The following is a 57671-nucleotide window of genomic DNA, read 5'->3' as shown; positions in this document are numbered from 1 at the left end:
TTGTCGGGGGTGGTTAAGGCGCTTCCGCTTTTCTAAATAGGCTTTCACCCATCCTGCTCCCTTTGCATATTGTAAGGTGAAAATGCATTTCGAAAGGAAGTGTAAATAGTGGCTGGGAAAATATTAAAATACTTCGCCGGGGGGAATACAGCCCGGGGATTTCACAATTTATTCGAATCGAACCTGCAGGGGCTTGATCGCTTATTCATTTTAAAAGGCGGCCCTGGAACAGGCAAATCATCCCTGATGAAAGCAATCGGAGCGGAACTGTTCGAAAAGGGCTATGACCTTGAATACATTTATTGTTCCTCTGACAGTCAATCAATCGATGGTTTGATCATTCCTTCTTTGAAAGCAGGCATTGTCGATGGAACAGCACCGCACGTGATAGAACCAAAAGCACCCGGCGCGGTCGAAGAATATATCAATCTCGGAGAAGCCTGGGACTCAAGGGCTCTGGCTGCGAGTAAAGAAGAAATCACTGTACTGACTGGTCAGATCAGCAATTCCTTTGCAGCGGCCTATGACACGTTTGCCGAAGCACTGAGAATCCATGATGAATGGGAAAAAATCTATATAGAAAATATGAATTTCCAGAAGGCGGATGAATTGACCAAGAAGCTGATCTCCACCTTCTATGGAAAGATGAAATTAAATAAGACACCAACTGTAAAACATCGTTATTTAGGGGCAGCCACTCCAATCGGAGCGGTGGATTTTGTGCCGAATCTTACGGAGGATATTCCCAAAAGGTACTTCATAAAAGGGCGTCCGGGTTCCGGCAAGTCAACCATGCTGAAAAAGCTGGCAGTCGAAGCTGAAAACCGCGGATTTGATATTGAAATCTATCATTGCGGGTTTGATCCGCACAGCCTGGATATGATCATTGTACGTGAGCTGGGCCTCGCTATATTCGACAGCACGGCCCCGCATGAGTATTTTCCGAATCGTGATGGGGATGAAATCGTCGACATGTATGAAATTACGATTAATTCGGGCACAGATGAAATTTACGCTGAACAGCTAAAGGATATCAGCACCCGTTATAAAAATAAAATGACCGAAGCCATATCCTATCTGGCACGGGCAAAAACCCAGCGGGACACGCTGGAAAAAATCTATGTCAACGCCATGGACTTTACAGTGGTTGACCGGATCAAAGAGAAGGTCCGCTCTGAGCTGCTGCTGATTTCAGAGAAAGTCTAAATCAGGAAACGAAAGGAGCTTCAAAAATGGATTATACAAACTATCCGTTTTATCCATATATGTATGACCAAAATGAACATGGACGCATTTTTCCGGGCGGAGGATCGGGAGGCGGGTTCAGCATTCCAGGTTTTCCAGGCGGAGGATCAGGAGGCGGGTTCAATATTCCAGGTTTTCCGCCGGGACCTCCTCCAGGAGGGGGCGGCGGCTTTGGGCCTCCGGGACCTCCACCAGGACCTCCGGGCGGTGGAGGAGGCCCAGGGGGGCAGGATGGGCCTCCATCAGGGCCGCCGCCAAGCTTCACACCTCAAATGCAGCAGGTCAGCACGTTTGCTGTTGATCCTGGCGCCATAAGAGGCTGCCTATTCCGCTATACGTTTGTATGGCTTCAAAACGGTAACAGCTTCTGGTTCTATCCAACCTTCGTCGGCAGAACTTCTGTGGCTGGCTGGCGCTGGAGAAACTGGCGCTGGACCTATTATGGAACTGACTTGAGAAGAATTCGTTCTTTCCAATGTTTTTAAAATAAAGAGCTAATAAAAAGAGGTATCCCGCTTGAGGATACCTCTTTTTCTGAAGAAACAGCGCTTGTTACACTAATTCTTCAGCCACCCCAGCTTGATAATCTGCCAGGATTTTAATATAACGGTCAGTAAAGCAAGTTTATCGGTTAAAATGCTGAAATATCGGTCAGCTACCCAAGCATATCGGTCAGTTTCTCAATATATCGGTCACTTCCCGTCATATCAGCTTTTAGCATGAACCAGATAGCAAAACATTTAGAAAAGAATATGCGCAGCCACCACAATTACCGGCAAAGTAATAAGTGTTCTTTGAATAAAGATAATAATCAGATCCCATAATGTTACCGGGATTTTAGAGCCAAGCAAAAGGCCGCCAACCTCTGACATATAAATCAGCTGGGTAACGGATACAGAAGCTACGAAAAACCGTGTCATTTCGCTTTCGATGCCTGCACCGATTACAGAAGGCAGGAACATATCAGCAAACCCGACCACTAGTGTTTCAGAAGCAGCTTTTGCTTCCGGCACCTGCATTAATTCAAGCAAAGGTATGAACGGCATTCCTAAAAATGCAAAAACAGGAGTGTACTCCGCGATAATCAGAGCCAAGGTTCCCAAAGCCATGACAATAGGGGCTACACCCATCCACATATCCAGAATGTTTTTGGCGCCATCCTGGAAGAAGGCTTTCAAGCTCTGGTTTGTTCTTGCTTTAGAAACAGCCTGTTTAAGTCCCCAGCTTGCTGGAGTATGTCCTTCAGGGATGCTCTCATTCAGTTCTGCCTCCTGGCCGTTATAATACGTATCAGGCTTCCTGGAAAGGGGCCAGATTCTAGGGCTGATAATGGCGCAAATGAAGCCCGCTGCTGTGATGGTCAGATAAAAAGGCACAAACATATGGCCAAGGTTTACCTGTGAAATTACCACAAGACTGAAAGTAATGGATACTACAGAAAAGGTTGTGCCGATAATAGCTGCTTCCCTTTTCGTATAATAGCCTTCTTCATACTGCTTACTGGTCAGAAGAACACCAATGGTACCATCGCCTAGCCAGGATGCCACACAGTCAATTGATGACCTTCCAGGCAGCTTAAATACCGGACGCATGATTTTCGTTAAAAGCGCGCCAAAAAATTCGAGCAATCCGAAGTTCAATAGCAAAGGCAGGAACAGCCCGGCAAATAAAAAGACTGAAAACAGGATCGGCAGAAGGTCATTTAAGAGCAATCCTCCTGTGTTTTCAGACCAGATCTGTTCAGGACCGATTTGAAAAAGGGTAATAACAGCAAAAACAGCGCCTATAAATCTCGCTGCAGCCCAGATATAGGGAACGTCAAATAAGTTCTTGAAAAAAGGGCTTTTTTCGATAAAAGCAGGCTTAGCGAATTTTGCAAGCAATGTACCCAATAATGTAATGACAATAATAAAGGTCATGATTTCAGGAAGATAGTCTGAAAGCAGGTTTTGGATCCAGCCTGAAAAAATGGCTATGGGAATTGTAATATCTCCTTGATATTTGATCGGAACCATGAACAAGCTGATTCCAATTAAAGACGGTATTAGAAATTTTATCAGGTCTGAAGAAGAATGCTTCTTTCTGGATGCATCAATCAATATATTCACCTTTTTCTTATATTTATAAGCCAAATGTTATTTTAATTCATAACCCCTGAAAAAGCCAACCCTTTCTCTTAAAATCCACTGTTTCCCTTCTTTTTAAACTTCTAAAACAAACTTATTTTTACGCTCCCATATTATGTTAAAATATAAAATAATCAAAATAATTAAAAAGCGGGTGTGCGGATGTTCAGGATTCGGTTATATTGGACCTTCACAAAGAAGGCCTTTCTTCGATCAGCCGTTTATCGGTTTGATGTATGGTCGCGGCTTGGCTCAAATCTTATTTTTCTGCTGATGTGGGGCTCGATTTGGACTGCTTTATATGCCGGGAGGGAAGAAGCTGGCGGCGTCAGCTTTGAGTCCATGCTGACTTATATTGTCGTCAGTCAATTTTTATCCGGAGTAAATGGGGCGGGCACCCCGCTGTGGGAAATCCAGGAGAAGGTCCGGACAGGAGATATTTCCCTGGAATTAATGAGGCCGTTTGATGTGCCGCTGCGTTATCTTTTTGCCGACTTTGGAAGTGTGGCCTTTTACATACTGACAGCACTGCTCCCTTTATATACAGTCATGTTCTTTTTTATGGATTTGACATTGCCTTCAGCCTGGGAGACTTGGGCTTTGTTCATCGTATCAGCTTTAATTGGATTCCTGATTCGCTATTGCATTGAAATGTCTTTTGGGCTGCTTTCCTTTTTTCTCGTTGAAACGGGCGGCATTGTCGATGTCTTTTACTTTGCCATGTCCCTTCTTTCAGGATCAGTCATTCCTCTGTGGTTTTTTCCGGCCTGGCTGGAGAAGATGGCACTTTACTTGCCGTTCCAGGGAATCTATTACATACCAAATGCGATTTTTATTGGCAAAATCTCTGGTGAGGAGATCCTGCTATCCCTGGGTGTCCAATTATTTTGGGCTGCTGCCAGTTATCTGCTATTAAGGTTTGTCTGGAATCGCGCATCCCAAAAAGTAGTGGTGCAGGGGGGATAGAGTGTGAGTGTTCTAAAATATTTCGATTTGTACTTCAAGCTCATCTCTGCAGGTGTGAGGGCTCAGTTGCAGTACCGGTTTGCCTTTGTCATGCGGATTGTCGGGCTCATTACATCTTATACAGGCACTGCTGTCACCATGTGGATCATGCTATATCAGTTTCAGGAACTGGGCTCATGGACCTTTTATGAGATGCTGTTTCTATTTGCTGTTGCTGTTTTATCCTGGGGATTCTGCATCATTCTCTTTTTTCATTTCAGGGGGTTGGACACCTATATTTTAAACGGCACATTTGACCGCTTTCTTGTCAGGCCCATCAATCCATTTTTTCATTTCATGGCGATGAAGTTTGACGTGGCCTCATTTGGGCAGTTCATCTTCAGCATCGGCATTTTTATTTGGGTCAGCTTTGAGCTGCACCTGGATTGGACAGTTGGAAAAAGTTTATTTCTGCTGTTATCTGTGGTGGGAGGCATCCTCATCCAGGGCGGTCTGCTTGTCATGATATCTGCCCTCGCTTTCTGGACGACGAAATCGGAGCAATTTTACTGGGTGGCCATGTTTCCTGCCCGAAATCTGACCAATTATCCTTTGGTCATTTATCCGAAAGCCGTCCAATGGTTTACAGCCTTTGTCGTTCCATTCGGTTTTGTGAACTATTTTCCCGCGGCTGTGCTTCTGGAAAAGGAAACGCCGTTTTTCCCGGAGAATATCGGTTATTTGTCGCCGTTTGTCGGCATCGTCTTTTTTGCCGTAGCTTATTCTATTTGGATGCTTGGTTTAAAGAGATATAAGAGTACAGGTTCATGACATAGTTTAGGAGGGCTGGAATTGCCGATTATAGAGGTTGAAAATTTAATGAAGGACTTTATGATTGCCAAGAGGGAGACAGGCTTTCTTGGCGCAGTGAAGAGCCTGGTTAAAAGAGAACATATTAAGAAGGAAGCAGTGAAGGATATCAGCTTTTCGATCGGAGAAGGAGAAATGGTGGGCTATATCGGACCGAATGGCGCCGGAAAATCAACCACCATCAAAATGCTGACGGGCATTCTTGTCCCAAGCTCAGGAAGTGTGAAGGTAAACGGCATCATTCCCTATGAAAACAGGCAGGAAAATGCCAAGAATATCGGAGTGGTATTCGGCCAGAGAACACAGCTTTGGTGGGATCTTCCTACGATCGAATCGTTTGAGCTGCTGAAGGAAATCTATCAGGTTTCGGATAAACGGTATAAGGAAAACATGGACACCTTTACAGAGATATTGGGGCTGGATGAATTCCTGAATACACCGGTCCGCCAGCTGTCGCTTGGGCAAAGGATGAGGGCTGATATTGCCGCATCTCTGCTGCATGACCCGCCAATCCTATTTCTGGATGAACCGACGATTGGCCTGGATGTCGTCGCCAAGGAGAAGATGAGGACTTTTATTAAAGAGATTAATAATGAGCGCAAAATCACCGTCATTTTAACCACCCATGATATGGTGGATATCGAAAAACTCTGTGAGCGGATGATTCTCATTGACCATGGGCAAAAAGTTTACGACGGGGAAATCGAAGTGGTAAAAGAGCGTTTTGGCAAAACGAGGACACTTATCGTTGACCTGGAGGAATCATCTCACAGCCTTCAGCTTAAGGGCGGTGAGGTGTTTAAAGAAGAAGCAAGCCGCTTCTGGATCCGATTTAACCGGGATGAAGTGTCAGCATCGGAAATAATTGCCCAAATTACCGAAACACATAATATCAAAGATTTAACCGTGGAAGAGCCTGCAATCGAATCGATCATCAGCCGCATTTATCAGGAGGGCTATCAGGAACTGCCTGAAACGGTCAAGGTGTAAGTTGCAGCACTAGCAAAAATAGGCTCGGCTAATATGTCAATATTTTCTGAAAAATTTATATACTGTAGAGAGGTGATCAAATTGATTCTATATTTGCTGGGCTTTTGTGCAGTATTGCTGGGTGCAGGAATGTTTGTGGACTGGTGGCATAAAAAGCATGGAATTGACGATTTTGACCCTGAGGAAAATGAAAAGCATGTATCTGAGTCAGAGAGAGCCTACATTGAGTCTTATATGCATAACATGAAAAATGATCATCATAACGGAATGTCATAAGAAAAGCGGAAGCGCCTTGGCTACCCCCGACACCTCGAGGGGGTAGGTGCTCCTCGCTTTTAGTCGTGCGATGATGATGCTGCCGAAGCGTTCCCAGTAGAGCTAGACAGCTATCAAAATTCATAAATTACACATTATCTCATAATAGAAGAGCATGGCGGATGCCATGCTCTTTACCTTTAAAATAATAAAAAACCTATTGAAATAATCACGCCGCTGACCAGCAGGGTCAGAACGCAGAATCCCATGATATCTTTTGCCTTTAAGCCTGCAATGGCGAGTGCCGGCAGCGCCCAGAAAGGCTGGATTAAGTTGGTCCAGGCATCGCCCCATGCGACAGCCATGGCTGTCTTAGGGATGGAAGCCCCCATTGACTGAGCGGCCTCAAGCATAATGGGTGCCTGAACAGCCCACTGGCCTCCTCCGGAAGGAACAAAGAAGTTCACAAGCCCCGCGCTTAAGAACGTGAAGAAATGGAATGTGTAATCATTCGAAATGCTGACAAACGCTTCGGACATAACCGCTGCCAGCCCTGAGGCAGTCATCATGCCCATGATTCCGGCATAAAACGGAAACTGAATAATAATTCCGCTGGCCCCTTTCACTGCATTAAGGACAGCTTCGAGGAACCTTTTAGGTGTTCCATGGAAAAGGATGCCCAGGAACAGGAATAAGAAATTCACGATATCAAGGTTCAGGTTAAACCCCTTTGAAGCGAAATAATAAAATAAGAATACAAGTCCAAAAATTCCGGCGAGCAATGAGATGATGCGGCTGTTTTCCAGGCGTTCAGCAGGTGTCATTGCCCCTTTTTCAAGTGAAGCTGCCTGGATGTCTTCTTGAAGAAGAGCAGGGTCGACCACAATGGTCTCCTTTTTAGACGGCATCATAAAGCGGTTTACAAAAGGCAAAACCAATAAAAGTGCGACGACAATAAAAATATTGAAGCCGGCAAAAATGGTCTGGTCAGTAGAGATGACGCCAATCATATCTTCAGAGAAGTGTCCAGGTGTAGCAATGGTCAATGGAATCGAACCGGAAATTCCTCCGTGCCAGACAACGAAGCCTGAGTAAGCGCTTGCAATCAACAGACGATAATCTACATTTTTTACTTTTTTGGCAAGCTCTTTAGCAAATAAGGCGCCGATCACGAGACCAAATCCCCAGTTAATTAAGCTTGCAATCATTGAGACGAATGACACAATAAGGATGGCCTGGCCGGGTGACTTGGCTAATGATGCCATTGCACCTAACCCTCTTTTAAAGATCGTGCTGCTGGCCAATACATGACCTGTGACTAAAACCAGCACCATCTGCATGGAAAAAGTCAAGAGGCCCCAAAACCCATTCCCCCAATGCTGAACCATCTGATAAGGTCCATTATCTGTAAAAATCAAGCCTAATCCAAAAACCGCAAAAGTTAGGATAATAACAAATAAAAATGGATCCGGCAAATACCGCTGCATAATGCGGTTAAAGAAAGAAACCAGTACTTTCATGATGCAACCCCCTAAAAAATATATTTCTCGAACCTAGTATATTTTCTGTAAAATTCAATTTATTCCTTCTTTTCTGAAATAAATCTTGTCTAAAATGCTTTGACCCTTTAAATTTAGAGAGTATACTTCCGAAAAGGAGACTGGGGACATGGACGTTAAAATAGTGAAAGCGGCAAGCGGGGAACAGGACATCATAAGAAACCTGTATGCATTCTATCTGCACGATTTAACAAAATACACTGATGCATTGGAAGTAAATGAAGACGGCACATTCGAATTTGATGCCTTCTCATTAATATGGGACAAAGAAGGCATTGAACCATACCTCATTAAAGCTGATGACAAACTGGCAGGATTCCTGCTGCTTTTACGTGCTCCTTTTCTAAAAAAAGCAGATTACTGCATCAATGACTTTTTCCTATACAACTCGTTCAGAGGGAAAAAAGTGGGACAAGCTGCTGTCGAACTGCTTTTTAGTGACTATAAGGGTACCTACTATATCGAGCAATTAAAACGAAACACGCCTGCCGTCCGCTTTTGGCAAAAGGTGTATCGTGATTATCAATTTGATGTTCAGGAGACTTCCAGAATGGAGGAGGGAGAAGAATGTGTGGGGCAGTTGGTAAAGGTGAAATGATAATTTATAAAACAATCCGAACCTGGTCCTAATACGGACTTATAAGTGAAAAAACAGACCTCCTTTTACAGAGGTCTGCCCCGTTATTTTTTCTGCCTGACAGGAATCGTTTCCTTGCGCAGCATTTTCAGCAGCGATACGCACATGAATATCAGAATGATAGTGAACGGAAGTGCCGACACCAGTGAGGCTGTCTGCAGGCCTTCGAGTCCGCTGCTTAATAGCAGGACTGCGGCAATGGCTCCCATTAAAATGCCCCACACAATTCGCGGGAAAAGCGGCGGTGTCAAAGTGCCATTGGCTGTCATAACACCCAAAATATACGTTGCTGAATCGGCTGATGTAATTAAGAACGTGAGAATCAGCAGAATGGAAAGCACAGAAACCAAAAAGCTGAAAGGCAAATGGTTATAGGTTTGGAATAAAGCAGAAGTCACATCGCTGTTAACGGCTTCAGCAATCTGCGTTCCGCTGAATAAATCAAAATGCAGTGCTGTTCCGCCAAATACGGCAATCCATACAAGCGCGATAAGCGGAGGAACGATCAGGACGCCTATCACAAATTCGCGGATTGTTCTCCCCCTGGAAACCCGGGCAATAAAGGCTCCGACAAAAGGGGACCAGGCAATGGCCCATGCCCAGTAAAAAATGGTCCAGTCGCGGATCCATGTTCCTCCCTTGTAGGGGGTCATTCGCAGGCTTAAATTAATAAAATTCGAAATATAATCCCCAATTCCGAGTGTAAAGGTATTTAAGATGAACACCGTTGGGCCGGTAACCAGAACGAAAATCATAAGGAGAAGTGCCAATCCAAGATTTAAGTTGCTCAAGTATTTGATGCCCTTATCAAGTCCTGTCGAGGAAGACAGAAGAAATAAAGAAGTCATTACCGCAATAATCAGAATTTGAGTCATAGTACTCTGCTCAATTCCGAATACAGCGTCAAGTCCCCCGTTAATTTGCAGAATGCCCAGTCCAAGCGAGGTTGCAACCCCCATGACCGTTGCAATAACAGCCAGGATATCAATGATCTTTTTCAGCAGAACAGGATCCTTTTTCTTGCTGAATAAAGGAGTTAAAGTCGTAGAGACCAATCCGTTTTCTTTCTTTCTAAATTGGAAATACCCCATTGCCAGTCCGACGATCGTAAATACAGACCATTGGCTGACACCCCAGTGGAAAAAGGAGTAGCCCATCGCCTCGCGGGCAGCATCTGTAGTTAAAGGATCCATGCCCTGTCTTGGCGGGGTGAAATAATGGCTCATTGGCTCGGCAATCCCCCAGAAAACCAATCCAATTCCAAAGCCTGCGCTAAATAACATCCCAATCCATGTGAAAAAGGGATAATCCGCATTATCTTCATCATGCCCAAGCTTGATGCGGCCATATTTGCTGATAGCCAGAAAGATACAGAATAAGACAAAAAACAAGACCGAAATTAAGTAAAACCAGCCAAATGCGTATGTAGTAAAATCGAAAGCTTTTGTTGCAGCACTGGCAAACAAATTTGGAGCCAGGGCTCCCAGTAACACTAATAGCGTTATAACAACGGCTGAAACCCAAAATACACTGTTAATACTGCCGGATTTATCATTCAATAAAATCCCCCCTAAAGTAGTCAATCACATTTGTATTTTGGTCTTCTTTTCTGTCTAATCATTCATTGGGATTTGTAAAATGCAGGCACAACTCTATAAAATGGAATTAAATAGAAGAGGGAAAGCTGTCCAAAAACGGAGAAAGCAACAAATCTCTACAGTACCTTACCCTTAACATGATGACATAAACCTGCATTGATGTAAAAAGGAGTGCTTATATGGATACCCAATTATTAAGAGAGCTTTTTGAAAAAAACAAAGACGCAGAAAAAGCAGTCCCCATGCAAAACTATATGAAAAACCACTTTTCCTTTCTGGGAATTAAGGCACCTGAAAGAAGAACTCTATTAAAAGAATTCTTCAATAAGACAGGCCTGCTGAAGAAGGAGTTTAATCCGGAATTTGTGGAAGCCTTATGGGACATGGAGGAGCGTGAATACCAGGCTTCCGCCCTCGATTACATTGGAAAATTCACCAGGAAACTGGACAAAAACCATCTGGCATTAATCGAAAAGCTGATCACAACAAAATCCTGGTGGGATACCGTTGACATGCTGGCCACCCATGCAGTAGGTGCCATCGCGTCTAAAAACCCGGAAGTCATCCCCGAAAAAATAGAGGGATGGGCAACCAGCGAAAATATGTGGCTCCGCAGGACAGCCATTCTTTTTCAGCTAAAATACAAAACCAGCACAGACGAAGACCTGCTATACCGCTACATCATGCAAAACAATGACAGCAAAGAATTCTTCATCCAAAAAGCCATCGGCTGGGCGCTCAGGGAATACTCCAAAACAAACCCTGAATCAGTTAAAAGGTTTATTGAATCAAACACACTTGCCAAATTGAGCATTAGGGAAGGGAGTAAATATTTAGGATAGATTCCTGGAGAAAGAGCAATTATTTAAAATAACCCAAAGAACATGTTAGAATGGCAAATAAGTTTTTCAGTAAAAATACTACAGCCAGAAGGTGAAATGATAATGATCAAATGCATTGCCAGTGATATGGACGGTACCCTTTTAACCGCCACACAGAAAATCACGCCTGATAATATCGAGGCCATTAAAACAGCACAGGAAAAAGGAGTCGAAGTAGTCATCGCAACCGGGCGCTCCTACTTCGAAGCAAGCTTCGTCCTCGATGAAGCCGGCATCTCCTGCCCGATTATTTGTGCAAACGGGGCAGAAGTAAGGGCTGCAGATGGAAAAGTCGTATCCTCCAACCCGCTCGACAAGGACCTGGCGAAAAAAGCGGCCTATATCCTTGTGAAGAACAACGTTTATTTCGAGGTATACACAAACCAGGGTACATATACAATTGATGAAGACCGCGGCGTCTCCATCATTGTCGACATCTTTTTAAGCGGAAATCCTGAAGCAGATATTGATGAAGTGACAAAAGCTGCCGAAGAAAGATTTACAAAAGGGCTGGTGCGAAAAGTGAACAGCTATGACGAACTTTTCAACAGTGACGAGCACCAAATATACAAGCTGCTTGCCTTCTCATTCGAACCGGATTTTCTCGTATCCGCCAAAGAAGACTTGCTTAAGCTTGAAGGTATGGCCGTAAGTTCATCAGGGGATGAGAACCTGGAGCTGACAAGTGTGAACGCCCAAAAGGGGATTGCCCTTGAAGCTTTTGTAAAAGAAAAAGGCATTTCACTTCTGGAGACAATGGCAATTGGCGATAATTATAATGATTTGTCCATGTTCAAACGCGCAGGAAGATCCGTTGCCATGGGCAATGCCGACGAAATAATAAAAGCACAATGTGATGCTGTGACATCTGCAAATGAAGACAGCGGTGTTGCCAAGGCAATCCGGGAAGTCCTGAAGTAAAATTCAAGGGGGATGAAAGCTGGATGAAAAAGGTGTTAGGTGCAGGTTTGCTGGTTTTTGGTCTGCTGACTGGCTGCTCAAGTACCGGCGAGAATGATAGCGGGAAACAGGTTGAGGATCAGGAGGCCAGCCTTCCTGCCGGTGAAGAGCCAAAAATACTGGCAGATGAGCTTGATATTCCCTGGTCCATTGCCAGAACAGGCGAAACCTTTTACATGACGGAAAGACAGGGCAGCATTGTAAAAGTGGAGGATGGCAAGAAAGAACGTCAACAGGTTGAGCTTGCGAAAAAACTTTCTACTGCTTCCGAAGCTGGCTTGCTTGGATTTGTGCTGGCACCTGATTTTTCACAATCAAACGAAGCATATGCCTATTACACCTATGAAAACACCTCAGGTCAGTTTAATCGTATAGTGACTCTCAGGCTTCAAGAAGGAACGTGGAAAGAGGAGAAGCTTTTGCTCGATAAAATCCCGAGCGGGCAGTTCCACCACGGAGGCCGGCTTGAAATTGGCCCTGACGGAAAGCTTTATGCTACTGCAGGCGATGCTGCCACTGATCCTGAAATTGCTCAGGATGTGAATTCTCTGGGAGGAAAAATCCTAAGAATGAATTTGGATGGAAGCGTCCCGGGGGATAATCCTTTCAGCGGATCCTATATTTATAGTTACGGCCACCGCAATCCGCAGGGGCTGGCATGGGCTGAGGATGGGACTTTATATGAAAGTGAGCACGGTCCATCGGCCAATGATGAAATAAATAAGATCCTTCCCGGTAAAAATTACGGATGGCCCGTCATAAAAGGGAATGAAACGAAGGAGGGCATGGAATCGCCGCTGTTTACCTCCGGTGATGATGAAACCTGGGCTCCTTCCGGGATGGCCTATTATAAAGGCAAGCTTTACACTGCCGCCTTAAGAGGCAGTGCCGTTCTTGAATTTGATCTGGAAACAAAGAAAGTCAGGAAAATGGTTTCTAACTTAGGAAGAATCCGGGACGTCTTTATTGAAGGAGATGTGCTATATTTTATCAGCAACAATACGGACGGACGCGGCAATCCGCTTGATAAGGATGACAAACTTTATCAAATTCGGTTATTGGATATATAAAAAGAGCCTGGCAGCAGTGCCAGGCTTTAGTCTTTGGCTGAAAGGCCGTGCATAATAAATTGAATGGTCCGTTCGGTTTCCTTTTCATCATCCCAATTGGCTTCAGGCAAGAGTAAATACCTCGCAATTAAATAGCCGAAAATGGAAGTAAAGGTCATTCTTACTGCGCTGTAGGCTGGAATCTCAATAATCTGGCCTTTTTTTTGATAGTATTCGACCAATCCGGCAAAGCGTTCAAACACCTTCATGGCAATATGCTCTTTAAATTGTTCCTTCAGTTCCGGGTGAAACGGAATTTCCTGTATAAGAATTTTTATCAAAGAGGCATTGTTTTTAAGAAATTCAATCCGATTCTCCATCATAGCCCTTAAAAAATCTTCATACCGCTCGTATTTATGATCAATTACTTTGTAAAGATCCTTGATGACAAAGGGAGCAATCAGCTTTGCCATCATAGGGGAAACAATCCCCATCAGTAAATCCTTTTTTGTTTTATAGTGTCTGAAGATTGTTCCTTCGGCCACTCCAGCCTTCTTGGCGATTTCGCTTGTCGAAGTGGCTGCAAATCCTTTTTCGGAAAACGATTCAATCGCAGCCATGATAATTTTCTTCTGCTTCTCCGTAAGTTTTTCTTCTTCCTGAAATAACTCTTCTAAAATGGAATCCTGCTCTGGCATGGTTAACTCCTTTATACGTGCAAAATCTATAGCATTATTATAAAGGAATGAAATTGCAAAAAGAAATTTTAAATTTTCCGGTACCGTCTTAGAGCAGCGATATTCAATATCATAAAGAGGAAGGAGAACGCGAGCAGCATAAGCAGATCTTTATAAATCATTTCCCATCCAAAGCCTCTCACCATTACATTTCTTAATGCTTCAGCAGCGTAATACAAAGGCGTAAAAGGGCCGATCCAGCTTAGCCACTCTGATATAGTCTCCAGATTGAATAACCCCGAGAAAAAGATCTGGGGAACCACAATAAGCGGGATGAATTGAATCATCTGCAGCTCGTTATTGGCAAAAGAAGACAGCAGGATTCCCAGAGTCAATGCAGTCAGCGAAAGAAGCAGTGTGATGAGCAGGACATAGCCAAAAGATCCTTCCATCAGCATGCCAAGCACATAGATTGCATACCAGGCGATGATGGCAGCCTGGATCATGGTGAAAATCCCAAATCCCATGATATATCCCGCAACAATTTCCCACCTCCGAAGCGGACTGGTCAAGAGCCGCTCAAGCGTACCAGTTGTTCTTTCTCTCAAAAAGGAAACACCGGCAATCAGGAATACAAAGAAAAAAACAAAGAATCCCAGCAGCACCGGGCCGAAATAATCAAACTGCCCCATGTCGCCCGAGCCGAATAAATAATCGATCTTTATTTCCTGATTCATGCCATTTTGCTGCAATGGCTTCAATGCCTCCTGAACCCATCTCACCACAGCTCCGTTTACACTCGGGTCGCTTCCTTCCAAAACCAATGATGGCGGCATCTTATCAAATATCAGATATGCATCCAGCTTTTTGTCTGATAAATCATTTTCTGCCAGCTTCTCTGTTTCATAGTGTTTGAGTTTGGCATTTTCAAGATTAAGCTGAGCCTCCAGCTTTTCAGGAATATCAACGAGGCCAATTTCAGGCGAATATTCATCTCCGTTAAACACAAGGTGAAGCATAGTCAGGACGAGGATAGGGGCGAAGATCAATAGAGCCATCGTCCGTTTATCTCTTACAATCTGGCGGAGTATCCGTATAACCAGGGCCATGATCCTCATATTAAGCACCTCCATATGCCAGGAAGGCATCTTCAATATTGGCAGAGCTGGTTTGCTGCATTAATTCTTCCGGTGTTCCAGCTGCAATGAGCCCTCCGTCTCTAATCATGCCCAGCCTGTCGCACTTTCCCGCTTCATCCATGACATGAGTCGTCACCAGGATGGTCGTTCCATTCTCCTTCAGGCTGTTAAAAGATTCCCAAATGCTTTTTCTGAGGACAGGATCGATTCCTACCGTAGGTTCATCCAGGATGAGGAGACCGGGACTATGCAAAAGGGAGATGGCAAGGGAAAGTCTTCTTTTCATACCCCCTGAATAATCGGAAACCAGCTTGCCGAGATGATCCGTTAACGAAACAATTTCCATGACCTCATTCATCCGCTGCTTTTTTTCTTTTCCTTTTAATCCATACAGTGCTGCGAAAAAATCAAGATTTTCCTTTGCTGTTAATTCGGTGTATAGGGCGTCGGATTGTGCCATATAGCCAATTCTTTTAATCAAGTTCAGCTGGGGCATTTTTTCGCTGAAAATATAGTTTTCCCCCTGTGATGGCACCTCAAGTCCTGCCAGCTGTTTAACAAGCGTCGTCTTGCCGGCTCCAGATGGACCGAGCAGGCCAAAAATTTCGCCCTCGTAAATCTCAAGGCTAATGTCTTTTAAAACCTGGTGCTTTCCATAAATCTTGGATACACTTTGAATGGAAACAATTGGACTTTTCATCAGTTCACTCCTTTTTAAAAAGTGAGTAATCACTCACATAAATAATAATCGAAATACAGCCTGTTTGTAAAGTGAGTAATCACTCATTATTTTCAGTAATACAGGAACTTTAAGTATGAGCAGGCTTTTGTGAGTTAAGTCACTACTTCCCGAACTCATGTTAGCTAAAATATTTCTAATAGAATAGTAAAAGCGGGGGATGGGAATGGAATATGAAAAGCAGGATCATAGGCCGTTAATCGATGAATTTTTAGGCAAGATTGAAATCTTTAAAGAACTCCCCAGTGAATCCATACTGCTGATCGATAAACGAATTATTAAGAAAGCTTATTTAAAAGGCGAAAGAATTATGTCTGAATATGAAGTCGCCAAAGGAGTTTACTTTGTTCATTCCGGCATTGTGAAGCTGACGAAACAGGATGAACATGGCAACGAACTCATTATCTGCATTAAGAAAAAAGGCGAGATTTTTGCAGAAGCCAACCTTTTTAACCAGACGGGCCAATTCTATCCTGCGACGGGTACAATGGTTCAGGATGGTGAAATCTACTTTCTGAAAACGGATGATCTGGAACAGGAGCTCTTGTATTCACCGGAAATGGCTGTTCAGATTATCCGCTATATGAGTGAATCGCTGCGTGATATGACCTCCATTCTGAGGGACATCGCCCTGCTTGATGTGTATACAAAGACAGTCCGGACATTGGAAAGACTCGCGGAAAAATTCGGCGCCAACCACTGTAATCGGATGCATCTTGAGCTTCCCATAACCGTCCAGGAATTCTCCACCCTTGTCGGAACATCCCGGGAAAGTGTCAGCCGGGTTTTTTCCAGACTGAAAAAAGAAGGAATCATCGAGATTACAGGCAGAAAAATCGTCATTGTGGACTGGTGCAAATTTTGCTCCCTTTACCATCAGAGGCTGTAAGGGCAAGTTACTTTTAAGGTGAGCAAGTACAAATTTAAAATTCAAGAATGTTTTGCTCCACAAGGAATGCTTCGACTGCTTTATCATCTCACATTAAAAGCGCTAGCTTTTGGGAGGACGCAGCGTTCTTAGCCTGTGTTCGCGCTTCCGCTTTTCTTAGTCAGCCCGGCTTTTTTGTTATATAATAGAGTCATAGAATCTATTACTCTGAGGTGCAAAGCATGGCTGATTTTCGTTCCAGTGAGATTATCAATAAACCTGTACATGAAGTATTTGATTATATGATTAAAATGGAAAATGTCCCTGAACTCATGCCGTTTGTTGTGAAAGTGGAAAAACAGACCGAGGGCGAGATCGGAAAAGGAACAAAGTTCATTGAAACCCGCATGGTCAGAGGGAAAAAAATCAGTGCAGATATTGAAATCATTGATTTTGAACAGGACAGATCCTATACCACCCGCAGCAATGCCAATGGATTGATAACAGAATATAAATATGATTTTCATGAAATAGAAGAAGGAACGCAGGTGGAGATGGAAGCAAGCGTCAAAACCAGCGGCCTTGTCGCCAAATTAACGAAGCGTTTCATCGTGAATATTGTGAAGCGGGAAGACGGAAGCCAGCTTCAGTATTTGAAGGAAATGATGGAGAAATAAGAAGAGCGCAAGGCGCCTTGACTATCCCCCGACACATCATGGGAGCAGTTTCTTAACGGTTTTCGTCGTGTGATGATGAAACTTGCTAAGCTTACCTGGAGCTAAAAGGAAAACAGGGAGCCTCTCCATTAGAGAGGCTCCCTGACTTATTAATCCCTTTTTTCATCCAAAACTAGAATGACCGTACCGCCCTCATTTCTGCCGGGCAGTTTGACTTTAATCTGCTGATTTTTGTCCACTGAATATTTCTTTCCGGAATATTGGTCAATGACCTTGCTGCCGGCGGCAAATGGGACTTTTACTGTTACTTTCTTTTTATCCGTCATAGTGTTTATGCCTACAACAGCATTTATGCCGTTATAGGAGCGGTTAAAGACTAGATACTCGTCAGCGTCACTGCCTGCGAGCTTTTCGTGTGTACCTTTTGAAAACACTGCCGAGTAATCCTTCCGGATGTTAAGGAGCTTCCGGTAGTGCTTGTGCATGTCATTTCCGATTAGGGACCAGTCAAAGTCATAGCGGTTTTCATTAAACTCTCCTTTATCCATATCTCCTGCATGTTTGCCGGAAAGCCCGATTTCTTCCCCATAATAGATAACTGGCTGTCCCTTTGCTGTTATTTGGAGGGCAGAGGCGATTTTCATTTTGCCCCAATCATTGCCCGCACTTGTAATCAGGAAGCCGTCTTCATCATGACTGCTTAAAAATTGGCCAAGAGCTGCCGTATTTGAGAGCTTATCATTTCGAGCCTGTAATTTTGCTTCAGCTGCGTCGATTTTGCCGTTAATGAAATCAGCAGCGGTATGTTTAAAATCAAAATCGAGGATGGAGTCCATTTCGCCGCTGTTCAGAAAGCCTCCATGTTCATCGGTATGGCCGCCGTAATATTCGCCGATGATTTTAAAGTCAGGCCTGATTTCAGTCAGGGCATTTTTAAATGCTTTCCATGTTGTGTGCTCCACGTGTTTAACGGTATCCACACGGAAGTAGTCAATCGTATCCCCGCGGTCAGTTCTTGCTTTTTCAAGCCAGTCTGTCTGCCAGTCAATAATTTGTCTGCGGACATCTTCTTCCTCCGTTTTAAAATCAGGCAATCCGGCAAGCTCGCCGCGGATGGCATCATTTCCTCCATCCCGCAGCATGCCGGCAAAGCGCTCACGGTCAGCATCAGAAGGGAAGTTGGGAATTCCAAGCCCAATGGAGGGATCGTTTTCCTTTAATCCATATCCGGTATGGTTCAGTACCACATCCACCATCACTTTTATGCCGCGGTCATGCGCTTTTTCCAAAAGCTCCTGGAATGTCTTAATGTCCCCAAGATGCTCATCCAATTTTGTAAAATCCTTTGCCCAGTAGCCATGATAGCCATATTGGTTTCCCTCTTTATCGTGGCGCAGGTCCCAATTGATGTTGTCGACGATCGGCGTAATCCAAATCGTGTTAATGCCAAGGTCCTCGAGATAATCCAGTCTTTCAATCACACCCCGGAAATCCCCGCCATGATAGGTTTCAAGATGAGTGGTATCATAATCTGAATGGTTTGGATCATCGTTGGAAGAATCTCCATTGTTAAAGCGATCTGTCAGCATAAAGTAAATGCGTGCTTCATCCCAATCAAAATCCTCCTTTTTGCCGCTGAAGGTGCGGGTTTTGACTTCAACGGAAGCTTCTCCCTCATGAAAATTCCCATATTCATCAATCACTGTGATCGGCAGCTTCTTAATGCCTGCCGTTACAGATTGATCAATGGAAATGGTGTGTGCATTTAATGCCGGGTCAATACTGACTTTGCTGCTTCCGCCGATAGCAGATAGGTCAGCGTAAGCTTCTTTAATAGGTACCTCAGGATCTGAAAGTATTGTTTCAATAGACAAAACGGCATTTTCATTGTATGAAACTTTATTTGGATTCACGTCAGTTCTGATCTCTGCTGCTGGGTTTTTATAGGTGATGGATGACTTCTCATTAAAAGGATCTTTCATTTCCGAAGTCTCTCCATCTCTAGTAACAAGGAAAGAGTACTCGTATGTGCCTTCTTTTAAGTGATCAATCGTCACAAAGAAACGTTCTTCCTTAAGGGAATACTGCATATCATAAATCTGTCCATTCAAGTTTGCCTGAACCTTTTCAATCGAATCCATTTTTCCCTGTTTGAACAGCTCCGGATCTCTAAAATAAAGAGTAAGACTGCCATTGTTCAGGAGAGGACCCGTAATAGAAGGGACCTGATAGAATTCACTCTGGCCGCTTTTGACAATAACCTTGGTGTACTTGTCATTCCCTGTTTTAATATAGCGGTCGGCACCATAAGGATCCTTTTGATCCCAGCCTGTTCCTTTGCGAAGCACAAATCCCATTTGCTCAGTCTGCTGGCCAATTTCAATCAATGCAACAGCCCCCTTGTCATTGACTTCGGTAAAATCTGCCTGCCCATCCTTTATGCCAGTCTGCCAGGTCCAAATGTTCCAGCCTTCATAATCGTGATGGTCTCTTACATACGTAAACTCAATAAAACGACGGTTATCTTCAGCATTCCGATCGTCAAATTCCTCTTTTGAGTAATAAACGGTTTGGTCGCCCTCAGCGAGCCATACTTCTGCCTCATTTTGGCCATCAGGCATGGTAATGGTTCTGGAAACATCCTGAGTATCCCAGTTTCCGGGACGGGGAATGACATGGATTTTACTCGAAGGAACGGAAATCTCAGCTTGGGCAAATCCTTCTGTCCGGTTAGTAAATGGGTAAGCCTTGCCGCTTTTTTCATCCTCCCATGCCCATAGATCCCAATTGAACTGCTCGCCGTCATTGCGCCAGTAGTTTATTGTATAGCTATTCATTTGACCGATAATGCTGAAGCTATGCTCCAGTGTATAGCCAATGAATTCGCCAATGACAGTTACGCTTCCTGCTTCAGCAGAATCAGAGATTGCCAGCTGATTATTTTTTACCTCAACGCCATCTGCCTCAGTTTTTAATTTCCAGGATGGCTGCACATCTTCAATAGTGCCGTTGCTATGTACTAGTTTGGCCGAAAGAGGAATCATGGTGTCTTTTACAGCTTCAGCAGGCATTTCAGTTGTTAATCCGCTAATAGCCAGTAAGCTGTTTCCATTTGCAGTCCTGCTGTTTGCCGGGTCTGTAATCCAATTGTCTTCATCCAGAATAAATTTATATTCATAGACTCCAGGTGACAAATGAATAGTCTTTGTCCAAATATTGTTTGCGCCTTTCGTCATTGCTAACGCTTTATTTTGCCAATCGGTAAAACTTCCGGCAACCCGAACCTGCTGAGCTTCTCCCTGATAGGAGAAAGTAACCTGACTCCCGTCCACAACAGGGCTTTCGCCTGAGCTGGCAGAGGATGAATGCGGGTGAATTCCTGTGAATAAACTGAGAATCAGGCTTAGCAGCATGATCAAGATGCCAGCTTTCCTATATCTGCCCATAAAATTCCCTCCCTATAATTGCTTGAGTAGAAGTAGTGCAATCGATTGCACTAAAAAGTAAATGAAACCGCTTGCAGAAACTTAAGTAAATTCTAACATCATCATAGGGAAAGCTCATGGGCAGAAAGTAGTTAATATTCAGAAAAAACAAACATAAAAAAGCCGCTCTGACAGCAGAGGCGGCGTATTCTATTTTTAGAATTTATAGGTCCAAAAACGCTCTTTATACATTCTGGCCAATACTTCAGGCTCTTGCTTTTTAATGCTTTCTTCCATATTCGCTGCCATCAGCTGTGTCTGTGAGGCATGCGCCTTGATGGCTGCAACTTTCCTGTCTGCAACCGCACTGACGTCATTGACAATATCAGCCTGGCCGATTTCTTCCTCGCAGTTATTGGCGAATGCGACACAGTGAACCTTCGGACGCTTGTCAGCAGGCAGCTCTTTTACGGCACGGATCACAGCAGCGCCTGTTGCGTCATGATCCGGGTGCACAGCGTATCCCGGATAGAACGTGATGATGAGGGAAGGGTTGGTCTCACCAATGATGACTCCGAGTCTGTTCGCGAGCTTTTCTTCATCCTCAAACTCCACGGTTTTATCCCGGTACCCCAGCATTCTTAAGTCCTGGATGCCCAGAACCCTGGCTGCTTCCTCCAGCTCTTCTTTGCGGATTTTCGGCAGAGTTTCCCTGGTGGCAAAAGGGGGATTACCCATATTGCGCCCCATTTCTCCGAGCGTCAGGCATGCGTAGGTGACAGGTGTGCCGTTATCGATATGTAAGGAAATCGTTCCTGAAACGCCAAATGCTTCATCGTCCGGATGTGGGAAGATGACGAGTACATGTCTTTCCTTTTCCATCATGGTCGTGCTCCTTTCCATTTGATGTCCTCTGAGCCCTGTTTATTCAAAAGGTGTTTCACTAATTTGCAGGGCGACTGCAAGCTTGCCGCTGAAATCGTGGCCGGCTAAAAGGAGCCTGTCTTGTTCATCGACTTCAAAGTGGGTAATTCCTTCAGCATACACCCAGCCAAAATTCATTTTCAATCCAACCCGGTAAGGGCCTTTTCCGGTGATTTTTCCATGCTCATATACCAATTTGGCATTGCGGATATAGGCGCCTGAAGAAAAGAAGCTTTCATCAAAATGGGAAGCATACGCCCCATTCGTTGTTTCCAGATGAATAAAGACCTCTTTATTGGCAAGGCGGTCGATCTCTTTTTGCAAATGTTCTATCACTGCTGGTTCCACTCTATAGTCCCCCTTCCGTTTTATCTTCATATCTTCGTCTGAGACGGCATTTATATGTTTATCTTACTAAAAAAAGAAATGAAAAGCGAAAAAGTAATCTCAATGAAGACTGCCAAATAGATATAACGGCGAAAAATTTATATTATCCGTGGGAAAACAAATATAACCGCGAAAAAATCAATATATCCGCTAAATCCCCGTTTTATACGCGAAACCGCCAATTTCAAAAAAACAGAGCCCCATTCGGACTCTGTTCCATCATGCTTATTCTGATTCCAGACGGCCTGCACCATATTTGCGGTACGCGCCAGGCATCGTAGGGCCAACATACTCATTTAATTTGAAGCCATGGTTGATAGCAGCCGTAATGAATTCCTTCGCAGTCTGAACCGCTTCTTTGACAGGCTTGCCTTTCGCGATTTCTGCTGTGATCGCAGAGGAGTAGGTGCAGCCTGCCCCATGAGTGTAAGTCGTTTCAACGCATTCGCTTTCATAAAGAGTGAACTCTTGTCCATCATATAGAAGGTCAACGGCTTTTTCATGCTGCAGCTTGCTTCCGCCCTTGATTAATACATACTTCGCACCAAGTTCATGAATTTTAACAGCTGCTTCCTTCATGTCCTCCACAGTCTTGATCGGACCTGTTTTAGCCAGCTGCCATGCTTCAAATAAATTTGGTGTTACTACCGTTGCAAGCGGTACAAGCAAATCTCTTAATGCTTCATTCAATTCAGGATGAATCGGCTCATCCTCGCCTTTACAGACCATGACCGGGTCGATGACAACATGGTCCAGGCTGTTTTCTTTAATGGTCTTTGCCGCAATTTTAATCACTTCTTCAGAACCCAGCATGCCTGTTTTCATTGCATCGATTCCTGTAGAAATAATCGTTTCAATCTGTGTTTCCAGAATGTCTGTAGAAATCGGGAACACGTTGTGGCTCCAGTTATTATTAGGATCCATCGTCACGATTGTTGTTAATGCAGTCATCCCGTAAACGCCAAGCTCCTGGAATGTCTTAAGATCAGCCTGGATTCCCGCGCCGCCGCTTGTATCCGAACCTGCAATGGTCATAACTTTTTTCATTGTCATATGCTTAATTCCTCCTTGAAATTCTGCTGGATATCTTTTTCTAATTATAACAATAATTGAAAAGGGTAAAAACTATAACGGACTGCAGATAGCATTAAGTTAACCGCTCCTTCAGGCAAAAATACAGCGCGATATTACCTGAACGCACATAAAAATAGCTATGCGCACATAAATCGAGCATATTCGCACGTAAAAAAATTTATCCGCACATAAACTTTGTCTATCCACACATAATGGAATTTCTGATTTGCTCAAAGTCACAATTTTGCCACCTCCAGCGGCCTTCTTAAAAGAAACAAGCCGGAATAGATGGTAAAATAAATAGATAACGATATGCTACATCGAAAGACGGTGAGGAAAATGAGCAGTACAGGCATCATTTTGGCAGGAGGGCATTCAAGCCGGATGGGGGAGAATAAAGCCCTTCTGAAAATTGGCGGCAAAAGGGTTATTGAACGAATCGCCGATCAGCTGTCATCTATATTGCCCCATATCATCATCGTAGCCAATAAACAGGAGGATTATCGGTTTCTTGGCCTTCCCCTTGTGAGCGACCACTGGAAAGAGAAGGGGCCTCTTGCAGGAATTCATGCCGGCCTGTCTGAATCCGGGACACAAAACAATTTAATTGTGGCATGCGATATGCCATTCATATCCGGGGAGCTTGCCAGGCTTCTGCTTGAACAGCTGAATCAGCATCAGGCATCCGTACCTGAAATTGAAGGGCAGCTTCACCCGCTTTTTGCGGCATACCGAAAGGATGCAAAAGATGCAGCAGAACGGGCATTGAGGGAAAATAAGCTGCGGATCCGCCAATTCCTGCAGGAAATAGATGCTGCAATCTTGAAGGAGGATCAGCTTAATGAGATGGGATTTTTATATAAGAATGCTCATTTTTTTAACATGAACCGTCCTGAGGAATACCAGCTGGCACTGAAAATGGCTGAAGATGTCTCAAAATAAGGGTACATTCATTTCCATTCCGGCTCTGTCTATGTCAAAATCAAATAACACGAGGTGATTCCATGAATTTTGAGATTTCTAAAGACCCGATCGATATCCAAAGTGTGATCGATAAAGTGGTGCAGCGGGAAGCGGGAGCGATTACGACCTTTATCGGAACAGTCCGCGAGCTGACACATGGCAAAAAAACACTTTACTTAATATATGAAGCGTATGAATCAATGGCTGTGAAAAAACTGGAGCAGATCGGAAACGAGATAAAGGAGCGCTGGAATGGGGCAGAGGTAGCAATTACCCACCGGACAGGCAAACTGGATATTACCGATGTAGCGGTGGTCATTGCAGTTTCCACTCCACACCGTGCGGATGCTTATGAAGCAAACCGCTATGCAATTGAAAGAATTAAAGAAATTGTGCCGATCTGGAAAAAGGAACACTGGGAAGATGGCGAAGAATGGATCGGAAACCAGCTGGAAACAGTGGCATACCCAAAAGGAAAACCGGAGGCGGAGGATTTACATGAATAAAATTATGTTTTTTGCCCATTTGCGGGACCGTGTTGGCGAAGAGTCTGTGACAAAGGATGTCGGCGGCAAAACAATCTCTGAGCTGAAACAGATGCTTGAGGAAAATTACGGGCTGAAGCTTGATTCAGTCATGGCAGCTGTGAATGAAGAATTTGCTTCAGATGATGAAGTCATTCAGAACGGAGATACAATCGCCTTTATTCCTCCAGTCAGCGGAGGATGATGGCAGCTTCAAGAGAGGAGGGGCCGCATTGTCTGAAAGGTATTCACGCCAGACTTTGTTTCCGCCTATTGGAAAAGAGGGTCAGGATAAAATCCGCTCCAAGCATGTGGTGATTGTCGGTGCCGGCGCTCTCGGCTCGGGAAATGCGGAATTAATGGCGCGTTCAGGTGCCGGCAAACTGACAATCATTGACCGGGATTATGTCGAGGAAAGCAACCTGCAGCGCCAGCAGCTTTTTGCAGAAAGCGACGCCTTAGAAAAAATGCCAAAAGCGGCAGCAGCAGAAAAACGGCTAAAACAGATTAATAGCGAGGTCGAAATCCGCTCAATTATTGGCGATGCTACTCCGGAAAAGCTGGAAGAGCTTGCGGAAGGGGTGGACCTGATTCTGGATTCGACTGATAACTTTGAAACCAGGATGGCCATTAATGATATCTCTCAAAAATTTAATATTCCATGGATTTATGGAGCCTGTGTCGGCAGCTTTGGCATGAGCATGACCATCATTCCCGGGAAAACGCCATGCATGAATTGCTTATTGAAAAAGATTCCGATCCAGGGGATGACCTGTGATACAGGAGGAATTATTGCCCCAGCTGTGCAAATGGTCGTCGCCCATCAGGCAGCTGAAGCGCTGAAAATTCTGGCTGAGGACTGGGAAGCCGTGCGTACCGCTATGGTCAGCTTTGATTTATGGCGAAACCAATACACAAGCATGAAGGTGTCAAGAGCGAAAGATGAAGGCTGCTTATCTTGCGGAACAGAAAGAACGTATCCTTATCTGCAGCCGGAAAACATGATGAAATCCACTGTTCTCTGCGGAAGGGATACTGTTCAGATCCGTCCGCCAGAGGAGCAGGAAATCGAATTCGCTGAAATCGCACGGCAGCTGAAAGCACTTGGCTTCCAGGTGAAGGGCAATCCGTATTTGCTTTCCGTCGAAATGGAGGAGAAGCGCCTTGTCCTCTTTAAAGACGGACGCGCCCTTATTCATGGAACAAAGGATTTAGCTCAGGCGAAGTCCATTTATCAGCGGATTATGGGTTAGAAAACTAGTGCTTTTTCATTATATATATGCCCCTTCCTTTTTTGTAAAATAAAGACAAAAAGACAAAAGAGGTTAACAATGATTACATTCATGTATTTTTTCGGGTATTTGTTTGACCAGCTGCTGGTCAATTTTATAGGGCTGGTTTTGATCCTTTACAGCTTTATCATTCCGGTTACCCCTATGTATAAAACAAAGCGTCCTTCAGATTTAATCGTGCATATAAGCCGGATTCTTTTCGCTATCATTCTCCCATTCCTGAACTTTTTCTACTTTTTATTCAATAGTGGAGACTGGGCGACAGGTGCCGGCATTACAGCGCCGGAGCATTTCAGCACGTTCATCTGGCTTCAGGCAGGTCTGATTGTGCTGCCTGAAATGGTTTTTTTCATCCTGTCAAAAGTCAATGTAACCAGAGTCTGGTGGTATGTGCTTTACCCTGTATTGCTTATTGGGTTATGGGTCTTGATGTTTTAAGGGCACAAAAAAGCGATGAAGAATCTTCATCGCTTTTTCATACTGTCTAGCTCCAGCGCCTACCCCCTCGATGTGTCGGTGGTGGGCAAGGCGCCTCCGCTTTTCAAATTATTTCACTTCGTCTGTACCAACAATAACTAACTTGCCTTCGTCCAAAACTTTTTCATATTGTTCTGCTTCTACTGTCGTTAAACCAACAGATTCAAACTTTGAACGAAGCTCATCTCCGCGCTTTTTGAATACGTTGCCGACAGAATCGAATAAACCCTGCTCTTTCATGCCGACTTCACCTGTATCCGTAGCGTCAGAAAGGTGCTCGGAACGATCCTTATCATGTGCGAAAATATAGATGTTCTCCTTATTGAATCCCTGGCTTTGCAGCAGTCCAATCGTATCAGTAGCCTGTACACCATTTTCAACAACTTCAACTTTATACATATATAACATCCTCCTTAAAAGATTTGCAGATTTATTTAAATGGCAGCCTGTCCTGCCGTTATATTTAATACATATCCGTTCTGAAATTTTTTAAACATGTATGCAAAAATGAAAGATTATGCCATGATAGCCAATGGGTAGTAAGAGTACATATAGACTTTTCAAATAAGAGGAGGGAGTGTTGGCAGATGAAGCGAGTCTTAAGAAATGACTGGCAGGAGATTTTGGCAGAGGAATTCGAGAAACCCTATTATCTCCATCTTCGTGAATTTTTAAAAAGAGAATATGAGGAGCAAACCATTTATCCGAGGCAGGAGGATATTTTCAATGCTCTCCAATATACAGCTTATAAAGACGTAAAGGCAGTGATATTGGGGCAGGATCCTTATCATGGGCCGGGGCAGGCACATGGATTAAGCTTTTCGGTTCAGCCTGATGTAAAGCTGCCGCCATCACTGAAAAATATATTCAAGGAAATGCAGGATGACCTGGGCTTCGAGGTGCCAAACAATGGCTATCTATTAAAATGGGCTCAAGAAGGAGTGCTGCTCTTAAATACCGTTCTGACCGTCCGGAAAGGGCAGGCGCACTCGCATAAGGGGAAAGGGTGGGAAATTTTCACCGACACAGTCATACAAAAACTGAATGAGAGGGAAAAGCCCGTTGTGTTTATTTTATGGGGAAAACCGGCTCAGGAAAAAGAAGTTCTGGTTGATGCTTCTAAACACTATATAATAAAATCGCCGCATCCAAGTCCATTTTCGGCAAGGAAAGGGTTCTTTGGCAGCAGTCCATTTTCAAGGACGAATGAGATATTACAAGAGCTTGGGGACGAGCCCGTTGACTGGAAGATTCATGATCTCTGATTCTATTCGTCATGTTTCACGTGAAACATACCGTTTCGTGTAAGAGAATAAGAGAAGTGCTCGAAATATGCTCTGTTCGAGAAGGGAAAGATAAATGAGTTCACAGAAAATCGATTGTTTTAAATGCAAATATTTCTATGTTACATGGGACCGGAACCACCCAAAAGGATGCAGGGCTTTTCAGTTTAAACTGTCTAGCTCCAGCGCCTACCCCCTCGAGGGTCGGGGGTGGACAAGGCGCTTCCGCTTTTCTTAAAACCAGACAGATGACCTCTCTCGAAGTTTTTCGGGCATCCTTGTTTGCGTTTTGAAAAGAAAAACTGATAAACTTTATATGACCGGTAACATAGGCCATTTTTTATAAAAAGAATGCAGCATTTTTTTGAACTTCGGGAATGTACATCGGAAGCAGCCTGATCCCTGAGGGTCGCTGCGGGCACAAGGTGCTTGTGCTTTTCTTACAGAAAGAGGTGTAGAGAATGAATATCTCTGTTCAGAGGCTTTTAGGGAAGATGGAAAAGGAATTGCTGGAAGCGAAAAGCAGCTCTTCAGACGCCAGAATAAGAGAAAGAGTGCAGGCGATCAAGTCATTATGCGAGCTTGTTTTGGAAGAGTCGGATACCGGAAGTGTGTCTGCTGCCGCTTCTATTAGCCATACATACAATACACCGCCACCGGCTCAGACAGCAGGGATGCAGCCAAAGAGAATGCAGATGGATGATGAGGCAAACGGCGATTCATTATTCGATTTTTAATAAAACGATAAGAGGTGCAGGGGACTATGAAGCTATTTATTATAATTGGAGCCATTAATGCTTTTTTAGCAGTTGCATTAGGTGCGTTCGGGGCGCATGGGCTTGAGGGAAAAGTGGAGCCGAAGTATTTGGAGATATGGAAAACAGGTGTAACCTACCAGATGTTCCACGCAACAGGCCTTTTGATTATTGGCATCCTGCTTGGCAAATTGCCGGCGACATCTTTATTATCCTGGTCAGGCTGGCTGATGCTGATCGGCATAATCCTTTTCTCAGGAAGCTTATATGTTTTAACATTAACAAAAATCAGTGTGCTGGGTGCCATCACCCCGCTTGGCGGAGTCTCATTCCTTGCGGCTTGGGTGCTCTTGATTATTGTGGCGGTAAAATATCTATAATAGAAATGGAGCTTTGACGGGGTGTCAAAGCTCCATTTTCATTATCTAGGAGAGTACTGCGACATCCCTTGCCCTCCGCCAAACGGATATTCATATTCTATTTCTTCATCAAACGTTACATAGTCTAAGTAGATCATTGGAAGGAGGATACGTTGGCCTGTTTGAGGGTCGCTCAGAATTAAGTGATCCCGTCCGGCCGCTTCAATGATGCCTTTGAATATTTTAGCGTTCCATTCCGTATTGTTTTCGAATGTTGCATAAACAGTCGCGAGTTTTCCTCTGTTCAGGCGAAGAATATTTTCGATGTAGGATTGTTCAAGCGGGAGCATGCCTGGAATAGAAGGAGCAGCTGCAGGTGCTCCCATGCCGCCGGCTCCTGTACCTGCACCTGGAAACATTCCGCCCGAGCTAGCACCCGGAACTGTTCCGCCTGTTTGAGCGGGCTGAAACTGCGGCTGGCTCTGGAAGTTTTGCGGCATTTGAGTGCCGTCCGTGTAACGCTGCTGCTGGTAACCATAAAAAGGGTATTGACCATAATTTGATTGACTCAATGTTTTCCCTCCTAATAATTATAATAGCCATTTCTATCCGCATTTTTGCCATGGACTGTCGAAAGTCCTGCGGGTTGAATTTTAAAATAGAAACTCACTATTTCATTACTATGAAGGGGCATGTTTATTTATGACCTGTGAAAAAAGAAAAACTCCCAGCAGAGTGGGAGTTTTGGTGATTAAACGTGAAGGAACTTTTCAACTTTATCCTCTTCAAGGATGTTTCCGACGAAGAAAGAGCCGAATTCGCCGTAGCGGGCACTGACTTCATCGAAGCGCATTTCATAAACAAGCTTTTTAAATTGAAGAACATCATCAGAGAAGAGGGTAACGCCCCATTCGTAATCATCGAAACCGACTGAACCTGTGATGATCTGCTTTACCTTTCCTGCATACTGGCGACCGATCATGCCATGGCTGCGCATCATATTGCGGCGGTCTTCCATCGGCAGCATGTACCAGTTGTCATTGCCCTGGCGGCGCTTGTCCATTGGATAGAAGCAGACATGCTTCGCTTTTGGAAGCTCAGGGTAAAGGCGAGCCAGGATCTGCGGATTCTGGTAAGGATCTTCTCCTGCCGGCAGGTAGTTGCTCAGCTCGACAACAGAAACATATGAATGAGCCGGAATCGTGAATTCAGCTAATTTGGTTTTGTTGAATTCGTTTTCAATTTCATTTAACTCTTCCATTGTAGGCCTTAAGATCATCATCATAAAATCAGCTTTTTGGCCGACAATTGTATAAAGGGCATGGCTGCCGTTTTTCCCGCTTTGTGTTGTATTCCACTTGTCCACTAGGGCCATAAATTCGTGGATCGCTGCCTGACGCTCTTCGCTGGGAGCCATTTTCCAAGTTGTCCAGTCAACTGTGCGGAAGTCATGTAAACAATACCAGCCATCAAGCGTTACTGCTGCTTCACTCATTATAATCACTCCTAATATGTACTAAAATTCTCATCATTACTATAACATAGTTTCTCCAATTAACATGTGTACAAAACTTGAAATGTTGGAATTCAGGCAGGGTGACAGGCACCTATACCAATTTGCCGAACTGGTATAGGTGCCTGTCACCGCAAAATCCCGTTTACAAAGCGGACATTATGGATATCTTAAAAAAGGTATGAAGATGGACTATCAGAAGGATATTTATTATTGGAAATTTACCGAAAACAAAAACTTTTTAGTTGTAAACGCTAACAGCATGTGAACTCCTTGAAATTATTAGGATGAAGAGTATTCTAAGGGAGTATATAGGAGAATTTCTATTAAACTGAACGGAAAAATTATCGCCGTGGGAGGAATTAGCATGAGTGATTTATTCACAGTATTGAAAGAAAAAGTAACAGGGCAGAATTTAAGAATCGTTTTTCCAGAAGGACAGGATGAGCGCATTTTAGCGGCTGCGGGCAGATTGGCTGCAGAAAAAATCGTTACTCCGATCCTTGTTGGAAACATTGCAGAAATTGAAGCGAAAGCAAAGGACATGGATATCAGCCTGGATTCAGCAGAAATTTATGACCCAAATAACTTTTTAATGATGGATGAGCTTGTGGCTTCATTTGTTGAAAGACGCAAAGGCAAAGCGACAGAAGAAGATGCGCGCAGGATCCTTTTGGATGAAAACTATTTTGGAACCATGCTGGTCTACGCAAACAAAGCAGACGGCCTTGTGAGCGGTGCAGCCCATTCAACAGCTGACACAGTGCGCCCGGCTCTTCAAATCATTAAAACAAAAGAAGGCGTGCGCAAAACATCCGGTGTATTCATCATGGTCCGTGACGATGAGAAATATGTTTTTGCCGATTGTGCCATCAACATCTCACCTGACAGCCAGGACCTGGCAGAAATCGCGATTGAAAGCGCGAAGACAGCCAGAATGTTCGATATCGAACCGCGTGTGGCCATGCTGAGCTTCTCAACAAAGGGCTCTGCCAAGTCTCCTGAAACGGAAAAAGTTTCGGCGGCACTTGAAGCGGCTAAAGTTCGCGATCCGCTATTGATCATTGATGGGGAATTCCAGTTTGATGCGGCATTCGTTCCATCTGTAGCTGAGAAAAAAGCTCCCGATTCACCAATCCAGGGAGATGCAAATGTATTTGTTTTCCCTAGCCTGGAAGCCGGAAACATCGGCTACAAAATCGCCCAGCGCCTAGGAAACTTCGAAGCAGTGGGACCAATCCTTCAAGGCTTGAACCGTCCGGTTAATGACCTGTCCCGCGGCTGCAACGAGGAAGACGTATACAAGCTTGCTTTAATTACTGCTGCTCAAGCATTGCATCAATAATACAGCAGCTTAGAAGCCGGTCCCTTGCGACTGGCTTTTTTGCTATAATGTATCTGTTATAGGCCTTTGGCCGATAAAGCTGTAGTTTTGGCCGTTAAATGGATACTAAATAGATAAATTCTGCCGATTTACTGGAAATATCGGCAAAAGGGGATCAAATGAAGATGAATTCGCTACAAGATTTGCTGATTCAGGAAGAATGGAGGGTCATTGACCAGTCTGCTGCGGGAATCCACTTAAATGCCCTGCATTCATTTGGGATGGATGATACGCTTTGTGCTTCTGTCGGGTCCGGTGCAGCGCCTGCGAGCGCGAGGACATGGGTTCACCATAATACGATCGTGCTTGGAATTCAGGATACAAAGCTGCCTTTCCTGAGTGAAGGAATCCATTTTCTAAAAAGCCAGGGATATGAAGTGATCGTTAGAAATTCCGGCGGCCTTGCCGTTGTCCTGGATCAAGGGGTCCTTAATATTTCGCTGATTTTTCCCGAAAGTGAAAAGGGGATTGATATAAACCGTGGCTATGATGCAATGTGGCTGCTCATTCAGGAGATGTTTTCCGATTTTCATATAGAAATAGAAGCGCGTGAAATTGTCGGCTCCTATTGCCCGGGAAGCTATGATCTAAGTATCGGGGGACAGAAGTTTGCCGGCATTTCGCAAAGGCGGCTGCGCAATGGCGTGGCAGTTCAGATTTATCTGTGTGTGGATGGCAGCGGTAGTGAGCGGGCAGATTTGATTGGCAAATTCTATTCTCTTGCTAAAAGAGAAGAACAGACGAAGTTCCTGTACCCTGAAATTCAGCCGGCTGTGATGGCATCCTTGTCGGAATTGCTGGGGACAGAGCTGACGGTTCAGGATGTGATGCTCCGCTTTTTGCAGTCATTGAAAAAGAAAGCGGGCCGCCTCTATGCAGGGCAGCTGACAAATGTGGAAGCGGGCCTATTTGAAGCCTATTATCGCCGTGTGATAGAACGGAATGAGAAAGTACTTGGCAGCGAATAAATAAAAGAAGAGCCGCAGTCATGATCGATCTGCGGCCCTCCTTGAAAGGAATTGCTGCCATTTTCTCCTGCTCCCGCTGCCGGGAACACCTTTTTTATTTTGGAATTTTCAGCGTCTTAACTCCTGGGGAGGAAGGCGCTTCCACTTTTCTATTCCGCTACTCTCTCCAAATTGCCGTTGCGGTCCATTTTAAACTTGGATGCAGGCCTTTCTTCTTCATCAAACAGAACAAAATTGCGGGCTCTGTTCATAATTTTCATCAGTGTCTCGTAATCTTCCTGAATGGTTACCGTATTCTGCTCCAATTCGCCGATTTTGCTCTCAAGCACTTCATTCCGGCTTCTTAGATCTGCATTTTCGCGCTTCAATCTTTCATTCTCATTCTTTAGTATATCAAGCTGAATGCCTGAATGATTCAATGTTTGCAAGTATGCGATAACGGTATCCATATCCAGCTGTGCAGGCGGAGTATAAACCGGCTCTGAATAGGTGTAGGATGAAACCGTTTCTGTTTGGGAGTGCACTTCATCCTCTGTGCGCTCCTCGTAAAAATCAGCCGGTGACGGCGGTGCAATCGCATTTGTCTGAATTGGCGCTGCTTCAACCTCCTGCATAGTTGGGACTGGCGGAGAGTATAAGAGTTTCTTTTTGCCGCCCTGATCCTTTCCTAGCATTCTTTGTCTCTGCTTGCGCTGTTTCTTGGCTAACTGAAGCGCTTTTTCATACTGGTGCCTTACCACAGCGTTCCAGCGGAATCCGCATGCCGCAGAGGTGCGGTTCAGCTTGTCTCCAACTTCCTCAAAAGCGTTTAACTGAGTGCTGCCTTCCCTCACATGCCGTAAAACGGTTTCTGCCAGCAATAAATCGTTTTCATCTGTCCAAGCGTCCTGACGTACTTTCATGTAACCTCAACTCCCTAAATTATTTCTTTTTGCTGTTGCCTTAGTTAAAGGATGGACAAACTTGGCAGATTTTATACAAAGGTGATTAAAAGGATAGTAGATTTTTTTAAAATTTTAATTTTCGCTAGATACGTATGGCGGTTTTGTGAAGATTACTAAGATTCACCACTCAAGTTAATGATTACACCTTGCAATAGAGCTGGATAAGTTTTAAAATAGCCTGTAGCAGTTGGCAGGGCAGTCCTTTTAATCTGAATAGGAATGCCGTGCAGCGGACATGCTTTAACGTAGAAGATGACCAGGCGCGAAATGCGAGGATAAAGCTCCCGGAACGGGGAGCGCACAATATAAAAGATTGACCGCAGAAAGGGTTGTAATAAATGGCAAACGAATTTCGTGTTTGCGACGATTGTCAGGCTGTAAATCTGAAGACATTGATACCTCGATTAAAAGAGATAGATCCTGAAGCAAAAATTGATGTTGGCTGCCAGTCCTATTGCGGGCCAGGCCGCAAAAAAACATTTGCTTTCGTCAATAACCGTCCCCTTGCCGCACTGACGGAAGAGGAATTGATGGAGAAAATTAATAAAAAGCTGAAAAAATAAAGATCACCTTGACTTCTGTCCTGAGGTGATTTTATTTTTTGCCTGAGTTTATGATTGAGCTCTGATTGGTAAATAGACTTAGGAGGCAAAATTGTTTTTAGAAAAGTCGAAAAATATTTCTGGAGCAGATGATTGGTGTATCGCGGTTTCTGTCGAAGAGCCATGAAAAACAGAGAATTTTGTGATGAATTGACACCGTAATCGGGATATAATAGGTATACGCCAGAAATTGGGAACAACAGGTTCGGAAAGTGTGGAAACAGGAAAAGCGGAGGGTACGGAATGGCATATTCAGCGGAAAAGTTAAGTGAGGAAAAAGTATTTAAAGATCCCGTTCATCGGTACATACACGTCAGGGATAGAGTGATCTGGGATTTAATCGGGACCAAAGAGTTTCAGCGTCTTAGAAGAATAAAGCAGCTCGGAACAACTTATTTAACCTTCCATGGTGCTGAGCATAGCCGCTTTAACCACTCGCTCGGAGTTTACGAGATTGTGCGGCGCATTTCCGATGACGTCTTTTTTGGCAGGCCGGAATGGGATGACGAAGACCGCATCCTGACCTTATGCGCTGCACTACTCCACGATTTGGGGCATGGCCCGTTCTCACACTCCTTTGAAAAAGTATTCGATCTTGATCATGAACATTATACTCGGGCGATCATTCTCGGCGATACCGAGGTTCATCAGGTGCTCACAAGGGTAAGTGCCGATTTTCCGCAAAAAGTGGCAGATGTGATTGCCAAAACTTCTAAAAATAAGCTGGTGGTCAGCCTGATTTCCAGCCAGATTGATGCGGACCGGATGGATTATCTGCAGCGTGATGCTTATTTTACCGGCGTCAGCTATGGCCACTTTGACATGGAGCGGATCCTGCGTGTCATGAGGCCGCGGGAAGACCAGGTCGTGATCAAGCAGAGCGGGATGCATGCTGTTGAGGATTACATTATGAGCCGGTACCAGATGTATTGGCAGGTTTATTTCCACCCGGTTACACGCAGTGCCGAGGTGATCCTGACCAAAATCCTTCATCGTGCGAAAGATTTGCATGAACAGAAATACAGGTTTAAATATGATCCAATCCATTTTTATTCTTTATTCAATGGTGAAATTACTCTTGAAGATTATATAAAGCTCGATGAAGCTATTATTCTTTATTATTTTCAGATGTGGCGGGAGGAAGAAGATCCGATACTGAAAGATCTCTGCTGCCGATTTATGGACCGGAATTTATATAAATATGTGGAATTCGATCCGGCGAAAGAGTATAAGAAGCTGGCAGAGCTGTCAGCTTTGTTCAAAAAGGCAGGCATCGATCCGGAATATTACCTGGTCGTCGATTCTTCATCTGATTTGCCTTATGATTTTTACCGTCCGGGCGAGGAAGAAGAAAGACTGCCTATCCATTTGCTGCTGAAGAATGGGGATATCCGCGAGCTTTCCCGCGAATCGGAGATCGTGGATGCCATTTCAGGGAAACGACGCACTGATCATAAGCTGTACTATCCGTCTGATTTTATTGCAGACGACAGCAAAAAGCCAAACATTAAAAAACAGATTAGAACGCTGCTGGAAATCGATTAAGACTACATAATTGGTTTTCTATAGATACGGGAAAAAACGGAGTAGGAGATGAAGAGCTTTGTTAAAGGATCACGCCAAACTAATGCACGCCATTGCAGTCTCTGATGAAATCGTGGGACGGAAAAAGCTGCAGAAAATGATTTATATCGCCAAAAACATCGAATTTCCCTTTCAGGAAAGATTTCAATTTCACTTTTACGGACCATATTCGGAAGAATTGACATTAAGGGTTGAAGAACTCTGCAATATGGGATTCTTAAACGAAGTAAAGGAAAAAAAGGGCGGCTACTATCAGTATCGATACACACTTACTGAAACCGGCAAGGAATTTTTGGACATTAACGCTGTCGATATGCCCAGCCTCCAGGACTGCCTGCATGATATGAACGGCCAGAATGCAAGATTCCTTGAACTCGTCTCAACGGTCCTTTATTTTAACGACCTCCCAAAAGAAGAAGTGAAAGAAAAAGTCTTTACCCTAAAAAGCAAACAGCGATACACGGATGAAGAAGTGGAACAGGCATATCAATATATTGAAAGCTTAAGAGAAAAAGCCGGGCTGCATTAACGCCTGGCTTTTCTTTTTTGCTGAATTTCTGAAAGGAAGTCTTCCGCACATAAATCGGAGCTATCCGCACATAATTTTTTTTATCTGCAAGTAAAATGGTGCTATCCGCACATAAAAAAATTTATCCGCACATAAAAAGCGTCTGGATGAGAAAAATCCATAAAAAAAAGCAGTTTCCGTATGGAAAACTGCCCTTAATAAGAAAGTTTACTGATCGCTTAAGCGTTTTCCACCGACAGCATAGTGATTTTTGGACATTTCTTCGATAAATACGACAATTTTATCTTCAGGTGCCCCAGTCGTTTCGCTTACTGCAGCTGTTACTCTTTCAGCGAGCGCTTTTTTCTGTTCTTCAGTGCGTCCTTCAAGCATTTTAACGGTTACGTATGGCATTTTCTTTTCCTCCTCACTATGTATGCTTGTATTTTTCCACTTTTTCTCGCAATGTGCAAGTCTGATTCCCTTTGCTCAGGCGTTCATGTATACTTTTAGGTAAATAGCATCGGCTTTTCCTACATAGTATGTATAAATAAAGCCTGGCTTTTCAGCCGGCAGGAGAGGGAGTTTTGGCATTTGGAACAATTTTTGGCATTTTCTCTCAGGGAGATTCCCTATGTCGCGGTAACGTTGATGATCGCCTTTACGGTCCATGAATTTGCCCATGCTTATGTGGCTTATAAGTTTGGAGATCCCACAGCAAAAAATCAGGGCAGATTAACTCTAAATCCCATGCAGCATCTGGATCCGATTGGAACAATCCTGATTTTTATTGCCGGTTTTGGATGGGCCAGGCCAGTACCGGTCAACCGTTTCTTTTTCAAAAATCCGAAGCTTGCCGGGATATCTGTCTCAATTGCGGGACCGATATCCAATCTGGTGATGGCTGTCCTGGGCTTTTTTATCTGGTATGCCCTAGCCGGTACAGGACTCGCTGCTTCGTTTCCAGCGTTTGTGGCAGATTTCCTTAATATCTTTATTCAGCTGAATTTAGTGCTGTTTGTATTCAACCTGCTGCCGTTTCCGCCGCTTGATGGCTACAGAATTATTGAGGATCTGGCACCAGCCCATATTCGCCCGAAAATGACTCAGTTTGAGGCGTATGGGTCCGTTATTTTCCTTATCCTTGTCATTACACCGCTGGATCAATACACCATCCAGCCAATTTTTAACACCGTTTTGCCAGTGCTGGCGAGCGGCCTAAATGATTTTTTCTATGAAATATTTATGACATAATAATAAGAGCCTAATATTTGCTTAGGAGGACTTGAAATGGAAGAAAAAAAGAAAAAGAAGGTTGATTTTAATATAATCAAGAGCGACCCGACTGAAGGACATGGCGGATTTGGGGTCGGGACTCTGAGCCTTGATAATGTAACACCGGTTATTATTGATGTGGATGCCGGGGAGGCGTCAATTGAAGTGGGCGCCATGCATGCTCGCAGTCCTGTTGAAAAAGGCATCAAGTTTTTGAAAAGCAAAGAGGAAGTGCCAAATGGGAAGCCGTACTGGCTAATTTGGGTCACCATAGACCGCAAAGAGGGCGGCGCTTATTATGCAGGTGTTACAGCATGTGAGATGACAGTCGACAGAGAAATCCGCCGGGGCTACAAATCGCTGCCAGAGCATGTGAACCGCATGGATAAATCGATTAAAAGACACATCATTGTAGATCATATGGATGAGAAATCCAAAAAAGTGCTGGCAGATTTCCTGAAAAATCATGACGCAGGCATGTGGGAAAGATCGGCGGAACGGCTAAAAACAGATTTACAAGCCATTTAGAAAAAAAGTCTAATTTTGTGACGAAATTGTGACATTTTTTTGACGTGATTTTCTAACTACTTGTACAATTCCAATAAAAAAAGTAAACTATTTAACAGTGTGGAGGCACAATATAGCACTAGGACACGAAAAACCCCGGGATTCGGACCCCGGGGTTTTTCAATGTAAAAAGACAGGCACCTATACCATTTTTATTAGTGGTATAGGTGCCTGTCACCATTACGAAGCCCACCGAAACAGTTTCTTATACCAAGGTGTCTCGGGCTTCTTTTCAGGCTCCTCGATTTTCTTCTCATCTTTATGGCTCAAATGGTCTGTACAGTATTCCGCAGGTTCTGTGCCTTCTGCGAAATAGGTTAGGCGCTTGACCGGGCAGTTTTCCCCGGCAATTTTCCCGTTGGCTGGATCAATGTAGACGCCGACTGTATCTTTGGGCGCTTTGAATTCCTTGGCCGGCTTTCCTTTATGGGCTTCCTCCATAAACCGGATCCAAATATTTTTGGCATACGTTTTGTCAACTGTTTTTGTAATGACCTGGCCTTTGTCATAGCCGGTCCATACCGCAGTGACCAGCTGTGGTGTAAAGCCGGCCATCCAGCTGTCTGTTTCTGTTGAACCGGACTTGCCGGCGTACGGGCGTGTCATGTGGTTGATGACTGTGCTTCCCGTTACCTGGGCATAGCCGTTCAGCTTCCGGTCAAAAATACCTGTCATCATATGGGTCATAACGAAAGCAAGGTCAGGCTTCAGAACCTTCATCTGAAATGGCTCCTGCTCGTAGATAACTTCGCCTTTATGGTTCTCCACACGCTTAATCAGTACCGGCGAGACCTTTTTACCTCCATTGGCGAACATGCTGTAGGCGTTCGCAAGCTCAATGACTCTCATACCGGATGTGCCGAGTGCAAGGGACGGTACCTTCGCCATTTTAGAGGTAATGCCAAATTTCTTGGCTGTATTGACAAGCGTCTCTTCTCCTAAAAATAAATGAGTCTTCACCGCATAGACATTGTCTGATAGAGCAAGGGCCTGGGCCATTGTGATTTCGTCATCCGCATACTTGCTGTTGAAGTTATGCGGTGTATAGTCCGGCGTACCGTCTTCAAACCGAAAAGTCGTCTGCTCGCTCCGGATTGGAGTGGAGGGGGTGAAGCCCTGCTCCAATGCCGCGTAATAGAGAAGCGGCTTTATCGTCGATCCGGGCTGCCTGACTGCCTGGACTGCCCGGTTAAATGGACTTTCCTCATAATCACGTCCGCCAACCATTGCTTTCACATACCCGTTTTTCGGATTCATGGCCACAACTCCGACCTGAATCTCCGAGTCTTTTGAAATAAGCTTATTTATTGTTTCTTCCGCGATTTCCTGTTCCTTCAGATTCAAAGTGGTATAAACCTTCAATCCGCCCAGTTCAATCGTGCGGTCATCCAGCTTCAGCTGTGTTTTAAGGGCATTGCGGACAGCGTCCTGAAAATACGGGGCTGTTTTCGATCGTGGATGCATGTGCTCACCAACCAGCTCAAGCTCTTCCGCCGCCGCGAGATCAGCTTCTTTTTGGCTGACAAGCCCGTTCTTCACCATCGTCTGCAGAATCACTTTCTGACGCTGATCTGCTTTTTCTGCTGATGCAAATGGCGAGTAGATGCCAGGACCCTTAGGGATGCCGGATAAAATCGAAGCCTCAGCCAATGACAGCTCACTTGCATCCTTCCCGAAATAGAACTGGCTTGCTGCCTGCGCGCCGTAAGCTCCATTGCCGTAATAAATCGTATTTAAATAGCCTTCGAGGATTTCCTTTTTCGTATAATTCATCTCCAGCCTAATGGTATAAAAAGCCTCAAGCAATTTCCGCTTCCAGGTTTTTTCATGTTCAAGGAACAGGTTGCGGGCATACTGCTGGCTGATGGTGCTGGCGCCCTGAACTTTGGCCATTGCCTTTATATCAGCGATGGCGGCACCTGCGATTCTTTTATAATCAAATCCATTGTGCTCGAAAAAATTCTTATCCTCTATCGAGACCGTCGCATCAATCAAATGCGGGCTGATGTCATCAAGTGGGGCCCAATAGCGTTTTTGGCCGTTGTGGCTTTCTCCGATAACCGTGCCATCATCCGAGAAAAATAAAGTCGATTGCGGAACGGCAAGCGGCGGAGGCCCTAAGATTTTGGCATATACGAGAATGCCTCCGATCATCACTGCGGCTATAGCCATTCCTATTAAGCTAATAATGAGAACCGCACGCAAATATTTCATCGTTTTCCGAAAACGCTGATCTGTCATTAATTCCATATCAAGCACCCCCTATTTATCTGTTTCAAACTTTTTTATAGTGAAAAGTTAATGCAGTGCCAAGTGACCGAAAAGATAAAAAACTGACCGATAAACTGTCCAAACTGACCGATAAACTAGAAGTCTGACCGATAATGACTCCAAACTGACCGATAAACTAGAAGTCTGACCGATAAAGACTCCAAAGTGACCGATAAAATTAAAAGCTGACCGATAAATGCAGCGAATTATCCAAATAATTTCCTAATAAGTGCTCTATGTATTCAGTATTGAAAAAACAGGAGGATTTTAAACATCTTTCTCTACTAATTAGCGAAATTTTTCTTGCAATTTTGCTAGATTCATCTATACTTTTTCTGTGTTTGTTATTTGCATGTTAGGGAAGTATAAAAGATGAAAATGCTTTTTGCTGCTCTTTAGTGATAATTCATTTTTTTATGGAAGGAATGATTAAAGAATGGGACTTTGGTTTACAGAGAAACAAACGGAGAACTTTGGCATTACGATGAAGGTAAAGCGTACTTTACATACAGAACAGACAGAATTCCAGAAGCTTGATATGGTGGAAACAGAAGAGTGGGGCAATATGCTTCTTCTTGACGACATGGTTATGACTTCAGTCAAGGATGAGTTTGTTTACCATGAGATGGTTGCGCACATTCCTTTGTTCACGCATCCAAACCCTGAAAACGTTCTTGTTGTTGGCGGCGGTGACGGCGGTGTTATCCGTGAAGTCCTTAAGCACCCAAGCGTGAAAAAGGCGACTCTGGTGGATATCGACGGAAAGGTTATTGAGTACTCAAAAAAATTCCTTCCTGAGATTGCAGGCAAGCTCGATGACCCTCGCGTTGATGTGCAGGTGGGCGATGGCTTCATGCACATTGCCGAAAGCGAAAATGAATATGACGTAATCATGGTGGACTCAACTGAGCCGGTTGGACCTGCGGTAAATCTATTCACAAAAGGCTTCTATGCTGGAATCTCTAAAGCCTTAAAAGAAGACGGCATCTTTGTGGCCCAGTCTGACAACCCTTGGTTCAAAGCGGACCTTATCCGCAACGTACAGCGCGATGTGAAAGAAATTTTCCCAATCACTCGTCTCTACACTGCGAATATCCCTACTTACCCAAGCGGAATGTGGGCATTTACAATCGGATCTAAAAAATACGATCCATTAGAAGTAAGCGAAGATCGCTTCCATGAAATCGAAACAAAATACTATACGAAGGAATTGCATAAAGCGGCATTTGTATTGCCTAAATTTGTTGCAGACTTAGTGAAGTAATGGACAGGCTGCTTTCTAAAGCAGCCTTCTTGAATACATAAAAAGTGAGGGATGACCTTGGTGCGTTTTGATGAAGCCTATTCAGGCAATGTGTTTATTAAAAGCCATCCTAGTTATGAGGAAAGTGAAGCGGTCATTTATGGAATGCCGATGGATTGGACGGTCAGCTATCGTCCAGGCTCCCGTTTCGGCCCTGGCCGCATCAGGGAAGTTTCCATCGGGCTTGAAGAGTACAGCCCATACCTGGACCGTGAGCTTGAAGAGGTAAAATATTATGATGCCGGCGATATTCCGCTGCCATTCGGAAATCCCCAAAAAAGCATCGATATGATTGAGGAGTTTATCGATCAGCTTCTGGCGGAGGATAAATTCCCGCTTGGCATGGGCGGAGAACATTTGGTTTCCTGGCCTGTGATCAAAGCAATGTACAAAAAATATCCGGATTTAGCGATTATCCATATGGACGCCCATACGGATCTTCGTGTGGATTATGAAGGGGAGCCATTATCCCATTCAACGCCAATCCGCAAGGCAGCTGATTTAATTGGGCCTGGCAATGTCTATTCTTTTGGCATCCGTTCTGGCATGAAAGAAGAATTCCAGTGGGCGAAAGAAGTCGGCATGCACATTTCAAAATTCGAAGTGCACAAGCCATTGAAAGATATTCTTCCTAAGCTTGCAGGACGTCCGGTCTATGTAACAATTGATATTGATGTTCTTGACCCTGCCCACGCGCCGGGAACAGGCACAGTCGACGCAGGCGGCATCACATCAAGAGAGCTTCTTGCTTCTATTCATGAAATTGCCTATTCAGATGTTAAAGTCGTTGGAGCTGACCTTGTAGAGGTTGCGCCCATCTATGATCCATCTGAACAAACGGCCAATACAGCCAGCAAACTGATCCGGGAAATGATTCTTGGATGGGTGAATAAAAAATAAAAGTGAAACTTTAATCAGTTGGGGAGTTTTTTATCCCCAACTGATTGTTAGTTGATCCAATCGTGCCTTTACGGGCAGTAGGCCCCCATTCATTCTTCTGAGTCTTGAATGGGGGCCTGCTGCCCGGTAGACTGCGATAAACGGGGACCTCGGTCTCCGTTTTTTTATTTGATAAAATTCGGGCGGTGCCTGCCACCCGCTCCTTGCACTTTCCCCATCAAGTATTTATACTTATATAGTTATATATGATGAAAAGGATGTGTTGCCGTTGTCCAGTCGCTCAGCGGAACAAATGCCTGTGAAGATTAATGTGAAGACAGATATTCGCAGCGGAGGCAGCAAAGAGACTTTTGAATTGACTGCTTTTGGCCGATACTATAGAAAAGATTCTGCCCGGTTCCTTCAGTATGATGAAATGATGGAAGAGGGAACAGTAAAGACGATCATAAAAATGTCCGATGCAGACGGACTGATTTTACGAAGCGGCGCCGTGAAAATGAGGCTCCCTTTCAGAATGAATAAAAAGCTCCGCGGCAGCTACGAGACGCCATACGGAGTGTTTGAGATGGGCACAGTGACCAAGCGGATGGTCCATCAATATGATGAAGAATCCGGCGAAGGTTCGATTGATATTTTATACGATTTGAAAATGCAGGGATCCCAGGCAGGTACATACCATTTGGCGATTACGTTTGAGGAGGAGAACAATGAACATAGTTGAGCAGGTGCAAGGCAAATTAAAGCAGGAAATTAAGGATGCGGTTGTTAAGGCTGGCTTGGCAGCGAAAGAGCAGATTCCGGATGTAATTCTGGAAATCCCGAAGGAAAAGGCGCATGGAGACTATTCCACGAATATGGCGATGCAATTAGCGCGTGTGGCTAAAAAAGCGCCAAGAATGATTGCAGAGGAGCTTATCGCTCATTTTGACAGCTCAAAGGCTTCCATTGAAAAAATTGAAATCGCCGGGCCTGGCTTTATCAATTTTTACATGAATAATTCTTATTTAACTGACCTGATTCCGGCCGTTCTGGAAGCAGGGGATCAGTACGGAGAAACAACGGTTGGAAACAGCCAGAAGATCCAGGTGGAGTTTGTTTCAGCTAACCCGACAGGGGACTTGCATCTAGGACATGCCCGCGGCGCAGCTGTCGGCGACTCCTTATGCAACATTTTAGATAAAGCCGGCTATGATGTTTCCCGTGAGTACTATATCAATGATGCCGGAAACCAGATTAACAATCTGGCTCTATCGGTTGAAGCGCGGTATTTCCAGGCTCTTGGCCTTGAAAAAGAAATGCCGGCTGACGGCTACCATGGCGAAGACATCATCGGCATCGGCAAAAAGCTGGCTGACGAGTACGGCGATAAGTATGTAAATGCGGATGAAAAAGAGCGTTTTGACTTTTTCCGTGAATACGGCCTGAAATATGAAATGGCGAAGCTGAAGCAGGATCTTGAAGACTTCCGCGTGCCATTTGATGTATGGTATTCTGAAACATCCCTTTATCATAATGGCAAAATCGACACAGCCCTGCAGGCATTAAAGGATAACGGCCACATTTACGAAGATGAGGGTGCAACCTGGTTCCGCTCAACTGCTTTCGGTGATGATAAAGACCGTGTTCTGATTAAAAATGACGGTTCTTACACATATCTGACTCCAGATATCGCTTACCATAAAGACAAGCTTGAAAGAGGCTTTGAAAAGCTGATCAACATTTGGGGCGCTGATCACCATGGCTACATCCCGCGCATGAAAGCAGCCATCCAGGCGCTTGGCTATGACCGTGAGGCGCTCGAAGTCGAAATCATCCAGCTTGTACACTTGTACAAAAACGGCGAAAAAATGAAGATGAGCAAACGTACCGGTAAAGCGGTAACGATGCGTGACCTTGTGGAAGAAGTAGGACTGGATGCAACACGCTATTTCTTCGCGATGAGAAGCGCAGATACGCATCTTGATTTTGACCTTGATTTGGCTGTATCACAATCAAACGAAAACCCCGTTTACTATGCCCAGTACGCACACGCGCGTATTTCCAGCATCCTGCGCCAGGGTGAAGAGCAGGGCATGTCTGCCGAAGCTGCAGATTACTCCCTGATTCAGGCGGAAAAGGAAATCGACGTTCTGAAGAAAATCGGCGAATTCCCGCAGGCTGTCGGCGAAGCTGCGCAAAAGCGCATGCCGCATAGAATCACGAACTATATTTATGAACTGGCTTCTACTTTCCACAGCTTCTATAATGCTGAAAAAGTACTGGATGCGGAAAATCCGGAAAGAACCAAAGCCCGCCTGGCATTAATCAAAGCGGTTCAGACTACTTTGAAAAACGCTCTGAAATTAATCGGTGTATCTGCTCCGGAAAAAATGTAAAACGCAAAGCTGGCACTTATTGGTGCCGGCTTTTTTCATGTTTTAGACGAAAAAGGGGAAGCTAAAGGCATATATTTAAAGGGTGTAGTTAAACTGGTAAAACATAGTAAGCCACTATAGGAGGATCTCATGAAAATCGTTCTTTTATCCATACTTACAGGATTTCTTGTCGGATTTGTCTTTGCTTTCATGAAGCTGCCGATTCCCGCTCCGCCAGCTTTGCCTGGCATAATGGGGATTGTCGGCATTTACCTCGGGTTTAAAGCATATGAAGTGGTTCTGCCCTGGCTGCAGGGGATATTGAGATAGATTGGAAAAGGGTGTCCACATTATTTGGGGGCATTCTTTTTTCTAAATGTGAACTTTACAAATAAATCCTGAATTTAGCAAATAAACCTTGGAAACCAGCAAACAAATCAGGAAAAATGCAAATAAACCTTGGAAACCTGCAAACAAATCAGGAAAAATGCAAACAAACCCGGTAAATCAGCAAACAAATCGGAAAACCAGGCAGCAAACCAAAAAGTAACGGGCAAATCCTCAGAAAATTAGTCAGCCAATCCGGAAAATCAGCAAAAAAATAATAAATTTGGCATACAATCCGCAAGTAAATCAAACTAAACTCCGCATTTTACATCGGGACGAGCATATCATGGTAGAAACCCTTCCGGAAAGGACATGCTCGCCCATGAAGCCACAATTGGCATCCTCTTTTTACGCAACCATTTCGATCAGTTTTTGGGGAGTCTCTTTTGTTTCAACCAAAGCTGTTTTGGATAAGCTGGACCCTTATACATTAATCATTCTCCGGTTTGCCATCGGGGCAGCTTTTCTGCTCCTTGTGCTTCTCTTAAAAAAATATCCGCTCCACATCCCGCTCAGATATATTCCCCATTTAATTGTTCTCGGTGTACTCGGCGTTTTCATCCATCAGGTCATCCAGGTAACATCTCTAAAGACAATAGACGCCTCTTCTGCGGGGTGGATCATTTCTTTTTCACCTGTTTTTACCGTGCTTCTCTCCATGATCTTCCTTCATGAAAAATTGACATTCATAAAGGCACTGGGCATTATAACTGCGATTTCCGGAGTGCTCATGGTAACAGGAGCAAGAAGCGGCCAGACGCTTGGATTTGCTTTAAATATAGGGTATTTTCTCATGATCCTAAGTACACTGAATTGGGCCATATACTCGATTTTGGTGAAGAAGCTGCAAATTAAGCTTCCTTCACTTGTGGTCACTTTTTATATGAGTTTGCTTGGATGTGTGTTGACCATTCCCTTTTTAATGAGAGATAGAGGGTGGGAGAAGTTTCATCTTTTATCCGATTCTGAATGGGTTCATATATTGTTTCTGGGCATATTTGTGTCGGGGGTTGGCTACTGGTACTGGTCCAGGGCACTTGAGGTTTTGGAAGCTTCCAAAGTATCAATGTTTATCTATATGGAGCCGCTGTTTACCTTTATTGCGGCCATTCTATTGCTTCGTGAAAAAATTTCCTTCATAAGCATAATGGGCGGAATCATAATTATTATAGGAGTGATCATGGTGAATGGTCAGCTGAAATATTTTTCATGGAGGAAACGATAATCCACATAAAGGGGGAGTCGTTTAGTGGCCTTGAAGGAACGGTTTAAAATGAGTTTGAATTCATTGAAATCACCTTCTGCAGAAGAACTTAGAAAGGCTTTGGCATCACTTGATATCAAACTTGAGGAGTTGCTTCCCCACTTGCAGCCGGCAGATGGAAAACCCTATTACCGCAAGCTGCTATATCAAAATAATGAAGTGGAGCTGCTCGTCATGAACTGGTCGGATCTCGAATGCGCCCCTCATGATCATGGTAATTCAAAGGGGTGGATTCAAGTAGTAAATGGAGATTCGGAAAACACCGTTTTTGAAGTGAAGAAAGGCGTCCCATTTGAGCTTTTTGCAGAGATAAAGTCCAAAGGATCCTTCTTTTTTGCTCCCAAAAAAGGGGTGCATAAAATGAAGAGTACAGGCAGGGAGAACCTTGTCACACTGCACCTTTATTCACCGCCAATTACGGGGATGAAGGTCTATGACCTGGAGAAATGCGCTGCCTGTGTAGTCTCTGAAGACTGTGGGGCCTGGTGGCCGGAGGAACAGAGACAGAAGGTGAAGGAGATTCAGTTAAGATAAAAGGGCGTTCCGCCATGGAACGCCTTCCATTACGAATGACAAACTTCGGAATTAGATAACTGTCTAGCTGCGGCGCCTACCCCCTCGAGGTCACAAGCCTGTCTAGTTGCGGCTCCTAGGGACTCGAGACATAAGTCGATCCCTTCCGGAAGGAAAGAACACCTTCTGGAAGGGCACGTCTTATGCTTGTCGCCCCTGGGCAGTCGCCTCCACATTTCTTACAATCCTCCCAAAAAGGCAAAGAACGCCTTTCCGTGAGGCTCGTCTTGTGCTTGAGGCCCCCAGGATGGGGGTCATGCAGACGTTGCCACAGGACGTGGCGTTCTTAGTCTGCGTTCCTTCGTGAGCAAGGCGCCTCCGCTTTTCTTATTTCCATTCTACCTCCGCCCCGCCAATCCTTTTCACCCCGCGGATGCTGCTGATATCCTCTGTCAGCTTAAGAGCAGCCTTATCTTTTGCTTTAGCTTCAATCATGAAATCGATATCTCGATTAAAGGTTTTCAGGAGATCGAGAAGCGGTCTGATAAAATCAATGTCAACATAGTCGGCATGGGACCGGAAGGCTTTTTCCGATTTGGGCGAGGAGATGTGGATTTTCGGCTTGAGTCCTGTTTTTTCCCATGTCTGAAAAATCTCTGGGAGAAGCTCATCCAGGGGGCGGGTGCCGAGGTTCGCCATATGGTGGTGATAATCGAACACAAGGGGGATGTTTTCTTTCTGGCAGGCCAGGAGAGTTTCATCCGCGTTATAGGTTTTGTCATCATTCTCGAGTGTCATTTGCTCTTTAATATGAGACGGCAGCATTTGGAGATTTTTATGGAAACGGCGGATGGTCGTGAGCTTGTCCCCGTAAGCCCCGCCAATATGAATATTAATGATGCTTTCGTTTTCAACGCCCATGGCCGCGAACATCCGGTAATGGTATTCCATATCTTTGACTGCATTTCGGGTCACATCCTCGCGCGGAGATGTGAACAGGGTGAACTGATTGGGATGAAAGCTGACGCGGAGCCCATGTTTCTTAATTAATTCACCGATTTCCAGCCATTTATCCTTAAAGGGTGTGACAAAATCCCATAAAACCTCCGGGTGTGTGGCCAGGGGCACGATTGAGCTTGAAAGCCGATATAGCTGGATTTCATGGGCGATATTAAAATAAAGCATTCTTAACGTACTTTGCAGATTCACCGCTGTGACGGCCTTCAGCTTGTCAAGCCTTTCTTCCTCAGGCATTTGCTGATAGCGCGTAAACGTTAACGTTCTCGCAGGAGATGCCTCCCACAAGCTGATGGCATGGGAAACATATCCCAGTCTGATTTTCACTTTGCAGCACCTTCTTTATGCTGGTATCCACTACAGAAAGCCTGCCACAGACCGGGCAAGCATTTCCTTGAAAGTCCGTAAAGGATCCAGCTGGTTTAATTCTTTTAGCGTCAATCTCTTTGCATTTAGTATGTCTTTGTCTACAACAGCTTGGATCTGCTTAATGAACTCTTTGTCATAAATAAAGCAATTGATTTCATAATTTAAGAACAGGCTCCGCTTATCAAAATTGGCTGTTCCGACATCACTGATTTCATTATCGATAATAATCGCCTTTGCATGGTAAAAGCCCTTTTTGTACTCATACACGTAAGCACCTTGTTTAATCAAGGTCCTTAAGTAAAGATAAGAGGCCTCTTTTACAAGAATATGATCCGTGATGCATGGGACGAGTATTTTTACTGTAACGCCGCGTTCCAGGGCATGAATTAAGTCCTGAAAAAGCCTTTTGCCCGGAATAAAATAGGGGGTCCCAATCGTAATGCTCTTTTTCGCATTGCGTATTAAAGAGGAGAAGCTTTCTTCTAAAAAAGCCCCTTTATAAGACGCAAACTGATGGCGGTATTCTCCTGCATGCAGCTCAGGAAAATAGATGCTGTTTGCGAGCAGGTCAGTCTTCGCTGCTTTATACCAATCAATCAGGAACTCTCTTTGCAGATCCTGTACCCCTTCACCGTGGAATTTCAAATGATAGTCACGCCAGGGGTTCAGCTTTTTGTCATGATTGATGTATTCTTTGCCGATATTGAAGCCGCCGCTGTAACCGACCTTTCCGTCAATAACGGTAATTTTCCGGTGGTTCCTGGCCTGAAAAGAATAGAAGAGAAAAGGCAGCTTTGGCACATGGGCAAACGAAAACTTAATGCCGCTGCTTTTTAGATCCTTAACAGTCTTTCTTTTAACAGGAAAGCTTCCGGCCCAATCAAGCAAAAGACGGACTTCCACTCCTTCTTTTGCTTTACCCTTTAAAATAGTTAAAAACTCCTTGCTGATTTTATCATCCTTCACAATATAAAATAAAATATGGATATGCTTTTGGGCCTTCTTAAGCTCGGAGAATAAATCATCAAACAAAGCAGGCCCATCTGCAAACAATTCCATATCAGACTGCCTGATGGGCAGGGTGGTCCGCTCAAGCTTTTTCATATGGCTTTTCCGGCCCAGTGTAAAATCAATATAGAGCCACAAGAAGATGACGAGTAAAACGACCATAATGATATTCCAGACAGTCAATGCAATCTTCCTCTCGACAGGATTTTCCTGTTAGTATTTCCTGCAGAGATTTTTCTATCATGGAATCTTCCCAAAAGGGGAGGACTTTTCACCTTTAAAAAGAATTTAATAAATGTAAATAATAAAATTTTTCGAACAAGTTTAACGAAAAATGGTTGACTGAATGCTCATTCATAATATAATGGAAGTAAGAGTAAATTCAGAAAATTATATTGTTTTTAAAATTTTCTAAGATGAAGAAAGGAGCACCATGCCTATGAACGGTTTATTATGGATCAACTTAATTGCATTTCTTCTTGTAACCGCTTACGCTATTAGCCTGTTTGTCTATGTTGTGAAGACGCGGATTGAATATATCAAGCTTGGCAAAAAGGTGGAGTTTGACGGCAAGGTGAAAGAACGCCTTGAGAAGATCTGGGTCAACGTATTTGGCCAGAAAAAGCTTTTAAAGGATAAGAAAAGCGGTATCATCCACGTGATGTTTTTCTACGGCTTCATTCTTGTCCAATTTGGAGCAATCGATTTTATTATCAAGGGAATTAAGCCAGGTGCGCATTTGCCGCTGGGCCCGTTATATCCTGGCTTCACCTTTTTCCAGGAAATTGTGACCCTTATGATCCTTGTTGCGGTAATCTGGGCTTTCTACCGCCGTTATGTGGAAAAGCTTGTCCGCTTAAAACGTGGATTTAAATCAGGTCTCGTACTTATTTTTATCGGAGGGCTCATGCTTTCCGTACTGCTTGGCAATGGAATGGGCATGATTTGGCATGGCCATGAAGGAACCTGGACAGAGCCGGTTGCTTCCATGATTGCCGGTGCATTCTCATGGATGGGTGAAACGGCTTCAATTGTTGTGTTTTACATCTCATGGTGGATTCACTTAGTATTCCTGCTCGCTTTCCTTGTGTATGTGCCGCAATCCAAGCACGCTCACTTAATCGCCGGACCGGCCAACGTATATTTCAACCGACTGGATAATCCGGGGAAATTAAAGGCAATCGACTTTGAAGATGAATCACAGGAAAGCTTTGGTGTCGGAAAGATTGAAGATTTTACACAGCATCAGATGATCGATTTCTATGCATGTGTGGAATGCGGACGCTGTACCAATATGTGTCCGGCAACCGGCACGGGAAAAATGCTTTCGCCAATGGATTTAATCCTGAAATTGCGTGACCATTTAACCAATCACGGTGCTGTTGTCACTTCGAAGCAGCCCTGGGTGCCGACATTCGCGTTTTCAAATACGAAAGGCAATCAGCTTGCCCTTGCAGCTGCCGGCCAGGGTGCAGAAGAAGCAGCTGCGGGCCTTGCTTACAGCCCAAGCCTGATCGGGGAAGTCATCACAGAAGAAGAAATCTGGGCTTGTACGACTTGCCGCAATTGTGAAGACCAATGCCCGGTTATGAATGAACATGTGGATAAAATCATTGACCTCCGCCGCTACCTTGTTTTAACTGAGGGTAAAATGGATGCTGATGCACAGCGTGCCATGACCAATATCGAGCGCCAGGGCAATCCTTGGGGACTGAACCGCAAGGAGCGCGAAGACTGGAGAGAAGCACGCGAAGACGTTCATGTGCCGACAGTGAAGGAAATGAAAAAGGCAGGAGAAGAGTTTGAATACCTATTCTGGGTTGGCTCCATGGGATCTTACGATAACCGCAGCCAAAAGATCGCTCTTTCCTTTGCGAAACTCATGAATGAAGCAGGCGTTAAGGTCGCTATCCTCGGAAACAAGGAAAAGAACTCTGGTGATACACCAAGACGCCTTGGAAACGAGTTCTTATTCCAGGAGCTTGCTACAAAGAATATTGAAGAGTTTGAGAAAAATGAAGTGAAGAAGATCGTAACGATTGACCCTCATGCCTACAACATTTTCAAAAATGAGTATCCGGATTTCGGATTAGAGGCAGAGGTTTATCATCATACTGAAGTGCTTGCCCAGCTTGTAGAAGAAGGCAAGCTGAAGCCGCAATATGCTGTAGAAGAAACGATCACATTCCATGATTCCTGTTATCTTGGACGCTACAACGAGGTGTACGATCCTCCGCGTGAAATCCTTAAGAGCATTCCGGGCGTTAAGCTTGTGGAAATGGAAAGAAACCGCGAAACCGGCATGTGCTGCGGAGCGGGCGGCGGCTTGATGTGGATGGAAGAGGAAACAGGACACCGCATCAACGTCTCACGCACCGAGCAGGCACTTGCAGTGAATCCATCCGTGATCAGCTCCGGATGTCCATACTGCCTAACGATGCTGTCAGATGGCACGAAAGCAAAAGAAGTGGAAGAACAGGTTCATACGTACGATGTTGCCGAAATTCTCGAAAAGTCTGTTATAGGTGAAAGCCAGAACTTAGCATCCTAACATATTGAAAGTGGAAATTGAAGCACTGAAGCAAATTTCAGCTAAAGCATTTTGACGAAAAATGTTTTTACCAGAATTTTGTGTAAAGTGTTTCAATTTCTGCTATTTTTCTAGTAAAATAGAAAATAATAAAGCGCTTACAATTCTGCTGGGTGACTGAAGATCGGGTAAATCCCTTTGTTTCGAGGTCTTTTCGAGCGAGCGTTCAGTCAACTAAAGCACCTTCACAAACATTTAACTTCAGCCAGAACAGCTTCAGAGACCCAATTTTTTTCTAATCAATTTTTCGAACATTTAAAATTAATAGTACAAAGGAGCGATTCTTTATGGGGAAAACCGTAATTCTTAGCGGAGTAAGAACACCTTTTGGAAAATTTGCCGGAGCGCTTAGCAGCTTTACAGCTTCTGACCTTGGCGGATTTGCAGTAAAAGAAGCACTGAACCGTGCCGGCGTCAATCCAGAGGATGTAGATGAAGTGATTCTCGGAACCGTTCTCCAGGGAGGTCAGGGCCAGATTCCTTCACGCCAGGCTGCGCAAAAGGCCGGCTTGCCGTGGGAAGTGAAAACGGAAACGATCAATAAAGTTTGTGCATCCGGTATGCGAAGTGTCACTTTAGGAGATCAGATCATCCGGGCGGGTGACGAGGAAGTCATCGTGGCCGGCGGCATGGAGTCCATGAGCAATGCGCCATACATTTTACCGAAAGCGCGCTGGGGCCTGCGCATGGGTGATTCCACTGTTAAAGACTTAATGGTTCATGACGGTTTGAGCTGCAGCTTTACAGGCGTCCATATGGGCACGTATGGAAACTCGACAGCTAAAGCGTTTGAAATCAGCCGAGAAGAGCAGGACAACTGGGCGCTAAGAAGCCATGAACGTGTCATTGCAGCAATGGAATCCGGCAAATTGGCAGAGGAAATCGTGCCTGTGGAAGTGCCGCAGCGAAAGGGTGACCCAGTCGTTGTCTCCAAGGATGAGTCTCCGCGCAAAGATACTTCCCTGGAAAAGCTTGCTAAGCTGGGGTCAGTTTTTAACTCCGATGGAACGATCACTGCGGGGAATGCGCCTGGCGTTAACGACGGAGCAGCAGCATTAGTATTGATGAGCGAAGAGCGTGCGGAACGCGAAGGCAAAAAGCCGGAAGCTTATATTCTAGGCCATACAGCGCTTGCAGTGGAAGCCAAGGATTTCCCGCAAACTCCTGGCCTTGTCATTAATGCTCTTTTGAAAAAGACAGGAAAAACCCTGGAAGAAATTGATCTATTTGAAATTAACGAAGCATTTGCGGCTGTTGCTTTAACAAGCGGAAAAATTGCCGGCCTTGATGAAGAAAAAGTGAATGTAAACGGAGGTGCCGTTGCTCTGGGCCACCCAATCGGTGCAAGCGGAGCGAGAATCATTCTAACTCTGATGCATGAACTGAAGCGCCAAGGAGGCGGAATCGGCATTGCGGCCATCTGCAGCGGAGGCGGCCAGGGCGATGCGGTGATGATTGAGGTTCCGAAGCAGTAATCTGTTTTTGGGACGGCGGGTGCAGCCGGAAAAGCATCGTTTTACCGGCCGAGAGATAGATGCAACTAATCACTTATCGGCCGGAATTAGGATTTTTACGGCCAAAATAATCAATTTAACGGCCAAACGGATAAATCGCAGGACTGAACAGACATTTACCGGCCAAATCAGCAGAAATACCGGCCAAACTGAATAACGATAGAGGCAGCTGATCATCTATTCGGACCAAATTAACAATTTACCGGCCAAAGCCCAAGAACGGAGGATACAAAAATGAATGTAAAAAACATTATGGTAATCGGTGCTGGACAAATGGGTTCAGGAATCGCTCAGGTTTGTGCGCAGGCAGGCTACAGCGTCATCTTAAACGACCTAAAGCCAGATTTTGTTGAACGCGGCCTTAGCGTGATTAAAAATAATCTTTCCCGCCAGGTGGAAAAAGAGCGCATGACAGCGGAAGAGATGGAAACAGTGCTTAAAAATGTAACCGCTTCAACCGATCTGCAGGATGCAAAAAAAGTTGAGCTCGTTATCGAAGCAGCCGTTGAAAACATGGAAATCAAAACAAAAATCTTCAGCCAGCTGGATGAAATTGCACCAGAGCATACAATCCTGGCGAGCAATACATCGTCTCTTCCTATCACAGAAATCGCAGCTGCGACAAAACGGCCGGAAAAAGTCATCGGCATGCATTTTATGAACCCGGTGCCAGTGATGAAGCTAGTAGAAATCATCCGTGGCCTTGCGACAGCAGACGAAGTGTATCAAACAATTGAAGACATCACAAAGACGCTTAAAAAAGTGCCTGTAGAAGTGAATGACTTTCCTGGATTCGTATCCAACCGCATCCTGATGCCGATGATCAATGAAGCAATCTTCACGCTTTATGAAGGGGTTGCGTCAAAAGAGGCAATTGATGAAGTGATGAAGCTTGGCATGAACCATCCAATGGGACCGCTGACTTTGGCTGACTTCATTGGCCTGGACACGTGCCTGTATATTATGGAAACCCTGCATGAGGGCTTTGGCGATGATAAATACCGTCCGTGCCCGCTGTTAAGAAAATATGTAAAAGCCGGCTGGCTTGGCAAGAAGACAGGCAGAGGCTTCTACGTTTACGAAAAATAATCACAGGAGCCGGCTAAAATAGAGCCAGGCAGCATCGGAGGGTATACAAATGAACCTGAGATTTACAGAAGAACAGGAAATGATGAGAAAAATGGTGCGTGATTTTGCGCAGACGGAGATTGCCCCTTTTGTAGAAAAAATGGAGCAGGGCGATTTTCCAAGGGAGATTCTCCGCAAAATGGGCGGGCTTGGCCTGATGGGAATTCCGATTCCTGAAAAATACGGCGGATCCGAAATGGATTTTACTTCTTACATTATCGCCATCCATGAACTGTCCCGCATAAGTGCGACAGTTGGCGTTATTTTATCCGTCCACACATCAGTAGGAACAAACCCAATCCTTTACTTTGGTACGGAAGAGCAGAAGCAGAAATATATTCCGAAGCTTGCTTCAGGCGAGTATCTCGGAGCTTTTTGCCTTACTGAACCGAGCGCAGGCTCAGATGCGGGAAGCCTGAAATCCCGTGCGGTAAAAGATGGAGACCATTATGTCATCAATGGCTCAAAAGTGTTTATTACGAATGCCGGTGAAGCAGATGTATATATTGTATTTGCATCCACAAATCCGGAGCTTGGCAGCAAAGGCATCTCCGCCTTTATTGTAGAGAAAGATACGCCAGGCCTTGTATTTGGAAAAGATGAGCACAAAATGGGACTGCACGGCTCAAGAACGCTGCAGCTGACATTTGAAGATATGCGGGTTCCGGCTGAAAATCTCCTCGGTAATGAAGGAGAGGGCTTCAAGATTGCGATGGCTAATCTGGATGCTGGACGAATCGGGATTGCTTCACAGGCACTTGGAATCGCAGAAGCGGCCTTTGAAGCAGCCGCAAGCTATGCAAAGGAACGTGTACAGTTCGGCAAACCAATCGCCGCTCAGCAAGGCGTCGGATTTAAGCTGGCAGACATGGCAACAGGCGTTGAAGCTGCAAAACTATTAATCTATCGCGCAGCAGACATGCGCCAGCGCGGCATCAAGTGCGGACTTGAAGCCTCTATGGCAAAGCTGTTTGCATCCAAAACGGCAGTGGATGTAACAACAGAAGCCATCCAGGTATTCGGCGGCTACGGCTACACAGAAGACTACCCGGTTGAGCGCTACTTCCGTGATGCTAAAATTACCGAAATCTATGAAGGCACAAGCGAAATTCAGCGGATTGTCATCAGCAAACAGCTGTAAAGCAGCCTTTTTATAAAAAAATCAACGAATCCATATAAAGAGAGGGACCAACAATGAATTTCCAATTGAGTGAAGAGCATGAAATGATCAGAAAAATGGTGCGCGATTTTGCCAGGAATGAAGTGGCGCCGACTGCTGCTGAGCGCGATGAAGAAGAGCGCTTTGACAGAGAGATTTTCGACAAAATGGCGGAGCTTGGCTTAACAGGGATTCCGTGGCCTGAAGAGTACGGCGGAATCGGCAGTGATTACCTGGCTTATTGCATCGCAGTTGAAGAGCTATCCAGAGTATGTGCCTCTACAGGTGTAACTCTTTCTGCACATACTTCCCTTGCAGGCTGGCCGATCTTCAAGTTCGGAAACGAAGAGCAAAAGCAAAAGTACTTAAAGCCGATGGCACAAGGTGAAAAAATCGGCGCATACGGACTTACTGAGCCGGGCAGCGGTTCTGATGCCGGCGGAATGAGAACGACAGCACGTCTTGAAGGCGATCATTACGTCTTAAACGGCAGCAAAATTTTCATCACAAACGGCGGAATTGCAGATATCTATGTCGTGTTTGCCCTGACAGATCCAGCTTCCAAGCATAAAGGAACAACAGCCTTTATCGTAGAGTCCGGCTTTGAAGGCTTTTCTGTCGGCAAGAAGGAAAAGAAATTGGGTATCCGTTCCTCACCTACAACTGAAATCATTTTCGAAGAGTGCAAGGTTCCGGTTGAGAACGTGCTGGGCAATGTAGGGGAAGGCTTCAAAATTGCCATGATGACACTTGACGGCGGCCGGAACGGCATCGCTGCCCAGGCTGTCGGAATTGCCCAGGGCGCGCTTGATGCTTCCGTGGAGTATGCAAAAGAACGCCAGCAGTTCGGCAAGCCGATAGCTGCCCAGCAGGGAATCGGATTTAAGCTGGCAGACATGGCCACAAGCATTGAAGCTTCAAGACTATTAACGTACCAGGCTGCATGGCTGGAATCAGAAGGACTTCCATACGGAAAAGAATCCGCCATGTCCAAACTCCTTGCCGGTGACACAGCCATGAAAGTGACAACAGATGCCGTTCAAATCTTTGGCGGCTACGGATATACAAAGGATTATCCGGTAGAGCGCTTCATGCGCGACGCCAAAATTACGCAAATCTACGAAGGCACACAGGAAATCCAGCGTCTTGTAATCTCTCGTATGGTAACAAAATAATATGTCTTACTGGGGGAGGCGGTAGATAACAATGAAAAAACGGGAAGTGCAGGCTTCTGTTAAAGATGAGCGTCTTGTCAAAAAAAGACGTGATCAGATGATTAAAGGTGCCGTCACCCTTTTTATCCAAAAAGGGTTCCATCGTACAACAACTAGAGAGATCGCAAAGGCATCTGGTTTTAGCATTGGAACGCTGTATGAATACATCCGGACGAAGGAAGACGTCCTATATCTGGTTTGTGACAGCATTTATGACCAGGTCGCCGAGCGGCTTCAAAAAGGTCTTGATACGAAGCAGGGCACGCTTGATAGCCTAAAGCAGGGCATCGCAGACTATTTCAAAGTGGTCGATGAAATGCAGGATGAAGTGCTCGTCATGTACCAGGAAGTAAAGGCGCTGACAAAGGACGCGCTTCCATATGTTCTGAAAAAAGAAATTGAAATGGTCGGCATGTTCGAGCATGTCATTACACTTTGCGTCGAGAACGGGGAACTGGAGCTGCCGGAGGAGAAAATCAAAATGATCGCCCATAACATCTTTGTCCAGGGGCAAATGTGGGCATTCCGCCGCTGGTCGCTGCAGAAAATGTACAGCATCGATGAATATATCCAGCTGCAGACCAATCTCCTTTTTCAAGGAATAAAGGATCCGGGCAGAGTTTCGGAAAACGCTTAATAATAGCGCGCAGGCATCAG

At 44.7% G+C, this 57671-nt stretch carries 59 protein-coding genes; 41 read left to right on the top strand and 18 right to left on the bottom strand.

Annotated features, from left to right (window positions below; translation table 11 throughout):
• Nucleotides 1–108 precede the first annotated feature (108 nt).
• Together JI665_RS16390 and JI665_RS16385 are read left to right on the top strand one after the other, a co-directional pair.
• Nucleotides 109–1206, top strand: coding sequence for a PRK06851 family protein (locus JI665_RS16390; RefSeq protein WP_206840899.1), 1098 nt, complete (start codon nt 109–111; stop codon nt 1204–1206).
• Between the two features lie 26 nt (nt 1207–1232).
• On the top strand, nt 1233–1730 hold the full coding sequence (locus JI665_RS16385) for a hypothetical protein (protein ID WP_206840897.1): 498 nt from the start codon (nt 1233–1235) through the stop codon (nt 1728–1730).
• Between the two features lie 255 nt (nt 1731–1985).
• On the opposite strand, the gene JI665_RS16380 is transcribed toward JI665_RS16385, so the two are convergent.
• The gene (locus JI665_RS16380) at nt 1986–3260 is read right to left on the bottom strand and encodes a YjiH family protein (RefSeq protein ID WP_244671235.1); all 1275 of its coding nucleotides are present in this window, start codon (nt 3258–3260) and stop codon (nt 1986–1988) included.
• Nucleotides 3261–3533: 273 nt separating this feature from the next.
• Here JI665_RS16380 and JI665_RS16375 point away from each other — a divergent pair, with 273 nt between their 5' ends.
• From JI665_RS16375 to JI665_RS16360, 4 genes are all read left to right on the top strand, one after another.
• Entirely contained in the window at nt 3534–4337 is an 804-nt protein-coding gene (locus JI665_RS16375; RefSeq protein ID WP_206840893.1) for an ABC transporter permease, read from the top strand.
• 3 nt (nt 4338–4340) lie between these two features.
• Complete coding sequence (locus JI665_RS16370) at nt 4341–5147, top strand: ABC transporter permease (RefSeq protein ID WP_206840891.1); 807 nt, start codon at nt 4341–4343, stop codon at nt 5145–5147.
• A 21-nt stretch (nt 5148–5168) separates the two neighbouring features.
• Nucleotides 5169–6176, top strand: a complete 1008-nt coding sequence (locus JI665_RS16365; protein WP_206840888.1) for an ABC transporter ATP-binding protein — start codon at nt 5169–5171, stop codon at nt 6174–6176.
• Between the two features lie 81 nt (nt 6177–6257).
• Nucleotides 6258–6452, top strand: coding sequence for a hypothetical protein (locus JI665_RS16360; protein WP_019380547.1), 195 nt, complete (start codon nt 6258–6260; stop codon nt 6450–6452).
• A gap of 179 nt (nt 6453–6631) precedes the next feature.
• On the opposite strand, the gene JI665_RS16355 is transcribed toward JI665_RS16360, so the two are convergent.
• The gene (locus tag JI665_RS16355) at nt 6632–7951 is read right to left on the bottom strand and encodes a short-chain fatty acid transporter (RefSeq protein ID WP_206840887.1); all 1320 of its coding nucleotides are present in this window, start codon (nt 7949–7951) and stop codon (nt 6632–6634) included.
• 148 nt (nt 7952–8099) lie between these two features.
• On the opposite strand from JI665_RS16355, the gene JI665_RS16350 reads away from it, so the two are divergent.
• The gene (locus tag JI665_RS16350; protein ID WP_206840884.1) at nt 8100–8588 is read left to right on the top strand and encodes a GNAT family N-acetyltransferase; all 489 of its coding nucleotides are present in this window, start codon (nt 8100–8102) and stop codon (nt 8586–8588) included.
• Nucleotides 8589–8671: 83 nt separating this feature from the next.
• Here JI665_RS16350 and JI665_RS16345 read toward each other — a convergent pair whose 3' ends face one another.
• Entirely contained in the window at nt 8672–10186 is a 1515-nt protein-coding gene (locus JI665_RS16345) for a BCCT family transporter (RefSeq protein ID WP_206840883.1), read from the bottom strand.
• A gap of 218 nt (nt 10187–10404) precedes the next feature.
• Between JI665_RS16345 and JI665_RS16340 the strand changes: the two genes are divergently transcribed.
• The 3 genes from JI665_RS16340 (at nt 10405) to JI665_RS16330 (ending at nt 13136) form a co-directional block, all read left to right on the top strand.
• Nucleotides 10405–11067 (top strand): DNA alkylation repair protein, encoded by a 663-nt coding sequence (locus tag JI665_RS16340; protein WP_206840881.1) that lies wholly within the window; start codon nt 10405–10407, stop codon nt 11065–11067.
• A 102-nt stretch (nt 11068–11169) separates the two neighbouring features.
• On the top strand, nt 11170–12027 hold the full coding sequence (locus JI665_RS16335) for an HAD family hydrolase (RefSeq protein WP_206840880.1): 858 nt from the start codon (nt 11170–11172) through the stop codon (nt 12025–12027).
• A gap of 23 nt (nt 12028–12050) precedes the next feature.
• Nucleotides 12051–13136 (top strand): PQQ-dependent sugar dehydrogenase, encoded by a 1086-nt coding sequence (locus tag JI665_RS16330; protein WP_206840878.1) that lies wholly within the window; start codon nt 12051–12053, stop codon nt 13134–13136.
• A gap of 26 nt (nt 13137–13162) precedes the next feature.
• On the opposite strand, the gene JI665_RS16325 is transcribed toward JI665_RS16330, so the two are convergent.
• From JI665_RS16325 to JI665_RS16315, 3 genes are all read right to left on the bottom strand, one after another.
• Nucleotides 13163–13813 (bottom strand): TetR/AcrR family transcriptional regulator, encoded by a 651-nt coding sequence (locus JI665_RS16325; protein WP_206840876.1) that lies wholly within the window; start codon nt 13811–13813, stop codon nt 13163–13165.
• A gap of 68 nt (nt 13814–13881) precedes the next feature.
• Complete coding sequence (locus JI665_RS16320; RefSeq protein ID WP_206840874.1) at nt 13882–14910, bottom strand: ABC transporter permease; 1029 nt, start codon at nt 14908–14910, stop codon at nt 13882–13884.
• A 1-nt stretch (nt 14911) separates the two neighbouring features.
• A complete protein-coding gene (locus tag JI665_RS16315; protein WP_206840872.1) occupies nt 14912–15631 on the bottom strand; it encodes an ABC transporter ATP-binding protein in 720 nt (239 codons plus the stop codon).
• 205 nt (nt 15632–15836) lie between these two features.
• On the opposite strand from JI665_RS16315, the gene JI665_RS16310 reads away from it, so the two are divergent.
• Together JI665_RS16310 and JI665_RS16305 are read left to right on the top strand one after the other, a co-directional pair.
• Nucleotides 15837–16559, top strand: coding sequence for a Crp/Fnr family transcriptional regulator (locus tag JI665_RS16310; protein ID WP_206840867.1), 723 nt, complete (start codon nt 15837–15839; stop codon nt 16557–16559).
• Nucleotides 16560–16780: 221 nt separating this feature from the next.
• A complete protein-coding gene (locus JI665_RS16305) occupies nt 16781–17215 on the top strand; it encodes an SRPBCC family protein (protein ID WP_206840865.1) in 435 nt (144 codons plus the stop codon).
• Nucleotides 17216–17364: 149 nt separating this feature from the next.
• Here the strand turns inward: JI665_RS16305 and JI665_RS16300 are convergent, their stop codons facing one another.
• The 4 genes from JI665_RS16300 to pdxK all read right to left on the bottom strand — a co-directional run bounded on the left by JI665_RS16300 (nt 17365) and on the right by pdxK (nt 23004).
• Complete coding sequence (locus JI665_RS16300) at nt 17365–20661, bottom strand: alpha-amylase family glycosyl hydrolase (protein ID WP_206840863.1); 3297 nt, start codon at nt 20659–20661, stop codon at nt 17365–17367.
• Nucleotides 20662–20856: 195 nt separating this feature from the next.
• On the bottom strand, nt 20857–21522 hold the full coding sequence (gene bshB2 / locus JI665_RS16295) for a bacillithiol biosynthesis deacetylase BshB2 (RefSeq protein WP_206841078.1): 666 nt from the start codon (nt 21520–21522) through the stop codon (nt 20857–20859).
• Nucleotides 21523–21564: 42 nt separating this feature from the next.
• Entirely contained in the window at nt 21565–21942 is a 378-nt protein-coding gene (locus JI665_RS16290) for a YojF family protein (RefSeq protein WP_211202591.1), read from the bottom strand.
• A 234-nt stretch (nt 21943–22176) separates the two neighbouring features.
• Complete coding sequence (gene pdxK / locus JI665_RS16285; RefSeq protein ID WP_206840859.1) at nt 22177–23004, bottom strand: pyridoxine/pyridoxal/pyridoxamine kinase; 828 nt, start codon at nt 23002–23004, stop codon at nt 22177–22179.
• A gap of 360 nt (nt 23005–23364) precedes the next feature.
• Here pdxK and mobA point away from each other — a divergent pair, with 360 nt between their 5' ends.
• From mobA to JI665_RS16260, 5 genes are all read left to right on the top strand, one after another.
• Complete coding sequence (gene mobA / locus JI665_RS16280) at nt 23365–23967, top strand: molybdenum cofactor guanylyltransferase (protein ID WP_206840857.1); 603 nt, start codon at nt 23365–23367, stop codon at nt 23965–23967.
• Nucleotides 23968–24029: 62 nt separating this feature from the next.
• On the top strand, nt 24030–24494 hold the full coding sequence (locus JI665_RS16275; protein ID WP_206840855.1) for a molybdenum cofactor biosynthesis protein MoaE: 465 nt from the start codon (nt 24030–24032) through the stop codon (nt 24492–24494).
• The gene (gene moaD, locus JI665_RS16270; RefSeq protein ID WP_206840853.1) at nt 24487–24717 is read left to right on the top strand and encodes a molybdopterin converting factor subunit 1; all 231 of its coding nucleotides are present in this window, start codon (nt 24487–24489) and stop codon (nt 24715–24717) included. The genes JI665_RS16275 and moaD overlap by 8 nt, the downstream gene beginning before the upstream one ends.
• Nucleotides 24718–24745: 28 nt before the next feature.
• Entirely contained in the window at nt 24746–25765 is a 1020-nt protein-coding gene (locus JI665_RS16265) for a thiazole biosynthesis adenylyltransferase ThiF (protein ID WP_206840851.1), read from the top strand.
• A 78-nt stretch (nt 25766–25843) separates the two neighbouring features.
• Nucleotides 25844–26242, top strand: a complete 399-nt coding sequence (locus JI665_RS16260; RefSeq protein WP_206840849.1) for a hypothetical protein — start codon at nt 25844–25846, stop codon at nt 26240–26242.
• Nucleotides 26243–26350: 108 nt separating this feature from the next.
• Here the strand turns inward: JI665_RS16260 and JI665_RS16255 are convergent, their stop codons facing one another.
• On the bottom strand, nt 26351–26680 hold the full coding sequence (locus JI665_RS16255; RefSeq protein WP_206840847.1) for a general stress protein: 330 nt from the start codon (nt 26678–26680) through the stop codon (nt 26351–26353).
• Between the two features lie 188 nt (nt 26681–26868).
• Between JI665_RS16255 and JI665_RS16250 the strand changes: the two genes are divergently transcribed.
• From JI665_RS16250 to JI665_RS16240, 3 genes are all read left to right on the top strand, one after another.
• Nucleotides 26869–27546, top strand: coding sequence for a uracil-DNA glycosylase (locus tag JI665_RS16250; protein WP_206840846.1), 678 nt, complete (start codon nt 26869–26871; stop codon nt 27544–27546).
• Between the two features lie 479 nt (nt 27547–28025).
• Nucleotides 28026–28301: a YwdI family protein gene (locus tag JI665_RS16245; RefSeq protein ID WP_206840844.1), complete on the top strand. Its 276-nt coding sequence runs from the start codon at nt 28026–28028 to the stop codon at nt 28299–28301.
• Between the two features lie 26 nt (nt 28302–28327).
• Entirely contained in the window at nt 28328–28699 is a 372-nt protein-coding gene (locus JI665_RS16240; RefSeq protein ID WP_206840842.1) for a DUF423 domain-containing protein, read from the top strand.
• 41 nt (nt 28700–28740) lie between these two features.
• On the opposite strand, the gene gerQ is transcribed toward JI665_RS16240, so the two are convergent.
• Nucleotides 28741–29250 carry a spore coat protein GerQ gene (gerQ, locus tag JI665_RS16235; protein WP_206840840.1) on the bottom strand — a complete coding sequence of 170 codons (510 nt, stop codon included), beginning with the start codon at nt 29248–29250 and terminating at the stop codon, nt 28741–28743.
• Between the two features lie 179 nt (nt 29251–29429).
• A complete protein-coding gene (gene hemQ, locus JI665_RS16230; protein ID WP_009332332.1) occupies nt 29430–30173 on the bottom strand; it encodes a hydrogen peroxide-dependent heme synthase in 744 nt (247 codons plus the stop codon).
• A gap of 385 nt (nt 30174–30558) precedes the next feature.
• Between hemQ and pta the strand changes: the two genes are divergently transcribed.
• Both pta and JI665_RS16220 read left to right on the top strand, forming a co-directional pair.
• A complete protein-coding gene (gene pta / locus JI665_RS16225; protein WP_206840838.1) occupies nt 30559–31536 on the top strand; it encodes a phosphate acetyltransferase in 978 nt (325 codons plus the stop codon).
• Nucleotides 31537–31700: 164 nt separating this feature from the next.
• A complete protein-coding gene (locus tag JI665_RS16220; protein WP_206840837.1) occupies nt 31701–32543 on the top strand; it encodes a lipoate--protein ligase family protein in 843 nt (280 codons plus the stop codon).
• A gap of 149 nt (nt 32544–32692) precedes the next feature.
• On the opposite strand, the gene JI665_RS16215 is transcribed toward JI665_RS16220, so the two are convergent.
• A complete protein-coding gene (locus tag JI665_RS16215; RefSeq protein WP_206840835.1) occupies nt 32693–33445 on the bottom strand; it encodes an RsfA family transcriptional regulator in 753 nt (250 codons plus the stop codon).
• A gap of 380 nt (nt 33446–33825) precedes the next feature.
• Between JI665_RS16215 and JI665_RS16210 the strand changes: the two genes are divergently transcribed.
• The 3 genes from JI665_RS16210 to JI665_RS16200 all read left to right on the top strand — a co-directional run bounded on the left by JI665_RS16210 (nt 33826) and on the right by JI665_RS16200 (nt 36202).
• Entirely contained in the window at nt 33826–34050 is a 225-nt protein-coding gene (locus JI665_RS16210) for a DUF1450 domain-containing protein (RefSeq protein WP_009332328.1), read from the top strand.
• Between the two features lie 282 nt (nt 34051–34332).
• Nucleotides 34333–35634, top strand: a complete 1302-nt coding sequence (locus tag JI665_RS16205; RefSeq protein ID WP_206840833.1) for an HD domain-containing protein — start codon at nt 34333–34335, stop codon at nt 35632–35634.
• A 58-nt stretch (nt 35635–35692) separates the two neighbouring features.
• Entirely contained in the window at nt 35693–36202 is a 510-nt protein-coding gene (locus JI665_RS16200) for a YwgA family protein (protein WP_206840830.1), read from the top strand.
• 207 nt (nt 36203–36409) lie between these two features.
• On the opposite strand, the gene JI665_RS16195 is transcribed toward JI665_RS16200, so the two are convergent.
• Entirely contained in the window at nt 36410–36595 is a 186-nt protein-coding gene (locus JI665_RS16195) for a 2-hydroxymuconate tautomerase (RefSeq protein ID WP_206840828.1), read from the bottom strand.
• Nucleotides 36596–36775: 180 nt separating this feature from the next.
• Between JI665_RS16195 and JI665_RS16190 the strand changes: the two genes are divergently transcribed.
• The gene (locus tag JI665_RS16190; protein WP_019380571.1) at nt 36776–37435 is read left to right on the top strand and encodes a site-2 protease family protein; all 660 of its coding nucleotides are present in this window, start codon (nt 36776–36778) and stop codon (nt 37433–37435) included.
• 36 nt (nt 37436–37471) lie between these two features.
• Nucleotides 37472–37984, top strand: a complete 513-nt coding sequence (locus JI665_RS16185; RefSeq protein ID WP_206840826.1) for a YwhD family protein — start codon at nt 37472–37474, stop codon at nt 37982–37984.
• A gap of 219 nt (nt 37985–38203) precedes the next feature.
• Here the strand turns inward: JI665_RS16185 and JI665_RS16180 are convergent, their stop codons facing one another.
• A complete protein-coding gene (locus tag JI665_RS16180; RefSeq protein WP_206840825.1) occupies nt 38204–40273 on the bottom strand; it encodes a transglycosylase domain-containing protein in 2070 nt (689 codons plus the stop codon).
• Between the two features lie 457 nt (nt 40274–40730).
• Between JI665_RS16180 and speE the strand changes: the two genes are divergently transcribed.
• The 7 genes from speE (at nt 40731) to JI665_RS16145 (ending at nt 47036) form a co-directional block, all read left to right on the top strand.
• Entirely contained in the window at nt 40731–41558 is an 828-nt protein-coding gene (gene speE, locus JI665_RS16175) for a spermidine synthase (protein ID WP_206840823.1), read from the top strand.
• Nucleotides 41559–41618: 60 nt separating this feature from the next.
• The gene (speB, locus tag JI665_RS16170) at nt 41619–42497 is read left to right on the top strand and encodes an agmatinase (RefSeq protein ID WP_206840821.1); all 879 of its coding nucleotides are present in this window, start codon (nt 41619–41621) and stop codon (nt 42495–42497) included.
• A 268-nt stretch (nt 42498–42765) separates the two neighbouring features.
• Nucleotides 42766–43218, top strand: a complete 453-nt coding sequence (locus JI665_RS16165) for a DUF1934 domain-containing protein (RefSeq protein WP_206840819.1) — start codon at nt 42766–42768, stop codon at nt 43216–43218.
• A complete protein-coding gene (gene argS, locus JI665_RS16160) occupies nt 43205–44872 on the top strand; it encodes an arginine--tRNA ligase (protein WP_206840817.1) in 1668 nt (555 codons plus the stop codon). The genes JI665_RS16165 and argS overlap by 14 nt, the downstream gene beginning before the upstream one ends.
• A gap of 129 nt (nt 44873–45001) precedes the next feature.
• A complete protein-coding gene (locus tag JI665_RS16155; protein WP_009332314.1) occupies nt 45002–45181 on the top strand; it encodes a XapX domain-containing protein in 180 nt (59 codons plus the stop codon).
• Between the two features lie 379 nt (nt 45182–45560).
• Entirely contained in the window at nt 45561–46463 is a 903-nt protein-coding gene (locus tag JI665_RS16150) for a DMT family transporter (RefSeq protein ID WP_206840815.1), read from the top strand.
• A gap of 24 nt (nt 46464–46487) precedes the next feature.
• Nucleotides 46488–47036: a cysteine dioxygenase gene (locus tag JI665_RS16145; RefSeq protein WP_206840813.1), complete on the top strand. Its 549-nt coding sequence runs from the start codon at nt 46488–46490 to the stop codon at nt 47034–47036.
• Between the two features lie 366 nt (nt 47037–47402).
• Here JI665_RS16145 and uvsE read toward each other — a convergent pair whose 3' ends face one another.
• Nucleotides 47403–48359, bottom strand: coding sequence for a UV DNA damage repair endonuclease UvsE (gene uvsE, locus JI665_RS16140; RefSeq protein ID WP_206840811.1), 957 nt, complete (start codon nt 48357–48359; stop codon nt 47403–47405).
• 30 nt (nt 48360–48389) lie between these two features.
• A complete protein-coding gene (cls, locus tag JI665_RS16135) occupies nt 48390–49571 on the bottom strand; it encodes a cardiolipin synthase (RefSeq protein ID WP_206841076.1) in 1182 nt (393 codons plus the stop codon).
• 277 nt (nt 49572–49848) lie between these two features.
• On the opposite strand from cls, the gene JI665_RS16130 reads away from it, so the two are divergent.
• The 7 genes from JI665_RS16130 to JI665_RS16100 all read left to right on the top strand — a co-directional run bounded on the left by JI665_RS16130 (nt 49849) and on the right by JI665_RS16100 (nt 57651).
• Nucleotides 49849–51960: a heterodisulfide reductase-related iron-sulfur binding cluster gene (locus tag JI665_RS16130; RefSeq protein ID WP_206840809.1), complete on the top strand. Its 2112-nt coding sequence runs from the start codon at nt 49849–49851 to the stop codon at nt 51958–51960.
• Nucleotides 51961–52286: 326 nt separating this feature from the next.
• Complete coding sequence (locus JI665_RS16125; RefSeq protein ID WP_206840808.1) at nt 52287–53474, top strand: acetyl-CoA C-acetyltransferase; 1188 nt, start codon at nt 52287–52289, stop codon at nt 53472–53474.
• A 7-nt stretch (nt 53475–53481) separates the two neighbouring features.
• Nucleotides 53482–53670: a hypothetical protein gene (locus tag JI665_RS16120; protein ID WP_206840806.1), complete on the top strand. Its 189-nt coding sequence runs from the start codon at nt 53482–53484 to the stop codon at nt 53668–53670.
• A gap of 77 nt (nt 53671–53747) precedes the next feature.
• Nucleotides 53748–54602, top strand: a complete 855-nt coding sequence (locus JI665_RS16115) for a 3-hydroxybutyryl-CoA dehydrogenase (RefSeq protein ID WP_206840804.1) — start codon at nt 53748–53750, stop codon at nt 54600–54602.
• A 49-nt stretch (nt 54603–54651) separates the two neighbouring features.
• Nucleotides 54652–55782 carry an acyl-CoA dehydrogenase gene (locus tag JI665_RS16110; RefSeq protein WP_206840803.1) on the top strand — a complete coding sequence of 377 codons (1131 nt, stop codon included), beginning with the start codon at nt 54652–54654 and terminating at the stop codon, nt 55780–55782.
• Between the two features lie 53 nt (nt 55783–55835).
• Nucleotides 55836–56975 (top strand): acyl-CoA dehydrogenase, encoded by a 1140-nt coding sequence (locus JI665_RS16105; RefSeq protein WP_206840801.1) that lies wholly within the window; start codon nt 55836–55838, stop codon nt 56973–56975.
• A gap of 31 nt (nt 56976–57006) precedes the next feature.
• Nucleotides 57007–57651, top strand: a complete 645-nt coding sequence (locus tag JI665_RS16100) for a TetR/AcrR family transcriptional regulator (protein WP_206840799.1) — start codon at nt 57007–57009, stop codon at nt 57649–57651.
• Nucleotides 57652–57671: the final 20 nt, after the last annotated feature.

It is taken from the genome of Bacillus sp. NTK034 (assembly GCF_017303275.1).
Classification (GTDB): Bacteria; Bacillota; Bacilli; order Bacillales; family Cytobacillaceae; genus Cytobacillus.
The sequence above is the reverse complement of the archived record's forward strand: the minus strand, read 5'-3'. Positions and strand labels throughout refer to the sequence as shown.

What these genes read in the sequence shown, in the direction of transcription:
- JI665_RS16385 (WP_206840897.1), top strand. Translation starts at nt 1,233, where the DNA reads ATGGATTATACAAACTATCCGTTTTATCCATATATGTATGACCAAAAT.
- JI665_RS16380 (WP_244671235.1), bottom strand. Translation starts at nt 3,260, where the DNA reads ATGGTTCCGATCAAATATCAAGGAGATATTACAATTCCCATAGCCATT.
- JI665_RS16375 (WP_206840893.1), top strand. Translation starts at nt 3,534, where the DNA reads ATGTTCAGGATTCGGTTATATTGGACCTTCACAAAGAAGGCCTTTCTT.
- JI665_RS16355 (WP_206840887.1), bottom strand. Translation starts at nt 7,951, where the DNA reads ATGAAAGTACTGGTTTCTTTCTTTAACCGCATTATGCAGCGGTATTTG.
- JI665_RS16350 (WP_206840884.1), top strand. Translation starts at nt 8,100, where the DNA reads ATGGACGTTAAAATAGTGAAAGCGGCAAGCGGGGAACAGGACATCATA.
- JI665_RS16340 (WP_206840881.1), top strand. Translation starts at nt 10,405, where the DNA reads ATGGATACCCAATTATTAAGAGAGCTTTTTGAAAAAAACAAAGACGCA.
- JI665_RS16335 (WP_206840880.1), top strand. Translation starts at nt 11,170, where the DNA reads ATGATCAAATGCATTGCCAGTGATATGGACGGTACCCTTTTAACCGCC.
- JI665_RS16330 (WP_206840878.1), top strand. Translation starts at nt 12,051, where the DNA reads ATGAAAAAGGTGTTAGGTGCAGGTTTGCTGGTTTTTGGTCTGCTGACT.
- JI665_RS16325 (WP_206840876.1), bottom strand. Translation starts at nt 13,813, where the DNA reads ATGCCAGAGCAGGATTCCATTTTAGAAGAGTTATTTCAGGAAGAAGAA.
- JI665_RS16320 (WP_206840874.1), bottom strand. Translation starts at nt 14,910, where the DNA reads ATGAGGATCATGGCCCTGGTTATACGGATACTCCGCCAGATTGTAAGA.
- JI665_RS16315 (WP_206840872.1), bottom strand. Translation starts at nt 15,631, where the DNA reads ATGAAAAGTCCAATTGTTTCCATTCAAAGTGTATCCAAGATTTATGGA.
- JI665_RS16310 (WP_206840867.1), top strand. Translation starts at nt 15,837, where the DNA reads ATGGAATATGAAAAGCAGGATCATAGGCCGTTAATCGATGAATTTTTA.
- JI665_RS16305 (WP_206840865.1), top strand. Translation starts at nt 16,781, where the DNA reads ATGGCTGATTTTCGTTCCAGTGAGATTATCAATAAACCTGTACATGAA.
- JI665_RS16300 (WP_206840863.1), bottom strand. Translation starts at nt 20,661, where the DNA reads ATGGGCAGATATAGGAAAGCTGGCATCTTGATCATGCTGCTAAGCCTG.
- bshB2 (WP_206841078.1), bottom strand. Translation starts at nt 21,522, where the DNA reads ATGGAAAAGGAAAGACATGTACTCGTCATCTTCCCACATCCGGACGAT.
- JI665_RS16290 (WP_211202591.1), bottom strand. Translation starts at nt 21,942, where the DNA reads ATGAAGATAAAACGGAAGGGGGACTATAGAGTGGAACCAGCAGTGATA.
- pdxK (WP_206840859.1), bottom strand. Translation starts at nt 23,004, where the DNA reads ATGACAATGAAAAAAGTTATGACCATTGCAGGTTCGGATACAAGCGGC.
- mobA (WP_206840857.1), top strand. Translation starts at nt 23,365, where the DNA reads ATGAGCAGTACAGGCATCATTTTGGCAGGAGGGCATTCAAGCCGGATG.
- JI665_RS16275 (WP_206840855.1), top strand. Translation starts at nt 24,030, where the DNA reads ATGAATTTTGAGATTTCTAAAGACCCGATCGATATCCAAAGTGTGATC.
- moaD (WP_206840853.1), top strand. Translation starts at nt 24,487, where the DNA reads ATGAATAAAATTATGTTTTTTGCCCATTTGCGGGACCGTGTTGGCGAA.
- JI665_RS16260 (WP_206840849.1), top strand. Translation starts at nt 25,844, where the DNA reads ATGATTACATTCATGTATTTTTTCGGGTATTTGTTTGACCAGCTGCTG.
- JI665_RS16255 (WP_206840847.1), bottom strand. Translation starts at nt 26,680, where the DNA reads ATGTATAAAGTTGAAGTTGTTGAAAATGGTGTACAGGCTACTGATACG.
- JI665_RS16250 (WP_206840846.1), top strand. Translation starts at nt 26,869, where the DNA reads ATGAAGCGAGTCTTAAGAAATGACTGGCAGGAGATTTTGGCAGAGGAA.
- JI665_RS16245 (WP_206840844.1), top strand. Translation starts at nt 28,026, where the DNA reads ATGAATATCTCTGTTCAGAGGCTTTTAGGGAAGATGGAAAAGGAATTG.
- JI665_RS16240 (WP_206840842.1), top strand. Translation starts at nt 28,328, where the DNA reads ATGAAGCTATTTATTATAATTGGAGCCATTAATGCTTTTTTAGCAGTT.
- hemQ (WP_009332332.1), bottom strand. Translation starts at nt 30,173, where the DNA reads ATGAGTGAAGCAGCAGTAACGCTTGATGGCTGGTATTGTTTACATGAC.
- pta (WP_206840838.1), top strand. Translation starts at nt 30,559, where the DNA reads ATGAGTGATTTATTCACAGTATTGAAAGAAAAAGTAACAGGGCAGAAT.
- JI665_RS16220 (WP_206840837.1), top strand. Translation starts at nt 31,701, where the DNA reads ATGAATTCGCTACAAGATTTGCTGATTCAGGAAGAATGGAGGGTCATT.
- JI665_RS16215 (WP_206840835.1), bottom strand. Translation starts at nt 33,445, where the DNA reads ATGAAAGTACGTCAGGACGCTTGGACAGATGAAAACGATTTATTGCTG.
- JI665_RS16210 (WP_009332328.1), top strand. Translation starts at nt 33,826, where the DNA reads ATGGCAAACGAATTTCGTGTTTGCGACGATTGTCAGGCTGTAAATCTG.
- JI665_RS16205 (WP_206840833.1), top strand. Translation starts at nt 34,333, where the DNA reads ATGGCATATTCAGCGGAAAAGTTAAGTGAGGAAAAAGTATTTAAAGAT.
- JI665_RS16195 (WP_206840828.1), bottom strand. Translation starts at nt 36,595, where the DNA reads ATGCCATACGTAACCGTTAAAATGCTTGAAGGACGCACTGAAGAACAG.
- JI665_RS16185 (WP_206840826.1), top strand. Translation starts at nt 37,472, where the DNA reads ATGGAAGAAAAAAAGAAAAAGAAGGTTGATTTTAATATAATCAAGAGC.
- JI665_RS16180 (WP_206840825.1), bottom strand. Translation starts at nt 40,273, where the DNA reads ATGGAATTAATGACAGATCAGCGTTTTCGGAAAACGATGAAATATTTG.
- speE (WP_206840823.1), top strand. Translation starts at nt 40,731, where the DNA reads ATGGGACTTTGGTTTACAGAGAAACAAACGGAGAACTTTGGCATTACG.
- argS (WP_206840817.1), top strand. Translation starts at nt 43,205, where the DNA reads ATGAACATAGTTGAGCAGGTGCAAGGCAAATTAAAGCAGGAAATTAAG.
- JI665_RS16155 (WP_009332314.1), top strand. Translation starts at nt 45,002, where the DNA reads ATGAAAATCGTTCTTTTATCCATACTTACAGGATTTCTTGTCGGATTT.
- JI665_RS16150 (WP_206840815.1), top strand. Translation starts at nt 45,561, where the DNA reads ATGAAGCCACAATTGGCATCCTCTTTTTACGCAACCATTTCGATCAGT.
- cls (WP_206841076.1), bottom strand. Translation starts at nt 49,571, where the DNA reads ATGGTCGTTTTACTCGTCATCTTCTTGTGGCTCTATATTGATTTTACA.
- JI665_RS16130 (WP_206840809.1), top strand. Translation starts at nt 49,849, where the DNA reads ATGAACGGTTTATTATGGATCAACTTAATTGCATTTCTTCTTGTAACC.
- JI665_RS16125 (WP_206840808.1), top strand. Translation starts at nt 52,287, where the DNA reads ATGGGGAAAACCGTAATTCTTAGCGGAGTAAGAACACCTTTTGGAAAA.
- JI665_RS16115 (WP_206840804.1), top strand. Translation starts at nt 53,748, where the DNA reads ATGAATGTAAAAAACATTATGGTAATCGGTGCTGGACAAATGGGTTCA.
- JI665_RS16110 (WP_206840803.1), top strand. Translation starts at nt 54,652, where the DNA reads ATGAACCTGAGATTTACAGAAGAACAGGAAATGATGAGAAAAATGGTG.
- JI665_RS16105 (WP_206840801.1), top strand. Translation starts at nt 55,836, where the DNA reads ATGAATTTCCAATTGAGTGAAGAGCATGAAATGATCAGAAAAATGGTG.
- JI665_RS16100 (WP_206840799.1), top strand. Translation starts at nt 57,007, where the DNA reads ATGAAAAAACGGGAAGTGCAGGCTTCTGTTAAAGATGAGCGTCTTGTC.